Origin of the sequence: Moritella sp. (genome assembly GCF_013215705.1) — a bacterium.
In the GTDB taxonomy this organism is placed as follows: Bacteria; Pseudomonadota; Gammaproteobacteria; order Enterobacterales; family Moritellaceae; genus Moritella.
In genome coordinates, this window is the sequence record NZ_JABSQR010000032.1 from 1 (window position 1) to 57,671 (window position 57,671).

Below are 57,671 nucleotides of genomic sequence, written 5' to 3' on the forward strand. Positions count from 1 at the left end.
GAGTCCCGTCCACTCCGCCAACAAACAACGAAAGCCTGAATCGAAAGATTCAGGCTTTTTTTGTGCCTGAAATTCAGTGAAGAACAAAACGTAGATTGTGCGGAGCGCTTATTCTTATGAGTCGTATTCAGTTGGTTAGACTATTTATTTTAAAACTGCTGCCTGTCACGCCGGGGGCGCGGGTTGTGGTTTGTAGAAAACCGTCCGCTTTCTCTTTGCCAACAACAACGAAAGCCTAAATCGAAAACTTTTTATTAGCAATAGAGGTTTTTTTTGTGCCTAAAATTCAGTGATAAAATACCGAATAGATTGTGCGGATCGCTCGTTCTGATGAATGGACATGCTCTAGGAATTTCTCTGCACTTCCACAATTCCTGTTGTAAAAGATAAGCGGCCTGCCACGCCGTTCCCGTTGTTGTATGGGTATTTCTGTGGGTCAACTTGTCCTTGTGAATATGGTAATCGGGTGTGCTGTGCTTACTTTATCGTAATAATAAATTTGTGGATATCCGTATTGAACATGGTATTTACTCTGCAATTAAACCATGCAGTGAGCTAGATAGTACCGGTTGCGATATTATTGATGGTGAAGGTGGTTTACCGTCATCTAGCTACATGTACATTTAGATACTACGCAAACAGCTGGAGAGCCAAACTGACATATGTCTGGTACTCTATTTGAAGGTATTGAACGTAATGGTATGACGAAAGTAAACTAGGTAACCTACCTGCAGACTCTGGTTATGATGCGATTAGTCGTCAGACTGCACCTCACTATGTTATCCGCACGGGTAAAATATTAGCAGAAACCAAACCAAGTGTGACGAAAATACATTTAGACAAATCAGAGATAATTAACTTTAAGCGTTAAATTTGTTTGTTCTATTCTAATACCGCTCATCAAGGCGGTATTTTTTGCCTTTTATAGATTAAATGATTTGTTTCGTTTTCAGTTGGCTCTGAGTTGCAGTAAACTAACCGCTTAAACTGATATTAAGGACAGCTCGATGACAGATAAATCAAATAACACCACTCATTTTGGCTATAAAACTGTAGAGTCCGACCAAAAGGTCGATATGGTTGCGAGTGTGTTTCATTCAGTAGCGGCTAAATATGATGTCATGAATGACCTTATGTCTATGGGTATTCATCGTCTATGGAAACGTTTTACGATTGATTGCAGTGGTGTAAGACCGGGTCATAAAATTTTAGATCTTGCCGGTGGTACAGGTGATTTAACTGCGAAGTTTTCACGTCTTGTTGGTGATACGGGTGCTGTAACGCTTGCTGATATTAACGATTCGATGCTAAAAGTGGGCCGGGAAAAATTACGTGATGGAGGTATAGTTGGTAACGTGACATATGTTCAAGCTAATGCAGAAGCGCTGCCTTTCCCTGACAATCATTTTGATGTGATCACTATCGCATTTGGCTTACGTAACGTAACAGACAAAGATAAAGCGCTGGCATCGATGTTTCGTGTATTAAAACCAGGTGGGCGTTTATTAGTTCTGGAATTCTCAAAACCAGATTCTGAAATGCTTAATAAAGTGTATGATTTTTATTCATTCAATATTCTACCTAAGATAGGTGAGTTAATTGCGGATGATGGTGATAGTTACCAATATCTGGCCGAATCAATCCGTATGCATCCAAATCAAGAAACATTAAAAGGTATGATGGAAACAGCTGGTTTTGAAAGCGTTGAATATCACAACTTGACCGGTGGTATTGTTGCGCTGCACCGTGGTTACAAATTCTAAGGAATGCTGATGCCAATCGAAATGCTTGTTACTGCTGGGATTGAAACATTTTTGAATCAATTATTAAAAGCAGATACCAATGCCGTGGATAAGATCGCGTCGCTAAAAGGTAAAGTGTTACAAGTAAATATTGCGGAGTTGCCAAAGCCACTTTATTTTATTTTTTCATCTCAGATCGATGTGTTAGTCAAGTATGACGGCAGAGCTGATTGCTGTATGGATATAAAGTTGTCGAGCCTTTCTCGCTTACAAGATAGTTCGCAATTCACTGCATTGATTAAAGAAGGTGAATTAGATATGCGTGGTGATCCTATGATTGCCAGCAAGTTTAGTATTATCTTAAAAGAGCTAGATATCGATTGGGAAGAGCACCTATCCCGTTATACTGGAGATGTTGCGGCACATAAACTACTACAAACTGCAAAATCAAGCCAAGCTTGGTTGCAAAAAAATATGACGATTGTTCGTCATAACGTTGCAGAGTATTTAATTGAAGAAATACGTCTCGCGCCTGGAGCATTAGAAATCGTGAATTTTTGTGATGAAGTGAATGAGTTAGAACAGCAATGTAAGCAATTTGAAATGCGTCTAGCCTTATTGTCGCGTAAGGATGATACATAAATGACATTGGTCGAGTTAAAGCGCTTTTATTATATCCAAAAAGTGGTGTTGGAATACGGTCTTGATGAATTGTTACCTACACAATTGCAGCCGTTATCAGCACGATTATGTCGAAAATCTATTTTTTGGATTAAAAATAAACATACAGACAAATCACCAGCAGAGCGTATCAAACTAGCATTACAGCAACTTGGTCCTGTTTTTATTAAATTCGGACAAATGCTATCAACACGTCGTGATCTGTTACCGCAAGAATTTGCCGAACAGCTCGCAATGCTGCAAGATCAAGTGCCACCGTTTGACAGTCAATTAGCGATGCAGCAAATTGAGCAGGCATTAGGTAAATCAATCGATGATGTGTTTGATGACTTTGATCCCGTGCCGTTAGCATCAGCATCCATTGCCCAAGTTCATACCGCTAAGTTAAAAAGTAATGGCGAAGAAATCGTTATTAAAATTATCCGCCCTGATATCGAACCGATTATTCGTGCTGATACCCAGTTGATGAAACGACTGTCGAAAGTATTACTGAAATTAGTCCCCGAGGCTGCACGTTTGAGACCACTTGAGGTGGTTCTTGATTATGAAAAAACCATTCTTGATGAATTGAATTTAGAACGTGAAGCGGCGAATACAATACAGTTACGTCGTAATTTCCTGGATTCTAAAGAATTATATGTACCCGAGATATATCCAGATTTCACGCATAAAAATATGATTGTGATGGAGCGAATTTATGGTATTCCAGTATCCGATATTACTGCGTTAGAAGCGCAGGGCACCAATATGAAGTTATTGGCTGAACGTGGTGTTGAGACCTTTTTTACCCAAGTGTTCCGTGATAGTTTTTTCCATGCCGATATGCACCCTGGTAATGTGTTTGTTTCTTATGAAACGCCTGAAGATCCGCGTTGGATTGGCATTGATTGTGGCATTGTCGGTACTTTAAATCGTGAAGACAAGCGTTACCTAGCTGAGAATCTGTTAGCCTTCTTCCATCGTGATTACCGTAAAGTAGCTGAATTACACGTCGATTCTGGCTGGGTGCCATCCTATGTTGATGTCAATGATTTTGAATTTGCGATCCGTACTGTGTGCGATCCTATTTTTGAAAAACCATTAGCTGAAATTTCTTTTGGTCATGTGCTGGTGAATTTATTTGCGACGGCACGTAAGTTCGAAATGACAGTGCAACCGCAGTTAGTATTATTGCAAAAGACATTATTGTACATTGAGGGATTAGGTCGTCAGCTCTATCCTCAGCTAGACTTATGGGATACGGCTAAGCCATTTCTTGAGCGTTGGGTTAAGGAACAGATGGGGCCACAAGCCGTGTTTTCTGCGGTAAAACAACGCGCGCCATTTTGGGCTGAAAAGTTACCGGAACTACCTGAATTGGTGTTTGATACGCTCACTAAGGCGACCAAGCAGCAAGCAAAATTAGATAAATTGTTTACCCAGGCGGAGCAATTTACTCAGCAACAAGCGTACGCAAACAAAGGTCGTTATTTACTGAGTTGTGGTGGCGTACTTATGATTTGTGCGGCGATCGTGTACAATCCTGATACCAGTTCGCTAGCGTCGACGTTAGCCAGTATTGGCTCAGGGCTGTTAATTGTCGGCTGGTTTAAGCTTAAATAACGGTGACAATAAGTGAGTTAAGCTAAAAAATTTATCATAGATCAGAGTGTCGTAAATATGTTATCTATATACTGTATACTGGTCGAAGTTAATAATGACGTATTCAATTATATTAAATAAGGTTATATCATGGGCGGAATTAGTGTTACTCAGTTAATTATCATTGCTGTAATTATTCTTTTGTTATTTGGGACTAAAAAATTACGTAATGTTGGTGGCGATCTAGGTGCGGCAGTTAAAGGCTTCAAAAAAGCCATGAGTGACGACGCTAAAGATGCTAAAAAAGAAGAAAGCAAAGTGTTAGAAGAAACTAACGTTGCAAAAACGGAAGTAGAAAAAGAAACAAAAAAAGATAAAGAACAGGCATAAGTTATGTTTGATATCGGATTTTGGGAAATTGTCGTTATTTCAGTTCTTGGCCTATTAGTATTAGGGCCTGAACGTCTGCCTGTTGCGATTAGAACCGTGAGTACTTGGGTAAAAACCATTAAAAGTGCGGCAAATTCAGTGAAAGATGAGTTGTCTCATGAATTAAAAATTCAAGAAATGCATGATAATTTGAAAAAAGCTGAGCAACTAGGAATGAATAATATCAGTCCTGAATTGCAAGACTCTATCGATTCTTTACGTGATGCAGCTGCCTCGGTAACGCGACCTTATGCGGATGTGAATACACCGACTTCAACCTCGAAATCTTTGGTTGAAGATACACCTGAAAAAGTAGAACAGGCAATCGAACAGGATAAAAAATAAATGGCAGCAAATCCAAACACTCAGCCTTTAATTACGCATTTAATTGAACTGAGAGATAGGTTATTACGTGCTAGTGCCGCAATTATCTTAATTTTTATATCATTAGTGTATTTTGCTAATGATATTTATCAGTTGGTTTCCGCTCCTTTGATTGCGCAATTACCGGCTGGCACAAGCATGATTGCAACAGATGTCGCGACCCCGTTCTTTACGCCGATAAAGTTAACACTGGTTGCTTCTTCTTTTATTGCCATTCCTTGGGTTTTGTACCAAGTTTGGGGTTTTATTGCACCTGGTTTGTATAAACATGAGAAAAAATTAATTGCGCCTTTGGTCATTAGCAGTGCTTTTCTTTTTTATCTTGGGGTCGCTTTTTCTTATTTTGTGGTGTTTCCTTTAGCATTTCAGTTCTTTGCATCTGCGGCGCCTGAAGGGGTAACATTTGCGCCTGATATTAGTAGCTATCTTGATTTTGTCTTGAAAATATTTTTTGCGTTTGGTCTCGCATTTGAGATCCCCATTGCCACATTAGTATTATGTTGGACGGGTGCGACTACACCTGATAGTTTACGTAAAAAACGACCTTATATTGTTGTTGCTGCATTTATCATGGGGATGTTATTAACACCGCCAGATATCATTTCACAAACATTATTAGCGATACCTATGTTGCTATTGTTTGAGTTAGGTTTATTATTTTCTCGTTTTTACGTTAAACAAGACGAGACCAAAGATGAAGAAACAGGAACTGATTGATATTGGCGTGAATTTAACAAACGCTGCTTTTCACAAAGATTTACCTGATGTTATTGAACGCGCCTCTGCCCAAGGGGTGCGTCGTTTAATTGTTACTGGCACGGATATCGCCGAAAGCCAGCTTGCTTATCAACTTACCCAAGACTATCCACAACAACTTTATGCCACTGCCGGTATCCACCCGCACGATGCCCGTCATGCGACGGATGATAGCTGGCAGCAAATTAAATTATTAGCCCAACATGATAGCGTAGTCGCTATTGGTGAATGTGGTTTGGATTTTAACCGTGACTTTTCTCCCCGCCCGATGCAAGAAGCCGCTTTTGCCAAGCAGTTAGAGCTTGCTGCCGAATTAAATATGCCGGTATTTATGCATGAGCGTGATGCTAACGAACGTTTTATTGCGATCTTAAAAGACTATCGTTCATCACTACCTGCCGCTGTATTACATTGTTTTACGGGCTCTGCGAATGATCTGGCTGCGTGCCTAGAGTTAGATTTACATATTGGTATTACCGGTTGGATCTGTGATGAACGCCGGGGTATGGATTTGCTGCAGTTAGTACGAGATATTCCTGCTGATCGATTAATGCTAGAAACGGATTCGCCGTATTTATTACCACGAAATTTGCAACCCAAACCTAAATCACGTCGTAATGAACCTTGCTACCTACCGCATGTTGCGGCAACGATTGCCGCAGCTCGTAATGAAGATATAGAATTATTATTGAGCCGCAGTTTACAGGTGACAGAGCAGTTTTTTCAGTTACCTAAGCTGTGATCATTATCACTTTCTATGGTTTGATTTATATTTTTTAAATGACCGACTAGACAAAACCGACTAAGCAGTCTATTTTAATTGACTAACTAGTCGGTTTTTATATTGAGGTGTGAGCATGATGAGCGTAGCGGAAATAAAAATGAATGATAGCGATGGTATTGATGATATTGCAGCAATGGAGCAGATTTTTTCGACGCAAAAAGAAGCCTATTTAAGCCAACCTGAATGGGATATGTCGGAACGTAAAAAACGCTTATTATTGTTTAAAGCGGCTTTCTTAGCAAAAAAAGAAGCGTTACTGACCGCTGTTTCTGAAGATTACGGCCATCGTTCTCGTTACGACACGTTAATCGCTGATATCTTACCAACGACGGCACAGTTTAATTATACTCTAGCGCGCTTAGCGAAGTGGATGAAGCCGACTCGACGTAATCCTGGTCTGTTATTAGCACCAGCAAGTGTCACCATCCATTACCAACCTATTGGCGTGGTGGGTATTGTTGTACCTTGGAATTTCCCGATTAATCTGGCTGTTATGCCACTTATTACCAGTATTGCTGCCGGTAATCGTGCGATGCTCAAAATGTCGGAGTTTACCCCGAAGACCAATCAAGTGTTAAAGCAAATTATTACATCAGTGTTTGATAGTAAAGACGTGTGCATTGTTGAAGGTGAGATGGTTTTGTCTGCGGCATTTACCAAGTTGCCTTTTGATCACTTATTATTTACTGGTTCGACGGTTGTTGGTAAACATGTAATGCGTGCCGCAGCGGATAACCTAACGCCTGTGACGCTGGAATTAGGCGGTAAATCCCCGGTTGTTGTCGCCCCTGATATTGATATCAAATTGGCCGTTAACCGCATCATGTTAGGTAAAAGTCTTAATGCCGGACAGATCTGCATTGCGCCTGATTATATCCTTTGTCCACGTGCAAAAGTCGCGGAGTTTGTGAAAGAGTACCGCAATGAGTTTAATCGCCGTTATCCAGCTGCTATGCAGAATGATGACTACACCAATATTATTGATGATCGTCAGTATAGCCGTCTTAAATCATGGTTAGAAGATGCGCAGCAAAAGGGAGTGCAAGTAGAAACAATGCAAGATGGTAATAGCCTTGATGATCAAAGACACCGTATGTTACCGCATCTATTGCTAAATGTGAGTGATGATATGCAGCTCATGCAAGATGAGATCTTTGGTCCATTGTTACCCATTCTACCTTATGACTCGATTGATGATGCGATCCGTTATATTAAAAAACGTCCACATCCATTAGCGTTATATATCATGAGTTCTGATAGAAATATTCAACAACAGATCATACGTGAGACGATTTCCGGTGGTGTTGCTATCAATGATACAATTATGCACTTTGCTGCTGACGATGCCCCGTTTGGTGGTGTTGGTCCATCTGGTATGGGACAGTATCATGGCATCGAAGGCTTCCGTACTTTTTCAAAATCAAAGACCATATTGAAACAAGGCAAATTACATTCTACGCGCTTTATTCATGCCCCTTATGGGAGTTTGATACAAAAAATAATTTTGAAATTTTTCTTGAGATAATATGACTAAATCAAAAAGAACACTGATCTTGGATGCCGCATTAGCGTTATTCACGATCAATGGTTTTCACGGCACCACGACGGCAGCGATTGCACGTGAAGCTCAAGTTGCAACGGGGACCTTGTTTCATCACTTTGCGACCAAAGAAGCGTTAATTGAAGCCTTGTACCTTGAGGTGAAAAAAGAATTTGCGCAGGCGCTGTTACAGAAAAACGATCCAGATTCGGTGTTCCCATTAACGGAGATTTGGGTTAACGGCGTCACTTGGTTAGTCTGTCAGCCACAAAAACTGGCATTTATTCTATTGTGTAGTCACTCTCTGTATTTTGATAAAAAGATCCAGCTGGCGATATGGCAAGAGGTATTAGGCTTTTTTACGCAATTGCTTAATGCCGGTATTAAAAATGGCACGATTAAGGACTTACCTATCCAGTACTTACTCACCACATGTGAGTGCATCTTATTATCCACGGCGAGTTATGTGTATGCATTACCGGCGGAAGATCAAAAGGCTGCGATTAATTCGTCAATTAGTGTAATTGTTGATGCTATTTCAGTACCAGGTGCAGATATTCACTTACTCTCGCGGTAAGATGAGCATATAACCAAGTTCAAATCCTTGAACTTGGTTGCCCAATTCGCATTCCTATCCTCGCAAGGAGATATCGTGAGTAAAACTATTCTAGGCGGCTTTCCGAACCGTCGCCCTCGTCGTAATCGTAAAAATTATTTTTCTCGCCGCTTAGTTGCAGAGCATCAATTAACGGTGAATGATCTCATCTACCCGATGTTTGTATTGGAAGGCACCGGCCGTCGTGAAGCGATTGAGTCAATGCCGGGTGTTGAGCGTTTATCGATTGATTTACTGTTAGAAGAGGCCGCTGAATTGGTCGTGTTAGGCATTCCAATGATTGCTATCTTCCCGGTAACGCCGTTAGAACAAAAAAGTTTACTGGCTGAAGAAGCCTATAATGCCAATGGCTTGGTACAAAAAGCGGTTCGAGCGTTAAAAGCGTCATTCCCTGAGTTAGGTGTGATGACGGATGTGGCGCTGGATCCGTTCACGACGCATGGTCAAGACGGTATTATTGATGACAGCGGTTATATCCTTAACGATATTACCACTGATATATTGGTGAAACAGGCGCTTTCTCATGCTGAAGCAGGCGCTGATATTGTTGCTCCGTCAGATATGATGGATGGTCGCATTGGCGCTATTCGTGCCGCGCTTGAAGAAGCCGGACATGTAAATACCCAAATCATGGCTTATTCTGCAAAATATGCATCTAATTACTATGGTCCTTTCCGTGATGCCGTGGGTTCCGCGAGTAATTTGAAAGGTGCCAGCAAAGTTACTTACCAAATGGATCCGGCTAACTCGGATGAAGCCCTGCAGGAAGTCGCGATGGATATCGAAGAGGGCGCTGATATGGTAATGGTTAAACCGGGCATGCCTTATCTGGATATTGTTCGTCGGGTTAAAGATGAATTCGGTGTACCAACGTTTGCTTATCAAGTGAGTGGAGAATATGCGATGCACATGGCAGCAATTCAAAATGGTTGGCTAAAAGAGAAAGAATGTGTTTTAGAATCATTACTTTGCTTTAAGCGTGCGGGTGCTGACGGCATTCTGACATATTTTGCTAAACGTGTAGCAGTATGGTTGAAAGAAAATAACGTTTAATGATTTAAAGAGCATGATCTTAGAGATAACTACTTTATAGGTAATCATGTCGCGTTAATAAAAAACCGAGCATCAAGCTCGGTTTTTTGGTTTTTATCATGACGATAATATATTGAGGCTAGCGCTCTTGAATACGAAATGGCAGATGCTGCTTCGCTTGTAACTCTAATTCAGATGCTAATGCCGCTGCACGTAATGGATGCTGGGCTAACCATTGCGTTGGCAAGGTGATGATTAAGGTATTTTCTGCGGCGAGAGTAAGTGAGAAATCAGGGATCGTACCATCAGTACGTCGTAAGGCTAATGTGCATGAGATTCTTAAAATACGACAAAGCAGTAACGCACTGGCGTAGCTGATTGCTGATTGTTGCGCTAACAGAGGTAAATTTAATTCATCACGCTGATTAATCAATAACGCCGACAGCAGTTGTTTCTGCGCTTTGGTAAAACCAAGCATCACGGTGTTATCGATAATATAAGCGGCATGTTGTGGCGCTTTTTTATAATCAATGGATAAACCGATTTCGTGTAAGCCGCTGACGTAAGCAAGTAAGGGACCGGCTTGAGCATCGTCTGCTGCAATGGTCGATTTTAACTGATCGAAAGCTTTTAGCGCAGTGTGTTTAACACGCTCAGCTTGTTCTAGATCTAACTGATGTTTGATCATCAATCCATTGACGGTTTGTTGGCGAACATTGTGACTGGCACGGAGTCCGGTCATTTCGTAAATCACGCCTTCTCTTAACGCGCCCCCGGCTAAAAACATATTGTTAATTTCGAGGCTTTCAAATAACGCGGTAAGAATAGCTAAACCACTGGTGAATACTGGTTTTCTATCGGTTGTTAAGCCTTTAATATTAAGGTTATCAACATGACCACAAGCAATAGCTTGCTGTTGAATATGATGTAGTTTAGCCAGTGTTATGTATTCGTTTTCACCTTGTGCAACCATTATTTCTTGCAGGGCTTGGATTGTACCGGAAGCGCCGATACAAGTATCCCAGCCTAAGGTTAAATACTTTTCTTGCAGAGGGTTCAACACCGCTTTTGCCGCATCAATAGCTTGCGTAAAGTTATGTTGATTGAGCTTTCCATCGGTAAAATAGTGTTTTAACCAAGTGACACAACCCATTTTAAAGCTATAAAGTAATTTAGCTTGGGCTTGTTCACCAATAATGAGTTCAGTGCTCGCACCGCCAATATCCACCACTAAACGGTTACCTTGACCACTGCTGGTATAGGCAACGCCTTTGTAGATAAGTGCGGCTTCTTGTTCTCCGGAAATAATATTTACCGGATGAGCCAATATTTTTTCTGCTGTCGTCAGAAATTCCGCGACATTATTCGCTAAGCGTAATGTCGCCGTGCCAACAATACGAATATTCGCAGTCGGAATATCCTGTAATTGTTCTGCAAACAAACTTAAGCAATCCCAACCACGTCGTAACGCGGCTTGGTCAAGATTATTGTTTGCATCAAGGCCGCCAGCAAGTCTCACTTTGCGTTTAACTTTAGCTACAGTTTGTAGACTATTGTTAATTTCACGAACAACCAGCATATGAAAGCTGTTTGAACCAAGGTCAATGACAGCATATAAATTTGACGAACGTTTTTTACTCACACTAATCACTTTATCTATAAACAAACTATTTAATTAATGGGTTTTGTTATGCGTATTATGCTGACGTTGGCCAGTACGACGTGTTCTGTTATTGCGATCATTCATTGTTCTTGAATTACCTGGACGCGCACGTTTAATATGCACAGGTCGTGGTAAATCAGTTAGAAGCGCTGATTTATCGTAATGACAAACAGGGATCGTACTTTCAATGAATTCTTCAATCGCGGGTAAATTATAAATGTATTTTTCACAAGCGAAACTAATTGAATGACCTTCTGCACCAGCACGACCAGTACGACCGATTCGGTGTACATAGTCACCACAGTTATCAGGTAAATCGTAGTTAAATACATGACTAACGGCTGGAATATGTAGACCACGAGCGGCAACATCGGTAGCAACTAAGATATCTAATTTACCTTGGGTAAATTGTTCTAGAATACTATTACGTTTTTTCTGTGGAATATCACCAGTTAATAGACCAACACGGTGATTATCTGCTGCTAAGTGAGCCCAAATGTCTTCACATTTGTGTTTAGTGTTAGCAAATACAATCGCGCGTTCTGGCCATTCTTCTTCGATTAGCGTTTGTAACAGAGCCATTTTGTCATCATTTGACGGGTGGAATAGCTCTTGAGTGATGCTGCTGCCTGTCACTTTTTCTGCAGCTACGGTCACTTCTTCTGGTTCATTCATGTGCTGATAAGCCAGTTCACGAATATCCCAAGTAAAGGTAGCTGAAAACAGTAAGTTTAGGCGCTGTTTTGGCTCCGGCATTTTACGCATTAAATAGCGTATATCTTTAATGAAACCTTGGTCCAGCATACGATCGGCTTCATCAAGTACTAATGCTTCAACACCAGACAAATCCATTGCTTTTTGTTTTTCAAAATCAATGATTCGGCCAACAGTACCAATAATAATATCAACACCTTTTGCAAGGTTATCACGTTGAAGATCGTAGCTTTCGCCACCATAAACCAGCCCCATTTTAAGGCCTGTCGCTTTAGCGATTGGTAATGCATCTTTATGAATTTGAATTGCAAGTTCGCGAGTTGGCGCTAAGATAATGGCGCGAGGCTTATTTTTTGGACGATCTTCAGCGACTGGTTTTTTCAATAAATGATGGAAAATAGCGGCTAAAAATGCAATCGTTTTGCCTGTCCCTGTCTGTGCTTGACCGGCGACATCTTTACCTTTGATGGCAAATGGCAAGCTAAGCGCTTGAATTGGTGTACAATATTCGAAGCCTGATGCTTCTAACCCAGACAGTACGTCGGCATTAAGGCCAAACTGGGAGAACTTATGTTCTGTAAGATGTTTTTTGCTCATTTAATTAGCATATCAGGTTAAGCTTGCATTAAGAACTTAAATATATTGAAATAGGGCAATGAGTGCCACATATATATAGTAACAAAATTATTTTATTGGAGTTAAAAATGAGCGACAAAATTATTCAGCTAACCGATGCTGCTTTTGATACAGATGTTATAAATTCAGAATTACCTGTACTAGTTGATTTCTGGGCTGAATGGTGTGGACCTTGCAAAATGATCGCACCAATTTTAAGTGACGTTGCGGAAGAGTACGCAGGTAAAGTAATTATCGGTAAACTAAATATCGATGAAAATTCAGGCACGCCACCTAAATTTGGTATTCGCGGTATCCCGACTTTATTGTTATTTAAAAATGGTGCTGTAGCAGCAACTAAAGTTGGCGCATTATCAAAAGCGCAATTACAAAGTTTTCTAGACGAAAACCTGTAACATGTAAAATACTGACGAGATTTTGTTTTTTAATTTCGTCAGTATGCTACTATTCAGTGGACGAATAAAATTATTAATGCTAATTTCACTGTTCGTTTATTGTTCTATGTGTCGAATCAGGCATCATAATCAATGATCCAATCATTGATTCAATAACTCAAAAATATCGATTCATTACTTAGTTAATGTTTCACACACTCGATCATTGATTCAATTACTTTATCCTTGGTTGACTCCCGTTACGCAAAGGTTGCATAAGCTCGAACTCATCATTATGAATTTAACCGAATTAAAAAACACACCAGTTTCTGAACTTGTAAAACTGGGCGAATCTATGGGTCTAGAAAATCTGGCTCGCTTAAGAAAACAAGATATCATCTTCTCGATCCTAAAAGCTCACGCGAAAAGCGGCGAGGACATTTTTGGTGATGGTGTTTTAGAGATCTTGCAGGATGGCTTTGGGTTCTTGCGTTCAGCAGACAGCTCATATCTCGCCGGACCTGATGATATTTATGTATCACCAAGTCAGATACGTCGCTTTAACTTGCGAACGGGTGATACCGTTGGCGGTAAAATTAGACCGCCAAAAGATGGCGAACGCTATTTTGCGCTGTTAAAGATTGACCAAGTTAACTATGACCGTCCAGAAAACTCTCGTAATAAAATCCTCTTTGAAAACCTAACGCCAATCCACCCTATTGAACGTCTTCGTTTAGAACGTGGTAATGGCAGTACCGAAGATATTACCGCACGTATTCTTGATTTAAGTGCGCCGATCGGTAAAGGTCAACGTGGTTTAATTGTGGCACCGCCGAAAGCCGGTAAAACCATGTTATTACAAAACATTGCCTCTTCAATTGCGTTAAATCATCCCGATGCGATATTGATGGTTCTACTTATCGATGAACGTCCGGAAGAAGTAACAGAGATGCGCCGTCTGGTACGTGGTGAAGTTATTGCTTCTACTTTTGATGAGCCTGCGAGCCGTCATGTACAAGTAGCAGAAATGATGATTGAAAAAGCCAAGCGTCTTGTAGAACACAAAAAAGACGTGATCATCTTGCTGGATTCTATCACCCGTCTGGCACGTGCTTACAATACGATCACACCATCATCCGGTAAGATTTTATCTGGTGGTGTTGATGCCAATGCATTACACCGTCCAAAACGTTTCTTTGGTGCTGCACGTAAAGTTGAAGAAGGTGGTTCTTTAACTATTATCGCAACAGCATTGATTGATACTGGTTCGAAAATGGACGAGGTCATTTACGAAGAATTTAAAGGTACAGGTAACCAAGAGTTACACCTTAATCGTAAAATTGCAGAACGTCGTATTTATCCTGCTATTGATTTCACGCGTTCAGGTACCCGTCGTGAAGAACTATTAGCAGATAAAAATGAGCTACAAAAAATGTGGATCCTACGTAAGATCATTCATCCAATGGGTGAGATTGATGCGATGGAATTCCTGATTGATAAGCTGGCCATGACGAAAACGAATGATCAATTCTTCGAAGCAATGAAGAAGCAAAAATAATAATCGTTTAAGTTAACTGTCTGTGATTAATATTTAAAATAAACGCCATACATTTTGTTTTTATAACAAGTGTGTGGCGTTTTTTTTTCAAAAAATAGCGTGGAATTGTTTATGAAATATAAAGATCTGAGAGACTTTATTGCCTTACTTGAAAGTAAAGGCGAATTAAAACGTATTCATCAAGAAATTGACCCGTATTTAGAAATGACGGAAATTTGCGATCGCACATTAAAAGCAGGCGGTCCGGCATTATTATTTGAAAATCCGAAAGGTCATACTATGCCGGTATTGGGTAATCTGTTTGGTACACCCGATCGCGTGGCGATGGGCATGGGTCGTGAAAGCGTCAGTGAACTGCGTGAAGTGGGTGAGTGGTTAGCTTATTTAAAAGAACCTGAGCCGCCGAAAGGTTTTAAAGAGTTAATGGAAAAAGTACCGATATTTAAACAGGTGCTGAATATGCCCACCAAAAGACTGCGTAAAGCACCTTGTCAGGAAATCGTGTTAACAGGCGATGACGTTGATTTAAGTCAGATCCCTATTCAGCATTGCTGGCCAGGAGACGTGGCCCCATTAATTACCTGGGGTTTAACGATCACCCAAGGTCCTTATAAAAAACGTCAGAATTTAGGTATTTATCGTCAGCAAGTGCTGAGTAAAAACAAATTAATTATGCGTTGGTTATCACATCGTGGTGGTGCGCTGGATTTTAAAGAATTCCAAGAACTACACCCAGGTGAAAACTACCCTGTGTCTGTGGCGCTAGGTGCTGATCCCGCAACAATTTTAGGGGCGGTAACGCCGGTACCTGACTCGTTATCTGAATATGCTTTTGCAGGTTTATTACGGGGTAGTCGTACTGAAGTAGTTAAGTCTATTTCCAATGATTTAGACGTGCCTGCGGGTGCTGAAATTATTTTGGAAGGCTACATCGCACCGGGCGAAATGGCAGAAGAGGGCCCTTATGGTGATCATACTGGTTATTATAACGAGACTGACTCTTTTCCTGTCTTTACGGTGACGCACATCACTATGCGTAAAGATGCCATTTATCATTCGACGTATACAGGCCGTCCTGCCGATGAACCTGCGGTACTGGGTGTGGCGTTGAACGAAGTCTTTGTGCCGATTTTAAAAAAGCAATATCCTGAAATTGTTGATTTTTATTTACCGCCAGAAGGTTGCTCTTATCGCATGGCGATAGTCACAATTAAGAAACAATATCCAGGCCATGCGAAACGCGTGATGCTGGGGGTATGGTCATTCTTACGCCAGTTTATGTATACCAAATTTGTGATCGTCTGTGATGATGATATTAATGCGCGCGATTGGAATGATGTGATCTGGGCAATTACCACTCGCATGGATCCTGCGCGTGATACCACGCTGATTGAGAATACGCCAATTGATTACCTTGATTTTGCATCACCGGTATCGGGGCTTGGCTCAAAAATGGGCATGGATGCAACTAATAAATGGCCGGGTGAGACAGATCGCGAATGGGGTGTACCGATTGTGATGGATGAGAAGGTTAAGCAGCGGGTCGATGATTTATGGGACGAATTAGGGATTTTGTGATATAAATGAGCTAGATCATAGAAATTCGTGCTTGTCAGAGATTGAGATTGAAAGGGAATGTATGTTAAGAATTAAGTGTGAAGTGACATTATTAGAGTCGTATACAGAGACTGTATTTAACGTGAAGTTAAAGCCAGAACAAAAAGTTGAGTTCCAGGCTGGACAATATCTAATGGTGGTCATGGCTGAAGACGACAAGCGCCCATTTTCTATTGCTTCAAATCCAAGTAATGATGATATTTTAGAATTGCATATTGGCGCATCAGAACAAAATTCGTATGCAATGCAAGTAGTGGAAAGACTAAAATCAGGCACTATTGAAGTTGAACTGCCAGGGGGGAATGCTGGCCTAAGAGAAGAGTCTGAGCGTCCTTTAGTATTAATTGCAGGCGGCACTGGTTTTTCTTACACAAAATCTATTTTAGAACGAGCTGTAGAAGTTAGCTCTCGTCCAATCTCATTATATTGGGGTGCACGTGAAGCATCGCATTTATATGCATTCTCGTTGGCAGAAGAATTAGCTGCCGCGCACCCACAGGTGACGTTTATTCCTGTCGTCGAAACGGCGCCAGAACAATGGTCTGGTAAAATTGGCCAAGTGCATAAAGTGGTGATGGATGATGTTGCAGATTTAGCTGCGTGTGATATCTATATCGCGGGTCGCTTTGAAATGGTGGGTGCGGCGCGTACTGACTTTGCGCCATTAGGTGTGAAAGAGCATTTATATGGTGATGCATTTGAATTCATTTAATTGATAGTTAATTTGCTCGTAATAAAAAAGCCGTAACATTTGTTACGGCTTTTTTATTATCTTCAATTTAGCAATGTTAACTAAGCTTGCTGATGATAGTTTAAACTTTGTTTATAGGTTGTGTTGGCATCATTAACTAGACCTAATTTCTCGTAGGCGTGTGCGAGCGCGGAATAAGCAGAGGTAGACGGTGATTGGTTTATGCCTTGGCTTAATTCGTCAACAGCTTCATTCCAGCGACCTTCTTTCACCATTAACTGACCAATACATACTGCTAATAGGCCAGAACCTTCACGTGTTTTTTGTAGGCGCTTAAGGCGTTCGATCAAGGCGTGGTAGTCAGTCAGGTTTAATTTTGGCGTTAAACGGATCAGCTCTGGATATAACTCATTACTTAACGCATCCATCATCAGCAGGTAAGCAGATCGGTGATCATTACGACCCATCAATAGGCTTGCTGTTTCAGCTAAATAGCGGCCGTCATGTTTCAGTGTCTTAGGCAATGCGCTCCAAGTATCAAGCAAACCTGTACTACCTTGCTGTTTAGCTACTTCACCTAAATGTTGGAAATGACTATGTTTACTTAGCTCATCTGCTTCATTTGAGGTTAATAATTTTTGTTTTTGCAAGGGGGGAATAAGCGCGAGTAATTGGCCCCATTCTTTTCTTTCAATACACACGTCTTTGAATAACGCGAGTACCACTTTATGCTTTGGATATTTGCCATGTAAAGTGCACAGAGATACAAATGCTTGTTCAAATTGTTGCTGCTGAATTTGCAATTTGGCTTGGGTGAGCTCGACTGCAAGGGTATTTTTATCGGCGTTCTCGAGCGCTAATAACAAATACTCATCACGTTTTCTTTCATTACCCAATTCTTGTGCGGATTGCGCCGCAGTAAGGTAGTTTAATACTGGTACTCGTGCTTTTTTGGCTGCTTTTAAAGTTAACGTTTCTGCTTTTTTAAAATCGCCACTGACTAATGCTAAGATGCCTTTTTCTGTTTGTATTTTAGCACGAGCTTGATGATAACGATTAAACCAACCTAGACTGTGAGTCAGTTTATTGATTAATGCTTCGATCGCTAATAACGCAAAATAGAAGCCAACGACCATGATCACGGCACTGCTCACCGTTGCATCAATGATATAGTCTCCGGCCGCAATCATCACATAACCTTTATTGCCGATTAAGTAAGGGGCAACTATTGCACCTGCAAGCAGCAGTGCGATTAATACTATAAATCTAACCATGTTCTCTGCCTCCGCTTATTCTGCGCCAGTGTTATTTGTTAATGCGTTGATTTTACGATCTCTAATTGTCGTTTGAATCAATGCGGCACTGTTTAATTTAGTTGGGTATGTTGTCGTTATGATCACGTTACTGAGACTATCCAGACTCGTTAGCATACTTTTTGTTGCTGGCTGGTTGACGTCGTAATAACGTTTTATCCACGCTTTGGCTGTTTTTAGCGCTTGTTTAAATTTAGCTTGGTCTTGACGATGTACGGCTAACTCAGCTTGTAATAATTGGGTTTTTAAATTTTCAGTTAAATACCAAGCTGTTTGTGGTGATAGCAGCGCATCGACAGAGTTATCTTGACGGCGAATGGTAATAAAATTATCGCTGAACGATTTCCATGATTTAGTTAAGTTGGCTTTCCAGTCAGCGCTATCACTCGACAATTGCGTCTCAGAGGCCACGACTTCTGGACGGGTAAACCCAGCTAATGCCAAGTTATCAACTTCTTCTGCTTGGATCGCGAGTTTTAACGCTAAACCATCATGATCAATGCGGGGTAATTTACTCAGCGTGGTAATGTCTTGCTCAATTACCTTACGCAGCGGTAATAGGCTCGGATCATTTAATTGCGTTAGACGACGACTTGCTGATGATAATAATGCGAGGCTGGTATCAATATCTTGCTCTAAAGCTATCTTACGACCGGCGATACGAATTAAATATTCGGCTTCTGCGAGCATCCATTCATTAGGGTTACGCATTTTCAGGTTAGCTATCGCCAACTGTACGGTTTCCAATTGGGCAGCCGTTAACTCTTCGCTGCTTTGGATCTTAGTCAGTTGTTGCGTAGTTTTGGTTAATTGGCTAGCCACGATTTGCTTGTCTGCGCTGAGCTGTAGGCGTAACGATTGTTGGATATCTTTTTGATCTTGTAGCTGTGCTTGCAGCTTTGACAATACTTGCTGTTGCAACTGATGTTGTTGATGACTATGATAATAAAGACCCGCACCAAGCCCTAGCGTTAATAATATAGCTACAGCACCTGTGACTACACCTGCTTTACTTGCGGGTTTACCTTCCGTTGCTGTCGAGCCATTATTTGTTGTTTTAGTATTGGCACTTTGACTGCTATTCTTCTTGTCTGTCATTTAGCTTATTCCTATCTGCATATCCAATTGCTTAATAGCATTAAATAATGAATCATTTGATGCACCAGTCGCAATGGTGACGTGTTCTATTCCTAACGTATGAGCAAGTGCTGCTATTCGTTGACTAGGAACAATAAAGTGTAAGTTCAGTATCCAAGGTAACGCTGTGTAGGGTATCGTTTTTATCAGATTACCTAGAATTTCACCGCTAGTGATAATAACACTATTGATAGCGAATTGTTGCCACTTATTAATCAGCATATCTGGATCATAATCTGGAGCAGTTCGTTGATACACTTCACAATACGTCACGTTTGCGGTGCGTTGAGTGAGATCTTCGGCCAGCGTTTCTCGGCCACCATTACCGCGTAGAATGACAATTTTTTTGTGTTCTACTGATGTGTTGGAGAGTAATTTTAGCACCCCTTCACTATCATGTGTATCGGGTATTTGGGCGTGATTGATACCGTACTTCTGCCAGCTCAGTGCTGTCGTTGGACCCACTGCAATATAGTTAATTTTCTGTGGCCAAGCTCTATTTGCGTTTATTAGGCTGGTGTTAGCATAATTTACAGCATTATCGCTTATGGCAATAATATAGTCATCAGGCTGTAATTCGGCCAGTAATGAGCTGACTTTAGTAAACTGTTGTCCTGCCGAAATTTCGATAAATGGACAGCATAAGGCTGCGCCATCGGCAGCCGTAATTTGGCGAGCTAATTGTTCGCCTTTAACACGTGGGCGAGTGATTAACGCCCTGATCTTCATGCGTCAGATGAGTCGTAAACAGCGGCTAAAATTTCTTTAGCACCTTGTGCTAACAGTTTTTCAGCAAGTTCTAAACCCAGTTGATGGGCATTATTGCGGTCACCGCGGATCTCGGCGCGGATAACTTCGGTGCCGTCAGGCTTACCAACCAGTCCACGTAACCACAACTCATCACCGTCGATTAGTGCATAGCTACCGATAGGTACCTGGCAACCTCCTTCAAGTGCTAAGTTCATCGCCCGTTCTGCCAATACGCGATCACTGGTTAATGCGTGGTTTAATGGTGCGAGTAATACTTTTACACGTTTATCATCAATGCGGCATTCAATGCCTACAGCGCCTTGGCCTACAGCTGGCAGACTTTGCTCTGGCTCAATATAGCTAGCAATACGGTATTCCATATCCAGACGTTTTAGACCCGCAGCCGCTAAAATGATGGCATCATAATCTTTGTTATCAAGCTTGTTCAAACGTGTATTCACGTTACCACGTAAGTCCATAATTTTTAGATCTGGACGGGCTTCGCTTAACTGGCATTGACGGCGTAAGCTACACGTACCAACGATTGCCCCCGGTGGTAGTTCTTCAATCTGACGGTAGGTATTTGAAACAAATGCATCACGAGGGTCTTCACGTTCACAAATGACTTCTAAGCCTAAACCTTCTGGAAATTCAACTGGCACATCTTTCATTGAATGCACGGCGATATCAGCACGGTTTTCAAGTATTGCCACTTCAAGCTCTTTCACAAAAAGACCTTTACCACCCACTTTTGCTAACGGCGTATCTAAAATGATGTCACCCTTGGTTACCATTGGAATTAATTCAACGGTAAGATTTTGATGGATCGCTTCTAGACGTGCTTTTACATATTCAGCTTGCCACATTGCAAGTGGGCTCTTACGGGTTGCAATTCTTAGTGTTTCAGTTGCCATGTTATTTCCAAATTTAACTAGATTGGCTAAATATTAACAGATTTAATCTGTTAATAGTTGATCTAAAATGGGGTTATTTGTAAAAAATACCGCTTATTTAACGACTCCATAACATAGGTAATTGGGCCAAAAGTAGTAAATTATTTAGTGAGAACAGGCGAGATAGATAAATCGTGGCAAGGTTGAGATAATGCTTTAAGCGTTGGTTATGAAGCTGCAGCGCGTTGTGCTGCAGCTTTATAAATTAATGACGATTAACTAGTCGCAATTAAGGCGGAAGGCTTTATGACTTTTCTTGATGTGCTGCTTAATGTTGCCAAGGGCCGTTTTAACTTCACCTTTTGTTGTTGCGTCTTGCAACTGGTTAAAAAGGTGTGTTAATTTGCCCATACCTTGCTGGTAAGCCATATGTTGCATATGGGTACTATGATCCATGCCGTCCATATTCGCCATACTGCTGTGGTCCATGTCTTTCATGTTTTGCATATTCGCCATATTGCTGTGGTCCATGCCTTTCATGTTTTTCATATTCGCCATATTGCTGTGGTCCATACCTTTCATGTCTTGCTGCAGTTTTAACGGTACTTCATCTTTAGCCTTCGTGCTATTCGTCAATAATTTTGTCATCTGAATTTGCATTGCGGCTTGGTCTCCACGCTTAAATGCACCGACATAGGCTTTTAAATCATCACTCATCTCTTTCATTATACTGCCGAGTTGGGTATCTTTACAGTGACCGTCACCATCGCTGTGGGCAAATGCCGGTGAACTTATTGCGGCGCTAAGTGCGATTGCTAGGGTTATCTGTTTAAACATAATATTGCTTCCTTGTTATATAAAAACTTAATTTATTTATTGTTACTAGACTGTGTTAATCAATCATTTGAGATCTTAAACTGACTGATTTCCACAAGTAGAAAGACGCTGGTAATACTAATAATGTCAGAATAACGGCTGAACCCATGCCGCCAATCATAGGTGCTGCAATACGTTGCATTACTTGTGAACCGGTACCGTCACCATACATAATGGGTACTAAACCTATGATCACCGTCGCGACGGTCATCATCACGGGACGCACCCGAAGTCCGGCACCATCCATCACCGCTTGCTGTAATTTTGCTTTGGTTAACTGACCGGTTGCCAGTGCACTGTCTAATGATTGATTTAAATACACTAACATGATCACACCAATTTCGACTGACACCCCGGCCAAGGCGATAAAGCCAACCCCAACGGCAATGGAGAAATTATAGTTGAGTAAATATAACAACCAGATACCGCCAATCATAGCCAGGGGCAGGGTGGCTAAAATAAGTAACACTTCGCCAACGCGGCGGAAAGCCAAATACAGTAATAGTACAATGATTACTAATGTGGCGGGGATCACGACCGATAGCGTGGCTTTAGCACGTTGCATATATTCGTATTGCCCCGACCAGGTAATTGAATAACCCGCCGGTAAGACGAGCTGTTCGGCTACTGCTTGCTGGGCATCGATCACATAAGAGCCAAGGTCGCGGCCATCAATATCCACATAAATCCAACCGTTCGGGCGGGCATTTTCGGTCTTGATCATCGGTGCGCCGTCTTCTACGTAGATATTGGCGACATCACCTAAGGCGATCCGCGCGCCTTGCGGTGTGACCAGCGGTAATAACTTCATCTGTTTGATGCTGTCGCGATAAGTTTGAGGATAACGGATATTCACCGGATAGCGCTCTAAACCTTCAATTGTCTGTGTCACGTTCATACCACCGACTGCGGTGGCGATCACGGCTTGAACATCGACAATGTTAAGGCCATAACGCGCGGCTTTTTCACGTTGAATATCAACCTTAACATAACGGCCACCGGCGACGCGTTCGGCATAAGCGGACGCAGTACCGGGTACGTTAAGCAAGATTTTCTCTATCTGTTTACCTATTTTTTCGATTTCAACTAACTTTTCACCGGCGATCTTGATGCCAATCGGGGTTTTAATCCCTGTCGCGAGCATATCGGTACGGGTTTTGATTGGCATCACCCAGGCGTTGGTTACCCCTGGGAATTGCACTAATTGATCCAGTTCTTGACGTAAACCTTCTGAGGTCATGCCTTCTCGCCACTGCGCCTTGGGTTTTAACGTAATAAAGGTTTCTATCATCGTTAATGGCGCTGCATCGGTGGCGGTTTCGGCACGTCCTGCTTTACCCCAAACCCGTTCTACTTCGGGCACTGTTTTGATCAATTTGTTGGTTTGTTGCAATAATTCTCTGGCTTTACCTATGCTGATACCGGGGTAGGTTGTGGGCATATACATGAGATCGCCTTCATCCAATGGCGGGATAAATTCACTGCCGATTTTATTCACCGGATAAAAACCGACGACTAATAACCCGGCCACGAGGCAAAGTAACAATACCGGGGCTTTTAAGCTTAATGCCAGCACCGGACGGTATAGCGCAACTAACCCGCGGTTAATCGGGTTTTTATGCTCAGGTAATACTTTACCGCGGATGAAGTAACCCATTAAGACGGGCACTAAGGTGACTGCCAGTCCAGCTGCTGCGGCCATTGAGTAGGTTTTGGTGAAGGCCAGAGGTGCAAACATTTTGCCTTCTTGTCCTTCCAGTACAAACACGGGCACAAAGCTAAAGGTAATGATCAGTAACGAGAAAAACAGTGCCGGGCCCACTTCAGACGCCGCTTTCGCGATCACCTGCCAACGATTGGTATTAGTTAGCGGGGTTTTCTCCATGTGTTTATGGACATTTTCTACCATCACAATTGCGCCATCAACCATGGCACCAATCGCGATCGCAATACCACCGAGAGACATGATGTTGGCATTAATGCCTTGCCATGACATGATGATAAAGGCCACCATGATGCCAACCGGTAAACTGACTAACACCACTAACGAACTACGAATATGGAATAAAAACAAGGCACAAACTACGATAACGACAAGAAATTCTTCCAGTAATTTCAGGTAGAGATTCTCGACTGCATTATCGATTAATGTCGAGCGATCATAAGTGGGCACAATCTCAACACCAGTTGGTAATGAGGCTTGTAAGGTTTTTAGTTTGGCTTTTACTGCGGCGATCACTTCACGTGCATTCTCGTTATAGCGCATGACGATAATACCACCCACCACTTCACCTTCACCGTTTAGTTCGGAAACGCCACGGCGCATTTGTGGACCCAGTACAATATCGGCGACATCACCAAGCAGTAATGGCGTGCCCGTACTGCTGAGCTTTAAGGGGATGTTTTTCAAGTCATCAATTGAGCTAATGTAGCCATTGGCACGTACCATGTATTCGGCTTCGCCCATTTCGATGACGCTGGCACCCGCTTCTTGATTCCCATCTTTAATCGCTTTAGTGATCAATGATAATGGGATCTGATAACTGCGCAGTTTATCGGGGTCGACAATGATCTGGTATTGCTTAACCATACCACCAACCGTGGCGACTTCAGATACACCGGGCACGGTTTGCAGTTCATACTTTAAAAACCAATCTTGAATGCTGCGCAGTTGGCTTAAATCGTGATTACCGCTGGTATCGGTAAGGGCATAAGAATATACCCAACCCACACCCGTCGCATCAGGGCCTAACGCCGGTTTAGCAGTGCTGGGTAAATTTGGCGTTACTTGCGATAAGTATTCTAACACCCGTGAACGCGCCCAGTACATGTCGGTGCCATCAGCAAAGATGACGTAAACATAGGAATCACCGAAGAACGAATAGCCACGTACCGTTTTAGCTCCGGGTACAGATAACATCGCCGTTGTCAGTGGATAGGTGACTTGGTCTTCGACTACCTGAGGTGCTTGTCCGGGGTAACTGGTTTTAATAATAACCTGGACATCGGACAGATCGGGGATCGCATCAATGGGGGTATTTTTGATCACATAACTGCCGTAGATCAGTACCACTAAGGTGGCGAGTAACACCATGATGCGATTGTTAATCGACCATTCAATTATTTTCTTGATCATTACAGCTCTCCCTCATCATCAAAGTCTAACCAAGACAGGTCTTCATCTGCAGTGGGGGTCGCTGGTTTTTCGGTTTGCTGCATTTGGCTATGGTCCATGCCTTCCATTTCCCTATTATCTCTAGCCCCAATACGAGCAAAATCGGCGGTGAGACTCGATTCTGAGTCAATCAAAAATTGCGCGCTGGTGACCACGTTATCGCCATCGTTTAAACCCGCTAACACTTCCACATAACCTGCGGACTCTCTGCCTAAGGTGATCTTGACTGACTGATATTGGCCATTGCCTTTGGCAAGTACGATACGATCAAAATTACCGGCGCGAATAATCGCTTCACGTGGTACTTGTACTGAATCGGTTTGTATTTGGCTAATTAATTTTAATCTTGCGAACATATTCGGTTTTAATTGCTTATCTGTGTTCACAATCTTGACCCGTACTTTTAAGGTTCGGGTGACCGCATTTAAGACCGGATAAATATAATCGACTTCACCAAGCCAAGTTTTACCTGGAAAACTGTCTAATTGCATTTCTGCTTTATCACCCACTTGCACTAATCCGGCCTGTGATTCAAATACCTCGGCTTGCAGCCATATTTCGGTTAACTGACCGGCTTCGACGATTTGTGCTGACGGGGAAATGTAAGCACCTTCACGGATGCTTAATTTAGTGATGTAACCGGATTCAGGCGCATAAATAGTGATGTTCTGCAGTACTTTTTTCCTGCGGTTAACTTGGTTGATTTGGTTTTGGCTGATGCCCAATGCCGATAATCGATGTTTGGCTGACGCGATCAGGGTTTTATTGCCGATGCGTAAGGTATTAAGCAGCTCTTCCTGTGCTTTGATGAGCTCGGGTGAATACAGAGAAAGTAGTTTTTGGCCTTTATTTACATATTCACCTTCGCTATTAATATAAAGCTTATCGACCCAGCCCGATACGCGGCTGTTAATTTGCCACAAGGTATCTTGATTAAACTCTAACATTCCGACGGTATTGATCTCGGCAATGAAAGGGCGCAATACGGCTGTTTGAGCGCGTACCCCTAAGTTATTTTCTACTCGCGCTGAGATAGTGACTAAACCGGCATCGTTTGCGGTTGTCGCATCGGCATAAACCGGGATCAAGTCCATGCCCATTGGCGATAGACCCGGTTTATCGCGACGATAGTTAGCATCCATGGGCGCGACCCAATAGAGTAGCGCTGGTTCTGCTGCTTTCGTGTCGGCATAAACAGGGACTAGATCCATGCCCATTGGTGATTTACCGGGTTGATCACGACGGTAGTTGGCATCCATTGGTGCGACCCAATAGAGGATACTTGGTGTGGCGGTAGTGTCGGTATTATTTGTTGGTGGATTGGTAAACCAGGCACCTACTGCAATACCGAGTGCCAATGTGATTGAACTGGCTAATAATGTTTTCATGTCGACCTCTATAATGCTTGAAAGTAGCGAATGCGGGCTAAAGTTTTTAAACTTTGGAAATGCAATTGATGATATTCGAGCTCGAAAGCCTGTTCATCCATTAATGCTTTGATTACTTGTTCAAAATCATTGGTATTAGCTTGGTAGCCTTGCATGACTGCCGCACTATTTAATTTGGCTTGTACCAGTAACGTGTCTTGATAACGTTGCATCCGGGCTTCGGTATTACTGAAGTTAGCGATAGCACCATTTAATATGCCATTGAATTTTATTAGTAATAGGTCTTTTTCCGCTTGCTTCATGCCTTTACCTTGGGTCGCGGCGATCACCACTTGATCCTGTCGGTTACTGGTAAAAAGCGGCACGTTCATCGTGATAAAACCACTGATTAAATCACTACGACTAGAGCCGGTATTCATGTCCATGGATTCGCGGTGACCATAGCCAATATCCACCTTGAATGCGGGTTTATACGATTCATTGGCTGTGGCAATGGTATTTTTAGCAATATCAATGGCTTGTTGCGCGGCTAATACTTGTGGGTGATTGGCGAGTAATGCGTAATGTTGCACCTGTGCTATCTGCGCATACTCACGACTTTGTGACCATTGTGGTAATTGCGGATCTAGGTCGGTAAACGCTTGCGGGCCAACCCAAGATACCAGTTGTCCGCGTAAGGCTTGCTCTTGCTGGGCAAAGGCGGAAATTTTGTCATCAAATTTCGCTAGTTCAAGTTCTGCCTTTATTAGATCTTGATTTTGTTTGTAACCAAGTTCGAATTGGCGATAGAGATTGGTTACGTTCTGACGGAACAGATCCTGATTTTTAACCAGTATCTGCTGTGCCATACGGGTAAAACGAATATCGAACCAAAGTTCTCTGATCTGCAGTTTTAATTCCAATTGACGATTTTCTGCTAGATGAATACTTTGTTGCGTTTGTAGGGTAAATCCTTTGGCATTGAGTTCGAGCGTATCACCCCGTGAAAACTGTTGTGATAGGCCAAGACTAAATTGGGTCATGGGATCGTCTGACAATGAAAAGCTGTCGATCGGTACATTCGCTAAACCGAGTTTTATCATTGGATCGGCAAGTTGCGATTGGCTGATGGCTTGTGCTTTAAAGCTAGCTTGTTGCGCACGGTATAAGGTTGTAGAGGGATCGCGTTGTAGCGCAATATCTTCTGCAACAGATAGCGTTAATTGTTGGGCATTAACATTTAATGTCAGTAATGCTAATAACCCCAAATAAAATTTGGATGGCATGGTATTCCCTTAATTAATTGGTGTTTAAAAACGATTAAAAATCAATTAATGAGAGGAGGTCGATAGAGGCTATCTTGGTGTTGTTTTAGAGGTGGGGTTAATTCGTAACGTAGCGAGTTACTTTGTTTATAGCTGTTTAAGAGCAGCTTATTATTGTAATTAATAAATGATGATACGCAGGTGGTATTACAGTCATTACAATTATCCATATTGCTGCAATCATCGTTATCATATGGGGTTGTGGCATGCTGAACTTGCGGATTATCATGCTGCATTTTACTTATACTATCTTGAGCGTAGCACGGCATGTCTTGCATATCACAAGACATAGTCGCGGACATAGTTCGCATGCTCATTGCCTGAAGCGGTAATGAGAATGTGTTTATTAATACTAATAAAATTAATAGCACTATGCGCATAAAGTAAAATACATTAAAAGTGAATGATGAATATAACGGGATGATAATCTTTACCTCAAGGGGAAGGTCAAGTGTTGAGGTGGGGATATTACGCGGTAAATTTTAGGTATAAAAAAACCTCGATAAACGAGGTTTCTTTATTTATTCTGGTAAGAAAGTGGTGGGCTGTGAAGGATTTGAACCTTCGACCAATTGATTAAAAGTCAACTGCTCTACCAACTGAGCTAACAGCCCCCGTATTCTTTCTTTATAAAGTCTCGTCAAAATAACTAACCAAACTTAATAACTTGTGGTGGGTCCTACTGGGCTTGAACCAGTGACCCTCGCCTTGTAAGGGCGATGCTCTCCCAACTGAGCTAAGGACCCACAATATTTTTTAGCGATAGTTGTGGCTATCGTTTAAACTGGTTGCGGGAGCAGGATTTGAACCTACGACCTTCGGGTTATGAGCCCGACGAGCTACCAGACTGCTCCATCCCGCGACAATTTTGTTTTCACTGCTTATCTAATAGTAAGAGATAACAGTAAGAAAGTGGTGGGCTGTGAAGGATTTGAACCTTCGACCAATTGATTAAAAGTCAACTGCTCTACCAACTGAGCTAACAGCCCCCGTATTCTTTCTTTATAAAGTCTCGTCAAAATAACTAACCAAACTTAATAACTTGTGGTGGGTCCTACTGGGCTTGAACCAGTGACCCTCGCCTTGTAAGGGCGATGCTCTCCCAACTGAGCTAAGGACCCACAATATTTTTTAGCGATAGTTGTGGCTATCGTTTAAACTGGTTGCGGGAGCAGGATTTGAACCTACGACCTTCGGGTTATGAGCCCGACGAGCTACCAGACTGCTCCATCCCGCGACAATGCTGTGTGTTCTGTATCAGAACTAAAGAAAGTGGTGGGCTGTGAAGGATTTGAACCTTCGACCAATTGATTAAAAGTCAACTGCTCTACCAACTGAGCTAACAGCCCCCGTATTCTTTCTTTATAAAGTCTCGTCAAAATAACTAACCAAACTTAATAACTTGTGGTGGGTCCTACTGGGCTTGAACCAGTGACCCTCGCCTTGTAAGGGCGATGCTCTCCCAACTGAGCTAAGGACCCCATACGTTCGATTAATGTTGGAAACGTTGTTTTGAAGCAGCGCCCCTAATCGAGGAGGCAGATATTATCCAGATCTAAATGTTTATGCAACCCCTAAATCAATTATTTTATTTAAATTGATTGCTTGCGATCTTTTTTACTGCTTTTTGTCTATAAAGTGCGCGTAATTGATTGGTTTACATCAGCGTGTCTAAATAGTAGGAAACAAATTAACGAACGGCCATAATAATATGAATACCAAGTTGCTCTAATCCAACATTAATAATGTGACTATTTTGGTGCTATAAGTTTACCATTATCTAGAAAACTGTTAGCATCATCACACTTCTATGCCTGCCTTTATAGGCTAAATTTTGTTGTAAAAAATCAACAGAATTTAAGCATGATTTCTCTCATTTAAGGTTTTATTTTGCAGAATAAAATTGTTGAACTGAAACGTAAAGCTAAGTTATTCAATCAACTTAGACTTGATCGCGCCTTATCCCTAATGGATGATAACGGGCGTAAAGTGACAGCTATTTTACCTCTTTTACTGCATTGTAATCACCCCAACCTACCTGTTTATCTTGATGGTGCAGTGCCAACCGGCATCTGTTTATTTATCCCGGATGCACAACAACAAGATTATTTAACCTCATTAAATGTAGCACTAGATGATGAAAAATGTGTCACTTGTTCACCAATATATAGCTTATATGCGATGGGGAGTACCGGTTCTATCGGTCAAAATTGGCGTAGTGATTTAGATATTTGGGTATGTCACGATCCTGCCATGAGTGATGAGGATGCGCAGTTATTAGAGGAAAAATGCACACTGATAACCGCGTGGGCTGAGACCTTTAATGTTGAAGTTAACTTTTTCTTGATTGCTGAAGATAAATTTAGAAAAGTGAATAATGCAGTGATGACGAAGGAAAGTTGTGGCAGTGCTCAGCATTTCTTGTTACTCGACGAATTTTATCGTAGTGCACAGCGGATCGCCGGTAAACCAAGCCTTTGGCATATTTTACCGGTTGAATTTGACAATCATTATGATGATTATGTTGATCAATTGGTGGCTGATGGTGTCATTGATCGCGAAGAGTGGGTCGATTTAGGTGGTTTCCCGTGTATTCCTGCTGAAGAATATTTTGGTTCTGCGTTGTGGCAGCTCTATAAAGGTATCGATTCTCCTTATAAAGCGGTATTGAAAACCTTATTAATGGAAGCTTATTCGGCGGAATACCCAAATAACCGCTTGTTATCGCAAATAATGAAAGAAAATTTTCAATTGGCGTCTTCACAACAATTAACTTCTTCACCGCAATTGGCATTATCACACGATACCTATTACCAGATTTTAATCAAAGTAACGGCCTATCTCGAAAAAATCGGTGATAATGCTCGCGTTGATTTATTACGTCGCTGTTTTTACTTGAAAATGTTCAGTGGTAATTGCGCGGCAGAAAAACTAGCGCGCCCAGAATGGCACCGTACCTCTGTGGCTGAAGTCATTAGTGAATGGAATTGGCACCCTGATCGTATTGCCCATCTGGATAATCGTGACAATTGGAAGATCGAACAAGTACAAGAAGCACATCCCGAATTACTTGATGCCATGATGAAGGGTTATCGTAATCTGATTGGTTTTGCCCGTCGTAATAATATTAGTGAATCGATTAATCCAGCAGATATCGGTATTTTATCGCGTAAGTTATACGCCGCGTTTGAGTCTCTGCCGGGCAAAGTGACTTACATTAACCCCCAGATCTCGCCAGACTTATCCGAACAACAACTCAGTTTTGTGCAAGTTCCCCATGGCCGTTTTAATAATGCCGGTTGGTACTTATATAATTCATCGTTAGACCCAATGCAGATTGTTGGTCGTAAACCTTTAGAGCATAACGGTTATCTGAGTAAGTTGGTGGCATGGAGTTACTTCAATGGCTTGATGGCGGATAACACTCAAGTGGATATTTTCAACCAAGATTCAGATATGAATAGCGATGTATTGAATTCATTCTGCAAAGATCTTAAAAATAAATTTCCTATTCAAGCCAAACCTGCGTCGAATCAAGCATTAAGCCGGCCTTGTGAAATACGCGACTTATCCATATTTTTGAATTTAGAATACGATCCGACCAACCATTGGGGCGGTCGTATTATTGAGTTTGATACCAATACCAGTGATGTATTCTCATTTGGTGATTGTAAAGCTTGCTTAGTCGGTAGTATCGACCTGATTTATCGTAATTCTTGGAATGAAGTACGTACGCTGCATTTTTCTGGTGAAGAACGTATTGTCGATGCATTAACCACGATCATGGGCAAGATGCATCAAGATGCAACAGAACCAGATTCAATTAAAGTCTTTTGCTATAGTTTACATTTCCGTGGTTTGATCCGGCATAGTTTCGAACGCTTGGTGCGTGATTGTATTAGTACCCGATTGCAGCGTGATAAAGATCAGATTGTGAAAATGATCACGATTAGTGACGACCGCTTTGGCATTTATTTTGAACGCCGCGGTGTCTCTATTCGTAAACTTGAAACCTCTTTGGATCTGTATAACCATATTTCAGAGCGTAAATTACAGCAAATGCCGCTACGAATTGATAAAACTACGACGGCTGAAGGTACGCCATTAGCGGTGGAATCACATTCATCAGAAGGATTAGTGCAGTTCTTTTTTGAGAATTATAAAAACGGCTTTAATGTTTATATTGTTGATGAGGCTAACCGCGTAGAAACTTACCAGCATTTAAGTGGCAATAAAGATGAACTGATCAAAGGTGTGCACCGTTTTTATACCAACTCTCAGGAAGAATCTCGTCACGAAGGTGCCTTTGCTAATTTCAACTTACCGCAATTTTACGATATCGTTTATTCCGAAAATAAAGAATTAGAAGTCATTCCTTACGTATCCACTAAATAACCCCATTTTATATAAACAATTCTTATCGCTTAGTTGGTTTTATTGAAAAAGGCGAACATTATTTTCTAGTTTATTGTTTTACTGTAAGACATTGTCCATTTAAGTTGTAAGAATATGCCATTTATCTATTGTGGTCGTATTCGTTTTAGCTCATGTGATACACCCTGTCCTGAAATTTAAAACATTGATATAAATCAACTTATTTATTTTTGTGACTTGGATCTTGTATTTATTTTGAAAAATAATTAATTTCCGTATTGCGACAATATTGGATTTCTCTATAGTAGGTACCCGTAAGGACGCACAACATAGTTGGTAAGGATTACTGACTAGATATGGATTATCGAATAGGATTTACCACAGGATGTGGTTGCAAGGAAAAGTCTTCAGGATGAAGATGCGATGGACACTCAACGGATATGAGTATAAAGGACACCTCCAGGATGGAGATGAAATAAATCGGATTGATTTATTGTACCAGGATGGTAATAACAAAAACCCGATGGATTGGGAGTTAAACCTAAAGGAAATTAGGTAAGTCAATTTGCAGGGAGCAAAATAAGTTCAAGGATTGGGCTACATGACTACTTAAGGACGGCATTTATGCCGTCCTTTTCTTTTATCTGCTGTTTATGTCTACGTCTCTTTCAAGTATCACCAAACGCTCACCCTGCTGGTTTATCGTACGATCCCTTGCCGTGATTGCTCATTTATTACCACAGCTGTTGATGGCGCTTAACAACGCTTATATGAATAGTTGTTGTACATTCGATTGCCATCCAGTTATATTCATTTTATCTCCTCTATAGCTCAATTACCCCGCTCAAAATGGCAATATTGTTAACCTACTTTTATTTAAAATAAGTCGTGTAATAGTACTAGGCCAGATGCCTATGTTGATAGTAATCTGATGTAAATTCGAGCAAGAGAACGAGATGATGAAGACGACCGATAACACCTTTATTGACGCCGATTTTACCGATCAAGATTTAGAATCGATGATCTTTACTCGCTGTGCATTTTACCGTTGTAATTTTAATCATGCGCAGCTCAGTGATGCGCAGTTTGTTGATTGCCAATTTTTTGAATCGGGTAACATTTCTGGCTGCCGATTCGATTATGCCGATTTAAAAGGCGCGAGTTTTAAAAACTGCGATTTAAATATGAGTCAGTTTGTTGGGGCTGAGTGTTTTGGCATTGAATTTCGAGGCTGCAATTTGAAAGGCGTAGATTTTAATCGCGCTAGTTTTGCTAATTACATTACGCAAAAGTCCTTCTTTTGTTCTGCGTACATTACCCAATGTAATTTGAGTTATGCCAATTTGGCTGATCAGCGGCTCGAAAAATGTGAATTATATGAAAACCGTTGGACGGGTTGTAATTTAGTGGGGGCCTCATTACAGGGCTCAGATCTGAGCCGTGGTGAATTTTCGCAAGAGAGTTGGCAGCAGTTTAATCTTCAACATTGTAATTTAAGTCACGTGGATCTCACCGGTCTCGACCCAAGACGGGTTAATTTACACGGTGTGACCATTTGCAGTTGGCAGCAGGAACAACTATTAGCGCCTTTGGGATTAATTATTCATGGTGATTAATAAGGTTGAGTGATCACGATCACAGATTAACTGCTGTTCCTTCATACGATACCGGCGTTGAAATTATTGGCTGTTACCGGCGTGTAAGAGATCGACTATTTATGTTGATAGACAAAGTCGCTATTTTTAAGTGTGATCCTAGGGTGTGAATAGATTTATTGCTATTACTGTAATGCTTAAAGCCTATTCTCGCGGTATTTGTAGCGATTCGCACTGAGGAATTAGTGTTCATGCACTAATATAATTTGTTTTTTATCGCTATTTATTGTTTTCAGGTTTGCTATATTTGTTTCCAGAGACGCAGGAAGCTCATCAGGATGATGACTTGGCACTCTACATGAAACCGCAAGGATGTGGTGGATTACAAGGATAGCACTCACGGATTTAGAGTGAATAAAGGACACCTCCAGGATGGAGATGAGAAGCAGGTTAGGATGACTTGTTAGGCTAGGATTGCCAAAGGAACAACTCAAAGGATTGGGGAAAAGTAAATCACCTAATGGATTAGGTAAATGTCTAAGTGCAGGGAGCACAATCAGTTCAAGGATATGAGCTATTACGACAACGTAAAAGGGCTGCACTAGTTACTAGTGCAGCCCTTTTCTTTGTCTAAAATTTAGGTTTTATATAAATAAGACCTATCACTTCACATTAGAAATTAACATTTTCACCGCCTTGATTCTTAACGGCTTCGGTTAATACCAGTGATAATTCTTGTTGGGTGCGGTTATCAATCCATGCATCATTGATAAATGCAAAATGATGGCCATTCGCTTTTGTTGCTACCCATAACTGGTGTAATGGCGCTTGTTTATTCAAGATAATTTGCGAGCCATCACGACAATATAGAGTCAAAATACTGTTGCTGTTTTCATAATCGAGTTCAACATCACTGTCATCAATGATTTCTTCAAAGCTTATTAATAGTTCATCAACCTGTTGGTGGAATTCTGAATCAGTCATTTTTTATTAATCCTATTGCTTTTAATTTTGTCAGTGCGATTATAAGGGATAGAATTAATTTATCATTGAGTCGGTTATGAGCCAAGCAAGAAAAACAATATTTATTACATTAGCTTTTATGTTTAGCGCTGGTTTACTCAGTGGTTGTGGTATTTCAGGTCCTTTATATGCACCTGGCACGGGACCCGATGCCGACAAAACCAAACAAATCCAGGTAGCAACACCAGCTTCCGAAAGTGTAGAGCGTGATGACGCAGCTGGCAAGACGCCAAGTAGCGACACAGAATAAACATAACATTGGCACATGATGTGCTGTGAATGAGTTAGTTTACGAATTAAAAGACAAGGAATAGAGCATTGGATTACTTTAATTATCAGGATGATGGCCAGTTATTTGCGGAACAATGTGCAGTTGCAGACGTAGCAGACAAATTTGGTACGCCAACGTATGTATACAGCAGAGCGACAATTGAACGTCATTGGCATGCATTTAATGATGCCGCTGGTGCGCATCCGCATTTGGTTTGTTACGCCGTAAAAGCTAATTCAAATATTGCCGTGTTAAATGTACTGGCACGTTTGGGCTCGGGTTTTGATATTGTCTCTGGCGGAGAGCTATTACGGGTGATTGCGGCCGGTGGTGATCCAAGTAAAATTGTATTTTCTGGTGTCGGTAAAACCGTCGCCGAAATTAATTTAGCGCTCGATCATCATATTCATTGTTTTAATGTTGAATCGACGCCGGAACTGGAACGTATTAATGACATTGCGCTGAGTCGCGGTGTCCAGGCACCGATATCGATTCGCGTGAATCCTAATATTGACGCGGGTACCCATCCTTATATTTCGACGGGTCTGAAAGAAAATAAATTTGGTATCGATATTGATTTAGCGGAAGGCGTGTATCAAGTCGCAAGTAAAATGCCGGGGATTAAATTAAAAGGCGTTGATTGCCATATCGGTTCACAATTAACCGAGTTATCACCCTTCTTAGAAGCTGTTGATAAGCTTCTGCTATTAATTGATAAATTATCAGCGCAAGGTATTGTACTTGAGCATCTCGATGTTGGAGGTGGCTTGGGCGTACCTTATAATGGTGAAACACCCCCACAACCGGCCGAATATGCGCAGGCATTAAAAGATAAATTAGCCGGACGTAAACTGGCGCTTATTTTTGAACCGGGTCGTGCAATCATGGCGAATGCTGGTATTTTGGTCAGTAAAGTTGAGTATATTAAACTTACGGAATATAAAAACTTTGCTATCGTTGATGCTGCCATGAACGATCTTATTCGTCCAGCGCTATACAGTGCGTGGCAAGCTATTGCGCCAGTGAACAAATCATTAGAGCGTGAATGTTTAAACTATGATGTGGTTGGTCCTATTTGTGAGACCGGCGATTTCTTAGGTAAGAGCCGTGATTTAACGATCGCGATGGATGATTATATTGTCGTCCGTTCTGCCGGTGCTTATGGTTCAACCATGAGTTCAAATTATAATTCTCGTAGTCGCCCTGCCGAAGTGATGGTAGATGGTGATGTGGCCCATTTGGTCCGTCGTCGAGAAGAACTGGCTGAGATCTGGAAAGACGAAGCGATTTTACCTGCGGAATAGTAGTTTACCTGCGTAATAATAGTTTACCTACTGAATGATATAAGGGTACAGGGTCATATGTTTATACAGTTTTCAAAGATGCACGGTCTGGGTAATGATTTCATGGTCGTAGACTGTGTTACTCAAAATGTATTTTTTAATAATGATAATATCCGTCGTCTGGCAGATAGAAATACCGGTATTGGCTTTGATCAACTGCTTGTGGTTGAAGCGCCTTATGATCCTGAACTCGACTTTCATTATCGTATCTATAATGCTGACGGTAGCGAAGTAGAGCAATGTGGTAATGGTGCACGCTGTTTCGCTAGTTTTGTTCGCCATAAAGGCTTAACCAATAAGACCAAGATTGCGGTAAGTACCAGTGGCGGTAAGATCTCCTTGCAGGTGGAATACGATGGTCAGGTTACGGTGAACATGGGGGTGCCAGAATTAGCCCCAGATAAAATTCCGTTCCGTGCCACCAAGCAGGAAAAAACCTATATTTTACGTGCGTTAGACAGCACGGTATTTTGTGGTGCCGTGTCGATAGGTAATCCGCATTGTGTGACAATCGTCGATGATATTGACACTGCACCATTGGCCGATCTTGGTCATGCGATCGCCCATCATGAACGTTTTCCTAACCGTGTTAATGCTGGTTTCATGCAAGTATTGTCGCCGGACCATGCCAAATTACGGGTTTATGAACGTGGTGTTGGTGAAACACAAGCTTGTGGTACTGGCGCATGTGCCGCCGCGGTTGTGGGCCAATTACAAGGGAAGCTCGGCCAAGATGTGTGTATTGAGCTGCCTGGTGGTAAATTGCAAATTTCATGGCGAGGTCCAGGTACACCGGTATTTATGACCGGTCCGGCAACACATGTATACGATGGACAAATTAATATATGAGCGACACTGACGCTGCGATGTTAATCGTGGAAAAGCCTGCTATTTCAGAGCAAAATGTGATTGCTTTTTTGCAGGCCAACCCTGATTTTTTTGTGCGTAATAATGACTTAGTTGATACGCTAGCTATATCTCATGGTGGGCAAGGCTGTGTGTCTTTAGTGACGTTGCGGTTAGAAAGACAACGCCAACGCATTGCAGATTTAGAGTTGCAGTTACAGCAGTTAGTCGCTATTGCGGCAGACAACGATAAATTATTCCGTATTTATGCTGATATTTATACGGCGCTATTTAATTGTACTTCTGTGATGCAAATGCAGCGTATTCTGGTGACGCAGATCCAATCTCAATTGCCGTTAGCGGCCGTAAATTTACATCTGAATGAAGCTCATTTTCACCTTAAATCGCAATATCTGCCGCTCGCTATTTCAGCTGGACAGTTAGTGCGTATTCGTCAAAAGCAGTTTGCCGGTGGTGATCATTACTTCGGCCCTGTTACAGGTGCCGATAAAGCATTACTGTTTGGTCAAGATGCCTTGGTTAACTCTATGGCATTGATGGCATTGGGCGAGCGTGGAGAGTATGGCTTACTCGCTATCGGTAGTGCTAACGCCGATCATTATCAAGCGGGCATGGATAACTTGCTGTTAGGTCAGCTTTGCCGCATTATCTCTACCCTGTTACCGCAACTGATGCCTTCACGTGACAACGCCATTAAAAAATAATACCAGTGCAGGTAGTGAACTGCCTGCACGATCTGATCTACCGACACAGTGCGATTTACCTGTGCAATTAGCTAAACCGATAGAACGGTTTTTACGTTATATCACCAGTGAACGACAACTGAGTCTACATACTGTGCGTAATTATCGCCGCCACCTGATCTTATTCGCCGAGCAAATGCTGACGTTACCGATCACCGAATGGCGTGCGCTTGATGCATCTCAGGTTCGCAAGTTAGCGACCTTAAATCATAAACTGGGTTTATCACCTCGCAGTCTGGCAACCAAATTATCAGCCCTGCGCAGTTTCTGTGATTACTTGGTATTACAAGGTGATTTGAATGCCAATCCTGCTAAAGGCGTATCAGCACCACGCCAACATAAACCGTTACCGAAGAACCTCGATGTTGATGAAATTAATCAATTATTATCCGTGTCTAATGCGGTAGATACCGACGACCCGTTTTTAGTGTTACGTGATAAAGCCATGATGGAGTTAATGTACTCGGCGGGTTTGCGGTTAGACGAACTGGTCAATTTGGATTTAACCGATGTTAAGTTACGTGAAAAAACCATGCGGGTGATTGGTAAAGGTAATAAACAGCGTCAGTTACCGATTGGTAGTATCGCGATCACTGCATTAAAAGCCTGGTTGGCAGTACGTGGTGAATATGCTGACAACGCGCAACCAGCATTATTTGTTAGTCAGCTTAGGCGTCGAATATCGCACCGTAGTGTACAAAGTCGGATGGCGAAGTGGGGCCAACAACAAACGCTGACTAGCCATGTTAATCCCCATAAGTTACGTCATTCATTTGCGACGCATATGCTCGAGTCGAGTGGTGACTTACGTGCGGTACAGGAATTATTAGGGCATGCCAATATTAGCACCACCCAAATCTACACCAGTTTGGATTTTCAACATCTAGCCAAAGTGTATGATGCCGCTCATCCTCGTGCGAAAAAGAAAAGAGAAGACTGATGAAATTCTATCGACGATTACAGCCGATCAAAGCCATGAGCTTCGATCTTGACGATACCTTATATGATAACTACCCGATCGTGCGCCGTGCCGAGGCTTGGATGCACATGCATTTACGCAGTCAATATCCGCACATTACTCATTTAGATAGTAATGCTTGGCTACAATTAAAGCGCCATGTGCTTCATCAACAACCGCACTTGGTACATGATGTCAGTGGCATCCGTATTGCTTGTTTAACCGCGTTATTTTTACGCCACGGTTATAGTGAGCAAGACGCTGAGTCTGTCGCTAATACTATTTTTACCCAAGTACTGGCAGTACGCAGTGACTTTGTCGTACCGGAAAAGACCTTTGCGGTATTAGCTGAATTAGCGAATCAGATCCCGTTAATTGCGGTGACTAATGGCAATGTCGATACGGATAAAATTGGCTTAACGCCATTTTTTACCGCGGTGATAAAACCCGGTAATGGCTTGAGAATGAAACCGTACCCTGATTTATTTTTATTAGCAGCAGAAACATTAGCGTTACCGCCACAACATATCTTACATGTCGGCGATCATCTTAACTCCGATGTGGCTGGGGCGATCACCAATGGTTTTATGTCTGCGTGGTTTAATGACCAGCAACAATCGCTCATGACGAGTAACAAAGCCAGTCATTTACCGGATATTGAAATAACCCACTTGGATGAATTAACAAGCCTGTTATAATCCCCCCATTCTACTGATTAAATATACAGTCTAAGGTGACTAAATTATGGATGTATCTCTCTTACTGGACGGCCTCAACGACAAACAACGCGATGCTGTTGCGGCACCACAATCGAGTATGCTGATTTTAGCGGGTGCTGGTAGTGGTAAAACCAGAGTATTGGTACATCGCTTAGCGTGGTTAATGCAGGTGGAGCAGTGTTCACCTTATTCTTTATTAGCGGTGACCTTTACCAATAAAGCCGCTGCAGAAATGCGTGGCCGTGTTGATAAGCTATTAGAAGGCCGTCAGCAAGGCATGTGGATCGGCACTTTTCATGGCATCGCCCATCGGTTATTACGCGCCCACCATTTAGATGCAGGTTTACCGGCTGAATTCCAGATTATTGACAGTGATGATCAACTGCGATTATTAAAACGTTTGATCAAAGCCATGAACCTTGATGAGAAGCAGTGGCCGGCTAAACAAGCGATGTGGTATATCGGCGGTAAAAAAGATGAAGGTCTGCGCCCTGAACATTTACAAGCTTATGATCCGATTGAGCGTAACTGGATCAAAATTTATCAAGCCTATCAAGAATCTTGTGATCGTGCCGGTTTAGTCGATTTCGGTGAGTTGTTATTACGATCGCACGAACTTTGGTTGCATAAACCCCACATTTTAGCCCATTACCAAGATCGTTTTTCTAACATTTTAGTGGACGAATTCCAAGATACCAATAACATTCAATATGCGTGGTTACGTATGTTGACTGGTGATCGCGGTAACTTGATGATCGTCGGTGATGATGATCAATCTATTTACGGCTGGCGTGGCGCACAAGTGGCTAACATCCAACGTTTCCTCACTGATTTTGAAGGTTCAAAAACCATTAAGCTGGAACAGAATTACCGTTCGAGCAGTAATATTCTCAATGCTGCCAATGCACTTATTGTTAATAACAGCGAGCGTATGGGCAAAGAATTATGGACAGAAGATAAAGAAGGTGAACCGATCTCCTTGTATGCGGCATTCAATGAAGTTGATGAAGCGCGTTTTGTCGTCAGCCGAATTAAAGAGTGGCAAGATCAAGGTGGGACACTCAGTGACTGCGCGATCTTATACCGCAGTAATGCGCAGTCTCGTGTGCTCGAGGATGCGTTATTGCAGGAGCAGCTCGCTTATCGTATTTATGGTGGTCATCGCTTCTTTGATCGTTTGGAAATCAAAGATGCAATGGCGTACATGCGTCTTAAAAATAATCGTGACGATGACGCGGCATTTGAGCGTATTGTGAATAAACCGACGCGTGGTATTGGTGATCGGGCCTTGTCATTATTACGTGATGCTAGCCGTGAGCAAGGTTCAACCTTGTGGCAAGCGGCGATCTATCTACTCGATAACAATTTGATCGCAGGCCGGGCGGCGAGTTCGATCCGTAAGTTTGTCGAACTGATCACCGAGCTGGATAACGATGTTGCTGACTTAGCCTTGCATGAACAAATCGATCATGTGGTTTTATACTCAGGTCTGAAATCTATGTATCAATTGGAGAAAGGCGAGAAAGCCCAATCACGTATCGAAAACTTAGAGGAACTGGTTTCTGCTGCACGCAGTTTTCAGATCCCCGATGACAGTGAAGAAATGTCCGAGTTATCGGCCTTTTTAGCTTTTGCGGTATTAGAGTCTGCAGAAGGACAAGCCGATGAGTTTGAAGATGCAGTGCAATTGATGACATTACATTCGGCAAAAGGTCTAGAATTCCCTGTGGTATTCATGGTTGGTGTCGAAGAGGGCATGTTCCCAAGTCAGCAATCGACGGAAGAAGCGGGACGTATGGAAGAAGAGCGCCGTCTTTGTTATGTGGGTATTACCCGTGCCATGAAAAAACTCTATATTAGTTATGCAGAGTCGCGTCGTTTATACGGTAAAGAGATGAATCATCGACCATCACGCTTTATTCGTGAAATACCCGAACAGTACATTGAAGAGATCCGGTTAAAAACCCAAATTCGCCAACCAACCCAGTTTGGGCGTTTTAGTGCGGGTGCAGAAAAAATGTCATTTGAGTCGACGGGTTATCAGTTAGGTCAGCGTGTGCTGCATGCTAAATTTGGTGAAGGTATTGTGATGAATTATGAAGGTAGTGGCCCGCAATGTCGTATTCAAATTGAGTTTGATCAACTGGGCAGCAAATGGTTGGTAGTATCTTACGCTAGATTGCAGGCGCTATAGTCAGCTTCAACTTTTTATAGTATAGTTGCGCGATTTTTTAGGATAGTATCACTGCATACTAAACGCTAACTGGATGTTAGCGCTGCCCATGCGGTTACAGGGAGTTATTTTGATATTACGATCTATCGTCGCGCTAATGTGCTTATTCAGTTCATTTTCTTATGCTGCTGTATTTAAATCAGAAAATACCGAGTTATTAAAGCAATGGTTAGTTGGCGTACATAGATCGACTAACGATGTTATTCAAGGACGCGAAGTTAACATCGGCCTCCAAGTGCTACCTATTTGGCAAGATCGTATTGATGGTGAGTGGCTATATGTCGAAGGCCGTATTATAGGCTCACTAAGAAAACCATTCCGTCAGCGTATTCTACAATTAGTCGCCACGCCGAATGGTTTAATTCGCTTATACAGTTATTCTATTCCGCGCGCATCAGATTTTGCTGGTGCTTATTATACTCCGCAAGTATTGACAAGTTTAACTCAATCTCAGTTAAGTATTAGTAATAACTGTGAATTACTCATTGAGCTAAAAGTGACGAATACATTTGTCGGTGAAACCGATACTTCATCTTGTATGATGAAGACTGGCATCCCAGTTATGACGAACTTTTTTGCGGTATCGGCAGTGAATATTTCATTCTTAGATGGTGGTTATAATAAGTTTGGTCAATTAGTATCGGGTCGATTTGATGTTCCCGTTACTTTTTTGAAAATTGAAAATTATGATTTGTATGCTGATAGCGAATAACATAAGCACCCGGTTGTCATTGACCTCGGGTGCTATGATTAAACCTCTACTTGTCTACTGACGCGAGCCGTCATTATTATGATTTTAATTTTGCTCGTAGGTGACGGTTGTTTTTAAAACCATCGATGCTAAACACTACTAATCCTGCCCAAATAAACCCAAACGTCAGCAGTGTTTCGGTATTGACAACTTCATCATAAAGCGTCACACCAAGAATAAAGATCAGTGTTGGACCTATGTATTGGAAGAACCCTAACGTGGATAACGGTAAGCGTATAGCGGCATGATTAAAGCACAGTAGCGGTATTGTGGTGACAAAGGCAGCACTGAGTAACAGTAAGTTAAGGTGCATACTGTTGGCACTTAGATCCGATGTTGCTGAGTCCGCGAAGATAAATAAATAAGTCGCGGCAACGGGCAACATGATAATCGTTTCAATCAACAAACCAACCAGTGCATTAAGACGTAATTTTTTACGCAGTAATCCATAGAAACCAAAAGTACAACTTAATACCAAGGCTACCCAAGGCAGATACCCTAAGGTAATGACTTGAATTAAGATCCCGATCACCGCAAGTAAAATAGCGGCCCACTGTAACTTACGCAGCCTTTCAGATAAAAACACCATGCCAAGCAACACATTAATAATCGGGTTAATAAAATAACCTAAGCTGGCATCGAGTAAATGATCGTTATTTACCGCCCAAATGTAGGTTAACCAGTTAACACTGATTAGTAGTGATGTACAGATCAGTAAGAACACATTCTTCGGCACGGATAATACCGACTTTACCATCGGCCATAATCTAAATAGGCTCAGCAATACCGCAATTAAGATGCAAGACCAGAGTGCGCGGTGGGCTAAGATTTCATAAGCTGGTACTTGGTGTAATTGTTTAAAGTAAAGCGGAGCCATGCCCCACATTACATAAGCAAGAATGGCGAATATCACCCCTTGCTTGGTATCATTGTTGGTTGTCATTGGTTATACCAGCGGCTTTTATAGGAATAAATAGGTCGGATAGCATAACAATGATGGATAATCAGCGATAGTGATATTAATAATCTTTAATATTGCTTAACCGACTAAATAAGTGCCAGTACCAAAAGCAATATGAACCCCTTCTTGATTGTGCAGTTCCATACGTGTTACCGCTACCTTATTACCGGAGCGAATAATCTGTGCGGTGGCGGTAAATTCATCACCCCAACCAGGGCGTAAATAATCGACCCGTAAGTCTATCGTACCAAGCGATCGTAGGTTTTTATGGAAGTTCGCGGCGGTTTTTATTGTCATTTGTGGGATGGCGGCCGCGGCGACTAACATGCCGCCTGCAACATCAAGCAGGCTTGCTGTCACGCCACCGTGCAGTATTTTTCGGATCGGATTGCCAATCAACTTATCATCCATGTTGATACGTAATTCAATACTGTCTGTGGTGTAGTTGGTGATCCGCATGCCGAGCAGATCGTTAAATGGCATTTGGTTCATAAACATATCATTGATGAAATCTAACATTTGCTGTTCAGTGAGTTCTTGGTCAATTACATCTTGCTCGGTCATTGTTTGCATGCGTCCTGCCTAGGCTATATGTGTTATCGAAAATCAATGTTCACCCCTTGTGAGTTACGTTAAGGTAGCTCACTTGCATTGAAAAAACACCTGAAATATTGCTTAGCTTGCATTTATTTATAGTGATTGCGGTTCTGGCACGAGAATGATCCCTTGATAACCGGTTAACGTGATTGTGGTGATCACGTCACTTAAGCTGCCATTGGCATTGAGTCGGCGATAGCGCCCGGGTAGTTCGAGGGTGACGCTAGCTCGTTTACTGAATTGTTTGTTTTTACCCTTTCGGTCGGTGTAATAGAGTATTAAGCCCTGTTGATACTGTCGTGCAATCACGGCTTCTTGCGGTACTGTGGTTTGCCATGGCAGCGTCAGAGAGGATTTACGGTAAAGGTAAAACCAATGGCTTGGGGTAATGGGCAAGGTTTGCTTATTCAGCGTTATTTGGGTATCGGTACTTGATGCTATGGTGTTATTGGCGCTATCAACATATTCGATTGCGGGGTAATTTGCGGGGGCTGGAATAGGGTTACCAATATCCTGTTGCAACATGGCGGTGGGCTGATAAGCGACGTTATTGGGTATGCCGGGTTGGAAGTAATTATCGATTCGGGTATTTTTACTGGAATAATAAAAACTCTGATTCCATTGCTGATAGAAATCTAACGACGGATTATTCAATAGGTAGAAGATAGCGAGGTTAGTGGTTTGATCGTGCTGCCAGTTTGTCTGGCTATGGCCTTGCCAGCGCACTTTTCCGCCTTTGCGCATATGTGCCATTAGTACGCTACGTTTACCCTGTGCGCTTAATAAGAAGTGCTCCCAACGCTGTAATAACCCGCGTTGTTGGGATAGACCGAGACTGGGGTGAATATAATCTTCTCGTACAAAAAAATTAAATCCTGCGACCAGGGGGTGTAAATCGGGTTGGCTAAATAGGTTTAAATCCGAGATATTAGCGCCAATCCAAGCTTGTGAGTCGATGTGTTGTAAATGTTGATTAAAGGCACTCAGGCTCTGCCAATAGAAGCTACCAGCTTGTCGGACGGGCAGTTGTAATTCGAGGATCTTGCCGCCTTGGGTGGTTGGAAATTGGGTGCGATTGGGGACGCGATACAGGGAGTCGTTATACGCGCCTTGATAGCCCTGTTGATGCCACTGCTGCTGAAGGTAATTACTTAACAACGTGCGGTTATCCGCGGAGAATAAGTTGACATAACACAATGCTGAACTTTCATTCCACATTCGACCTAATGGGATCAAGCGCGCTTGATAAGGTAAGCGCGCACTCGCATTGCGGTTTAAGCGTTGTTGGTATTCACGATCATCAATATAGCCATCGCTATTGTTATCGTTAATGGGATCCCAGCCCGGGATCGTGACAAAGTACTTATTTGATTTTTCACTCCATTGATACCAGCTTGGTAACCGTATTTTTGTCAGTGTTGCATCCGTGGCCAGATTATTAAAGGTGATCTTCAAGACAAAAAAACGGGCATGTTTAATGGTGAGTTGGCCTCCTAATTGCGCGCTGAGTGGCGCTGCAATAGCTACGCGAGGCCAGCTAGTTGGCAGTGACCAGCGGCTGGTTAGTATTGTTGATAACGGCTGTTTTAATAGTGGTTGCCAGCCATATTCAAGCGTGTTGGCGCTGATATCTTGGGTGGCATGAGAGATGCTCATGTTGGCATGTTCTAATTGCTGGCCAGTCAATTCAATATCCAGCCCGGTTAATTTTTCGGATGAGAATAGATATAAGCTTTGATTGTTTGTTAACGCTAACCCTTGGTGCATCGGCATGCGAATACGTTTCATCTGGCCTTGCTGAGAGAGTGTTGAAGCTTGTTGGACCGCAACAAATTCGGGCATGCCGTAGAGTGGGGTATGCGCGCCGTGCTGGTTATTGGGTATTTCAAATTGGGTGTCATCCTGAAAGTGGAGAAACAATGATTCATAGTCTTGCTGTTTTTCTGTCATCCAGTGCCGTAACTGTTGTTCTTTCTTGCCCATCTGCCAATCGAGTTTTTGACTATACATATAACCTAACTGGGTGATTTTGTTTGCGTTATATTGACGATAATGTCCGCCGATACTGATATCGGCATGGCTGTCTTCCCATTGTGATACGGCTGTGGCAGAATTAAATTGTTGTTGTAAATGAGGTGCCGTCGCTGCTTGTTGGTTACCGGTGATCACCCACGCCGTACCGGCAGAAGGGTATATCTGGCTGACAGCGTTGGATGTTGACACGATCACCATCATTAGGACTGCACAGCTGCCGAGAATAGCGTTATACATAGATTAGATGTCTTACACCGTTGACGTACTTTGAGTGTCGTGATGGATTGAGTGGGCAGCGGCTGACTAACTCACTGAGCAGGCGTTCGTATTGGTCTTGGCACTTTAATTCCAGCAACACATAGTCGCCCATTCTTCGTGAGCGAGTGGTATTCGGCTTACTCCAATAACGTTGATCGTATACTGCCATATTACTGTCCAGTGTGGCGCGTATTCGCCCACAAAAACTGATCAAGTACTGACGCTTATAGCGACCGAGTAATATTGGATAAGTTTGGCTGTCCCATTCTGACAGTGCTTGCAGTGATAATTGTGCTTGGCAGTGTTTGATATGCTCTGACCAGGTGATATTGGGATCATCAAAATTGAGCTGTAAAGGATAAATAACCTTATAACCTTTACCGCTACGACGTTGTTTAAATTCAAGCTGGGCTTTGCCAGCGTTAGTAATGCCGTGATACCAACGAATACGCATCTTATTACGGTTGCTGATACCAGTGAGGTTTTCGGCAAAGCAAGCCATTTGGTAACTATCAAAATACACGCTATTCACATATTGGTCTGGGTGATGCTGGCGAAATCCCATCGATGATAATCTTAACCAGGACAGCATGTGTTCTAGACGATTAAGCGGGATCGGTATTTTAACTTCAAAGCGATAGTCTTGGGTCATTTTGGTTTGTCCGAGCGCATGGAGCTAGTATAAAGTTTCTTCACGTTTAACTTTTTAGCTATTTGTGGTTGGCCATCTAAAGACAGCGCATTATTTTTCTGGAGCATGCTAATGTCACTGCAGTTAGTACAGCTAAAATTAGATGCTTGTAGGCTAGCACCGCCAAAGAAGGGTTTTTTCATATAAGCCATAAACAAGTAATGTTTAATATCGACAGCGGTGATATCGTCGACGATAACCTGTGAGCCATCCTTGGCGACAATGCCAAATGCCGCGCTATTTACGTGGATGTTCGCGGCATCGACATAACTGTGTTCACCTGCTGAAATGGCTTTATCACGGATCTGACTAAACTGGCTATTACGTACTGTGATGTGAGAACCACTGATATCGATGGCATCACCACCGGATCTTACGCCGACCGTATTGAATTGACTGTCAGTGATCTTACCCTTACAAAAGTCACAATCAAAACCATCAGAATAAGCATTTTCGATGATTAATTTAGTCAAATAAAATCGACTGTTAATCATGTTCAAGGCATCTTCAGAGCGATTGTCACGTAGTGTTATACCACTGCCATTAAGGTCGACATCGTACATGTACAGCGCCCCTCTTGGTTGCCAGTTACCTTGTTTGGGACTGGCGCTTGCAATCATCTCTAAGTGTTGGATGGTGGATTTACTGCCCGAGCCGAATACCGCAATACCTTGCCAGTTTTTTTTACTACTTGCGGTGAGTGTGACTGGATATTGAGTACTGCCTTCAATATCCAGCTGGCCAAAAATAAGCATGCCAGCGGACTTGCTAAAACGTAAGTGGGTATTTTCCGGCAGGTAGACACGGGTATCAGCAGGGGTGATCAGATAATCATTTATTTGCCAATGACCGGGTTTAAAATACCAACCATCTTGTTGCACTTGAATAAAGTGGTATTTAGCCAGTACGTCCGACTCTAGGTGCATCGGCAATGGCCGTGGTAAGAAGCTGGTAGCGGACTCGCCTAACTGAAAACGGTAGGTTTGGAGCTTGCCATTACCCTGACGGCTGAGTAACTTAATGTTGTAAGCATCACGATGAGCAATAATCAAACTGCCGTCGGTTTGATTACTCTGTAGGGTAAAGGGTAACTCAGGGGCATCGGTTAAACTAATTTCACTGCCCCATTTGTCACTGACAATCAAATCGATGATAGATATAGGTGCTTGATTGTTATTGCGCAGTTGCAGCTGTTTTTGGTTGTTGTGATAGCGGAATTGGCTCGCGATATCCCAAGGTAATTCAGCACTAAAAGTATCAACATGGCGGTGCCACGCTGTCGGCATGGTTGGCAGTGCTGGACAGCCTTCAGCTAAACATTGGGCATGCGCAATTAAGCTATCAAAATTATAACCTTGCAGTAATGGTGAACCATGCTGCATTTTTTTGATTACTTGCTGCTGTAAAATGTCTAATTGTTCAGGTAATTTGTTGTTGTTAACAAGGGTAATAAGGTGATTGAGTGCTTTATCGTATTGGTCTTTCACTTTGTCATCGTCAAGCATGGCTTGGATCAACGGGAATTGGGCACTGACGGGTTGCAGTAAAATTTTATCCGGTACTGGTGATAATGCTTCATCACTTTGGATCGGTTCAAGTTTGGCGGTATGAGGGTTGTAGTAGAAACGTAAATTATTCCAACTAAACGCATGCCAGGCAGACCAGAGATCAACGGTCGCTAGGTATTGCCCCAGTTTATGGCTATCAAACACATCGGATGCACTGCGACGTCGATTGAGAAAATCACTGAGTAAAGTTAACGCGATCTTACGCTGCTGATTTAAGCTCGGATCACTGATCGCCGCATTTTGTTGGAATACTTTGGGACGAAATACTTTGTGTAATTGACCATTATCCTCATTCAGTGTGGCTTGCTCTAATTTTAGGATGAGTCCCTCGGTACGGTTATTATTGGCCAGCAACTCTTTGGCAAATACTTCTTCTAATAACATTAACCCCCAAGGCGTACCATTAACGGTCAAGTTCACTGGGATGTGTAACGGAGAGATAATATCAAACCCGGCGATGTCCAAGGTGTTACTAAACAATAATGGCGCGTGATTACCCCGCACATTGGGGCTAAGCAGGGCAAATCGTTTTACTTTTAATATGCTGTTTTTACCTTTTAACTCGACCCGTAATGACCAACGTTGTGGTCCCGCGACATGGTCTAATAAATCGCCTTGTAGACGTACCTTGGCGCTATATTTGTTTTTTAAGTAACTGATACTGGCTTTGACCTCAGCGCGTTGGTCGGGGATCTGACCTTGTTGTAATGCTTGTTTTCGATCGGCAACCAAGCGCATCCAATCTTGATATTTAATATCTAACTGTAAGTTAGGGATATTATTATCGGCATTGAGGTATTTTAGTGGCGCATCAAGCAGGGCATTTAATAGTTGTTTATTCTTGGTGTTGCTATCGGTACTGTGCGCCACAAAACCATGTTGGATTAAGGCGTTTTTGACGGTTTGTGGTGATGGGGTGATAAAGAGTAATATTAATAATATCCCGCCAATGGTATACCAGCGCTCGCGTTTAGCAAACCGTGACCGGTTTTCGGATAGGATCATCGTTACACTCCAGCAATGTTATGTTGCTCGAGTAATGATAACGATACGCCAGGATAGCGCCGTTTTAACGCTTCAAATAAGTCATCTAAATGCTCACTGTTCGCAAACGAAATGAAGAAGGTGGCTTCCACCAGTTGTTGCTCATGATCGTACCGCCGCAGATCACTGCGAGTCGTATGCTGGGTAAATATCTGTTGCAGTTCACTGATACTGACTTCACTTTCACCGTCATGTTGGTGGCGCAGTGATAAGAAAATACCTTTTTCACCATGATGCTCTGTTTTAGAGTGTTTGATAAAACTCACTAATATTAAAGTGGTAATACAAGCTGAGATGGCCGCCGTGGTTTGTCCTGCGCCAAGGGCAACCGCGATACCAATATTTAGAAATAAATACAGCAGTTCTTCCGGCTCTTTAATTGGCGTACGAAAACGCACGATTGATAACGCCCCGACTAGCCCGAGTGCCAGTGCCAGAGATGCTTTCACAATGGAGATAATCAAAATAACGGTCAGCATCAGCAGCGGAAACAGGCGGGAGAAATCCTGGCGGTTACAAAACGAAGATGCAAAATAGCGGAAGTGCGCGCCAATTACGCAAGACAGCATGAAACCTATGACTAAGTTAAGTAATAATGGGGCGATCATGACACTAGCAAAAGGGAAAAACATGTCCTGAACTTCATTCGGTAAAAATGCCGCTATAGCGGGATTAATTGGCTCCACAAGAGACTCTCCTTGTATGTGGGGGGACGCATAAATGTAATTAATTTTTATACTGTTACGATCCAGTGTAGGCAATATTTACTAGATTGATGGCAGGGTGAATATTATTTGCGTAAATTTTGTTGCGGTTGAGTTTGTTTACTGCCTCGATATTCTGTTAAAATTGCCGATTGCGTTATATACAGCATTACCGCTATTTAGAGCATAGTCTTAAACGACTACTCAAACTGAGATCGAATCATCATGACTGCATCCGTTTCTACCCTACCATCTGCTCAAGAAGTGCTTGAGCGTGTCTTTGGTTATCAACAATTCCGCATGGGTCAGGAAGAGGTGATCGCGCATGCAGTTGCCGGTCTCGATAGTCTGGTTATTATGCCTACTGGTGGCGGTAAGTCATTGTGTTATCAAGTGCCAGCATTGGTGCGTGGTGGTTTAACGATTGTACTTAGTCCATTAATCTCGTTAATGAAAGATCAGGTTGATGCCTTACGTGCCAGTGGCGTTGCCGCCGCGTATATGAATTCCAGTTTGGCGCGCCAAGAGTCAGCGCAAATTTATACTGATTTACAGAATAATCGCTTACAAGTTTTATATTTGTCGCCTGAACGTTTGATGGTAGGCGATTTTTTACAATATCTGCAGCAGTTTCCGATCAGTTTATTTGCCATTGATGAAGCCCACTGTATTTCTTCTTGGGGTCATGATTTTAGACCCGAATACAATGAGCTTGGTAAGTTAAAACAGTTATTCCCGAACGTACCTATGATGGCTCTGACGGCGACAGCAGATGATGCCACCCGAGCTGATATTCTTAATCAATTACAAATGCATGAGCCGAAAGTGAGTATGTCGAGTTTCGATAGACCGAATATTCGTTATTCACTGGTGGAAAAATTTAAAGCGTTAGATCAGCTAAAACGTTACGTGAAACTGCAAGATGGTGTCAGCGGTATCGTTTACTGCACCAGCCGTAAACGCGTCGAAGAAGTCGCCGAAGGCCTCGCTCGCGCTGGTTTTGATGCCAAACCTTATCATGCTGGTTTATCACAACAAGAGCGCCAAGATACTCAAGAAACCTTTATCCGTGATGAACTTGATATCGTGGTGGCAACCGTCGCATTTGGTATGGGCATTAATAAACCGAATGTGCGTTTTGTGGTGCACTATGATCTGCCGAAAAATATTGAATCCTACTATCAAGAAACCGGCCGAGCTGGGCGTGATGGTTTGCCTGCAGAAGCGTTATTAATGTTTGATCCGGCCGATATTATGCGCGTGCGTTATATGGTCGAACAAACTGAAAACGAACAGCAGCAGCGTGTGGAAATGCATAAGCTCAATACCATGGTGGCATTTGCTGAAGCACAAACGTGTCGTCGTCAGGTATTACTCAACTATTTCGGTGAGTTTAATGATCGGTCATGTGGTAACTGCGATATTTGTTTAGATCCGCCGAAACGTTATGACGGTGCTAAAGATGCACAGATGGCATTGTCGTGCGTGTATCGTGTTGGTCAGGCATTTGGTATGGCGTATGTTGTTGATGTATTAAGAGGTTCGCAAAATCAACGGGTGAAAGAACGGGGGCACGACAAGTTATCGACGTTTGGTATTGGTAAACATAAATCGCAAGAGCATTGGCTAAGTGTGTTACGCCAACTCGTGCATAGCGGGTTATTATTACAAAATATTACCCGTAGTTCGGTATTACAATTAACAGAAGCGGCACGCCCGGTATTACGTGGTGAGCAAGCGCTAGAATTAGCTGAACCGCGATTACAGCCGATCACCAATGTCGATAAAGCGCCAAAACGAAGTAGTCGAATTGCTAACTTTAATTATGATCGCAAACTCTTTGCTGCGCTGCGTAAGTTACGTAAAGACATTGCTGACAGCGAAAACATTCCGCCGTATGTGGTGTTTAATGATGCGTCATTAGCGGAAATGGCGGAAATAAAACCACAGAATGATGCGGAAATGCTGGATATAAACGGTGTCGGTCATGTGAAGTTAGAACGCTTCGGCCGTCAATTTCTGACTAAAATAGCCGCTTACGATTAATAATAGTGAAGGATAACAACATGAACTGGACACTGGCAACGCAGCAAGCGACTGACAATATTTTGATGTTAGAACATGACGCATTGAATTTTGAGAATTTTACCACGTTGGCACCGACATTGGTGGCCCTATTAGCAGCGCGTGTTTGTGAAAAAAATTGGGGTGCTGATCGTCACGCTTGGGTATTAGAATACCAAGATATTAATTTATTATTTGAATTTGAAGACTACACCTGCAGTGCATGGTTGGCGGTTGCCCGTGAAGAAGATCAGGGTATTCTCGTTGAAATAGCAGCAAAACTGGCACGCAGTTAGTTTTTCCTCTGCCATTAAAAATATTCTTCTTCGTTAAACCATAATTCCGCTTTTAACATTGTCGAGAAACTCTCGATGGTGATCGGGTTGATTGCGGCAATGCCCGCTGTAATGGCATGTAACCATTTAGGTTCTGCAATTAACGCTATTTTATGCCAGTATTGCCAATACTTTATCCCTATCATCGCATCATCGATCAAGGCATGCAGTTCGAACCCGGCAAAGTCATCGGCGAATATCACGCAAATATTCACTTGGGGATGCTGTTTTCGTATATCGCTAAGCACGGGTTCTAATACTGTTTCATAATCACTGTGGGTAATGGTCTGTGATAGGTTAATAAACAGGTTGGCTTCAGATAGATTGACGATAGTGATCATGGACATCTCCGGGTGGCTGAATGTCCTTAATTGTTGCACTCATATTACATTAAGGCATTAATTAGGGGGTGCAAAGCGGCTAACATTCATGACTATGCACTAATTATAGTCGCTTTTGCTGATTATTATTAATGTGTAGCGATTAGCCCAAGGTCGTTATCTACTCTTCACAATAAACATACTGATGATCACGGTGGCAATCACACAGGTGAGGGCAATGACACTGATTGAGGCAATGCCGACAGTATCAGAAAAAAGATCGCCTAAAAGTTTAGTCCAAATTTCCATCGTGTTAATCCTCTATCAGTCATTAATCAGTATTATGTGAGTAAGTATATTAGTTACTTATTTATGGGTAATCATAGCAAGTTAAACAATCAACAAACTGATCCAGATCAGTGAATGGTTTTGTTACGGTTATGTTATTTTTAAACTGTGATAGCGATGAGTTTTTGCATTCTTATCTGGCTTGGGTATACCTCCTTTCACTTGAAAACGGCGGCTACAATTTGCATGGGTTCCCTCAAACCACACTCAATTGAGTGTGTTAGCGTATTGTTTATAATTTCTATCTTACTTTTGATGTGTTCCATGCCGCCAATTCCCTACAAAAACAGAGTCAAAAATCAAACTTAACGCAATGAGTTTTCGTTCTATTGTTGCCGCTTAATTGATGGGGTAATGAGACCTTGATACAGAGATTTGATTGATATCAAAAGAGGTGGTGTTTGGATATGAATGCTATCAAAACACACTAAAAGGTTGTCCTATGACACTAAAATGCAATCAATCGCGTTGAATATTCAAGGGTAAGTCTCTATACTCCACACAAACGTATAGTTTTTTAGTGATATTTAAATTTAAGGAAAATAAATGATTAACCATGATGTTTTTGCTAAAGCGTTATTACAGCGAGCGAACGACTCTGGGTTAGCCGTATGTAACTTAAAACTACAAAAATTAGCGTATTATTGCCAAGGCTATCACCTAGCTGTACATAAGGCTGCATTGTTTAACGCCCCTGTTAAAGCATGGCAGCACGGTCCCGTTGTTACTGGGATATACCATGAATACAGCCATTTTGGTAACTGTCATATTACAATCCCTACTGGTCAAGATTTCACTGCGGGATTGACAGAGCAAGCGTTACAAATAATGGATTTTGTTATTACTAAATTTGGTCAAATTGGTGCGTGGACTTTACGCAATCAAACGCATCAGGAACAACCTTGGTTATCTCACTATGATGCAGATAAGCGGGAAGCGGATAAACAAGAGATCACCCAAATAGAATTAACGGATTTTTTTAATATGGAGGTTGCTAATATGCAGGATGCTACTTTTGCTAAAATTCTAGACTCAATTGATGATGATTATATCTCAATGCCTGATACTGTAAGCAATGCTGATGAATTTTGTGCATGGATTAAGAGCTTGTAAATGGAACATCAAGTTAAATATGGAACTGGGTTTGTCAAAGCGCTTCAAACTTTAGATAACAAAGTATTGAAAAAATTGTATGCTAACTTTGTTGTTCCGATTCAAAATGGTTTAACGCCACCAGAAGAGTTAGAAGGTAAATATAAGCCCAGTTGGGAAGTGAAATATTCTCAATCGATAATACAAGACGCTTTTATGAAAGAAGCTGTGAAGTATAATCTACATCATTACCATTTTGGCTACCATTTTTATAAAGATGGTAATGACCCTGATTATGACGGACATGTGTCAGATGGAATTATCCACACTCGAATTGAGGTGGAAGATAAAGTTACCAGACATATTATTACTGAATTATGTTTAGATCACTCACCATTCAAAATTCCTTTTGATACAGCGTTTGATAAAGCTGTATAGATAAAAAGGCCGCTACAAGCGGCTTTTTTTATGCCTCGATTTCTGCCAACGGATTCAATCTTACCGCATCTTCTAAATGGTCAGGCGCAAAGTGCGAATATTTCATGGTATCCACAATTGAAGCGTGTCCAAGTATACGTTGCAGCACCAAAATATTACCCCCGTTCATCATAAAGTGACTCGCAAAAGTATGACGTAATACATGTGTCATTTGACCTGCTGGTAATTTTATCTTGGTATTTTTTATTGCAGTTCTGAATGTGGAATCATTACAGCTTTTCGGGAATAGTTTTCCCGTTCGCTTGGGTATCTGTTTTGATAACGCGGTTAATATCGGCACTGAGCGCGGTTTGTTACCTTTGGTACTGACGAATGTAACAATGTTATTTGCGATATGTTCACGGCGAAGATTTACAGCTTCACCTCATCGGCAACCTGTACTTAAACATATTTGTGTAATGACTTGTACATTTTTGTTGTGTGCCTTGCTGAGTGTTTCGAGTAGGTTTATTACTTGCTCAGGTTGCAAAAAAAACATTTCAGATTGCTTATGTTTTAGCATTCTAACCCCTTCAATTGGATTGCCCATGATCTTTGATAATTATTGCCGCGTGGTTTGGGCGGCGGGTAATGGCAGACATAAAAAAGCACTGAAAACGATTAACGAAGAAGTGGCGGAATATGGCAGCACGGGGGCGGGTAAAGCAACGGGTTACTTCGGTAAATTACTCAGGCTATCGCGCGCTTACGGTATCCATACCATCAATGTTTTTCAACGTGGTCAGGAAGTCAGTAAAACCATTATAGATAACTGCGAGTTCGCTTGTATCATGATGCAAAAAACGCCCAAATCAGCCAAGTACCTTGATGAACTAACAGGAGTTCCGGTTAAAGAAATAATCGAACTACGAAAGTTTGATTACATCCTGCAACAAGGCCGCGATTACACGAAAGGTAAAATTAGATGGTAAAAAGTTCCGCTTCAATGCGAGAATTTTATCTTTAAATAGACCCATAGTGCGATCACTCACAATCTGATCAAAGCGTGTCAGTCATTTGGGGTTGTTTCGCAAAAATCGGATTAACTGGCGTATGGCAAAACCTTGATTAGCAAAACGCAAGATTTGACCTAATTCTATTCTTGACCGCAGGGCTACGGAAACAGGAAAGGACAAGTGGTGAGCTATGCAGGGCGTGAGTTAAAATGCTACTTGCTTTGGCTGCTCTATTTGGCGTAAAAAAAGTAGCTTTGTGATATAGTTTAAACATGTAAATTAAATAATAAAGTAGCTGTAGTGCAATGGGACTAGAGATTGATATTAAATCGATAGTATTAAACTATTTGATTGAAAAACAAATGATTAGCTCTAATGATTTAGTTATCAACGAGTTTACGTATGGTAATTTTTCAAGGCGTGTTGATTTAGCTTTCATTAAGAATAATGAGATTTATGGTATTGAAATTAAAAGCGAATTTGACACTTTGAATCGTCTTGATGGTCAAGTAAAAGAGTACCTAAAAGTGTTCGATAAAGTCATTGTGGCTGTCGCTACAAAACATTTAGAACACGCCTTGAAGCTTTTACCTGAATCTGTTGCTCTGTGGGAGTTCAATGGGGAAAGATTGAAGGTCGTACGTCGAGGTAGAAAGGTAAAAATAAGAGATAAATCGACCTTTATCGACGTTATGAGAGTTGCTGATTTAATTAAAGTCTCTAATGGTTTTGGTTTGAGCTATGAGACAAAGAACAGGCACGAATTATCAAAAATTGTGTCTAATCTGCCTGTAACTAAGTTGAGAGAAGCTGCATTTAAAGCGCTTTTCAGTCGTTACTCTGATGGTGTAAGACTGTTCTTCAGTAATGTGAAACACAGAAGGGTAGAGAATGGTGATTTAACAACCTTATCTCTTAATAGAAAAGAGCCAACTAGCCGAGATTTATCTGACATTCTTGAAGACTTAAACAAGAATCTATTCGAATTGTCTCTAAGCTAGTCCTATCTCGGTCAGTAAATACAACTAATCTTCCCAATCTTCCTCAGTATCAAGTACGTCAAAGTCACACAAGTAATGCAGTTGTTGGTACAGGTGGATATTGATCCTAACAGCGGTAGCTCTATTTGCAGACGTTATACAGTACTTATCGCGAAGCTCTGCCGTTTTTTCGATCATTTGTACCCCCCATAAACGTAGATTCGGGTTCCAATAATCACTTTTTACAATTTCTTTAGCTGCCTCTTTATACATAGTGTGCCTTTCTAATTCCGGCACATTACTAGAGTCTTGAAACTCTTTCCGCACGTATCGCCAATCATTTTTTAAAGGATAATCTATTCTTGCCGGTGGGAGGCCTCCACCACCACTAGTTTTGTTTGCTCTAGCACTTCCTCGGTCAGAGTAAATAACTCGAACTTTTTCACACAGTTTACAAACGGTAGTGTGTAATTGCCTTTCGTAGATAGGTAACTCACCTCTATATGTTCCACTAAAACTCGAGGGAAATGAGGATGCTGAGATTGAAAATATCGCGTTAGGAAGGAAGTTGCTAAGTCTTGAAACCAACATGCCATATTGCTCACTCTGAAGTACATCATTACGTTTGATATCTTCAAAATCTAGCAATATTAGTAAGTCCTTAATTTTATTCTCGCTCAGAGTTCTGATAATGGTGTTAATTTTATCGGCACCATCTTTTTTGATTTTGA

The 57,671-nt window shown here is 41.9% G+C and carries 51 protein-coding genes, 8 tRNA genes and 1 pseudogene (1 of these 60 running past the window's edge); 31 read left to right on the top strand and 29 right to left on the bottom strand.

All coding sequences use genetic code 11. From position 1 onward, the window contains the following. The first annotated feature begins 468 nt into the window (after window positions 1-468). The 11 genes from HRT96_RS18210 (at window position 469) to hemB (ending at window position 9,566) form a co-directional block, all read left to right on the top strand. Window positions 469-627 (top strand): hypothetical protein, encoded by a 159-nt coding sequence (locus tag HRT96_RS18210; RefSeq protein ID WP_293159553.1) that lies wholly within the window; start codon window positions 469-471, stop codon window positions 625-627. Between the two features lie 380 nt (window positions 628-1,007). Further along, window positions 1,008-1,763: a bifunctional demethylmenaquinone methyltransferase/2-methoxy-6-polyprenyl-1,4-benzoquinol methylase UbiE gene (ubiE, locus tag HRT96_RS18215; RefSeq protein ID WP_293159555.1), complete on the top strand. Its 756-nt coding sequence runs from the start codon at window positions 1,008-1,010 to the stop codon at window positions 1,761-1,763. A gap of 9 nt (window positions 1,764-1,772) precedes the next feature. After that, window positions 1,773-2,384: an SCP2 sterol-binding domain-containing protein gene (locus HRT96_RS18220; RefSeq protein WP_293159557.1), complete on the top strand. Its 612-nt coding sequence runs from the start codon at window positions 1,773-1,775 to the stop codon at window positions 2,382-2,384. After that, window positions 2,385-4,025, top strand: a complete 1,641-nt coding sequence (gene ubiB / locus HRT96_RS18225) for a ubiquinone biosynthesis regulatory protein kinase UbiB (RefSeq protein ID WP_293159559.1) — start codon at window positions 2,385-2,387, stop codon at window positions 4,023-4,025. 129 nt (window positions 4,026-4,154) lie between these two features. Then, window positions 4,155-4,394, top strand: coding sequence for a twin-arginine translocase TatA/TatE family subunit (tatA, locus tag HRT96_RS18230; RefSeq protein WP_293131926.1), 240 nt, complete (start codon window positions 4,155-4,157; stop codon window positions 4,392-4,394). 3 nt (window positions 4,395-4,397) lie between these two features. After that, window positions 4,398-4,778: a Sec-independent protein translocase protein TatB gene (gene tatB / locus HRT96_RS18235; protein WP_293159561.1), complete on the top strand. Its 381-nt coding sequence runs from the start codon at window positions 4,398-4,400 to the stop codon at window positions 4,776-4,778. Beyond that, the gene (tatC, locus tag HRT96_RS18240) at window positions 4,779-5,534 is read left to right on the top strand and encodes a twin-arginine translocase subunit TatC (protein ID WP_293159563.1); all 756 of its coding nucleotides are present in this window, start codon (window positions 4,779-4,781) and stop codon (window positions 5,532-5,534) included. Continuing rightward, window positions 5,512-6,315: a TatD family hydrolase gene (locus HRT96_RS18245; RefSeq protein ID WP_293159565.1), complete on the top strand. Its 804-nt coding sequence runs from the start codon at window positions 5,512-5,514 to the stop codon at window positions 6,313-6,315. Before tatC ends, HRT96_RS18245 begins: the two co-directional genes overlap by 23 nt. Before the next feature lie 118 nt (window positions 6,316-6,433). Beyond that, window positions 6,434-7,882, top strand: a complete 1,449-nt coding sequence (locus tag HRT96_RS18250) for a coniferyl aldehyde dehydrogenase (RefSeq protein ID WP_366052311.1) — start codon at window positions 6,434-6,436, stop codon at window positions 7,880-7,882. A 1-nt stretch (window position 7,883) separates the two neighbouring features. After that, a complete protein-coding gene (locus HRT96_RS18255; RefSeq protein ID WP_293159567.1) occupies window positions 7,884-8,474 on the top strand; it encodes a TetR/AcrR family transcriptional regulator in 591 nt (196 codons plus the stop codon). Window positions 8,475-8,549: 75 nt separating this feature from the next. Continuing rightward, complete coding sequence (gene hemB / locus HRT96_RS18260; protein WP_293159568.1) at window positions 8,550-9,566, top strand: porphobilinogen synthase; 1,017 nt, start codon at window positions 8,550-8,552, stop codon at window positions 9,564-9,566. Between the two features lie 118 nt (window positions 9,567-9,684). On the opposite strand, the gene gppA is transcribed toward hemB, so the two are convergent. Both gppA and rhlB read right to left on the bottom strand, forming a co-directional pair. Next, window positions 9,685-11,187 (bottom strand): guanosine-5'-triphosphate,3'-diphosphate diphosphatase, encoded by a 1,503-nt coding sequence (gppA, locus tag HRT96_RS18265; RefSeq protein WP_293159569.1) that lies wholly within the window; start codon window positions 11,185-11,187, stop codon window positions 9,685-9,687. Window positions 11,188-11,220: 33 nt separating this feature from the next. Then, window positions 11,221-12,519 carry an ATP-dependent RNA helicase RhlB gene (gene rhlB / locus HRT96_RS18270; RefSeq protein ID WP_293159570.1) on the bottom strand — a complete coding sequence of 433 codons (1,299 nt, stop codon included), beginning with the start codon at window positions 12,517-12,519 and terminating at the stop codon, window positions 11,221-11,223. Between the two features lie 107 nt (window positions 12,520-12,626). On the opposite strand from rhlB, the gene trxA reads away from it, so the two are divergent. The 4 genes from trxA (at window position 12,627) to fre (ending at window position 16,819) form a co-directional block, all read left to right on the top strand. After that, window positions 12,627-12,953, top strand: a complete 327-nt coding sequence (gene trxA / locus HRT96_RS18275; RefSeq protein ID WP_293159571.1) for a thioredoxin TrxA — start codon at window positions 12,627-12,629, stop codon at window positions 12,951-12,953. 274 nt (window positions 12,954-13,227) lie between these two features. Next, the gene (gene rho / locus HRT96_RS18280) at window positions 13,228-14,490 is read left to right on the top strand and encodes a transcription termination factor Rho (RefSeq protein WP_006030845.1); all 1,263 of its coding nucleotides are present in this window, start codon (window positions 13,228-13,230) and stop codon (window positions 14,488-14,490) included. Window positions 14,491-14,601: 111 nt separating this feature from the next. Next, window positions 14,602-16,068 (top strand): 4-hydroxy-3-polyprenylbenzoate decarboxylase, encoded by a 1,467-nt coding sequence (gene ubiD, locus HRT96_RS18285; RefSeq protein WP_293159572.1) that lies wholly within the window; start codon window positions 14,602-14,604, stop codon window positions 16,066-16,068. Between the two features lie 61 nt (window positions 16,069-16,129). Then, window positions 16,130-16,819 (top strand): NAD(P)H-flavin reductase, encoded by a 690-nt coding sequence (fre, locus tag HRT96_RS18290; protein ID WP_293159573.1) that lies wholly within the window; start codon window positions 16,130-16,132, stop codon window positions 16,817-16,819. An 80-nt stretch (window positions 16,820-16,899) separates the two neighbouring features. On the opposite strand, the gene HRT96_RS18295 is transcribed toward fre, so the two are convergent. The 16 genes from HRT96_RS18295 to HRT96_RS18370 form a co-directional block, all read right to left on the bottom strand. Then, window positions 16,900-18,072 carry a heme biosynthesis HemY N-terminal domain-containing protein gene (locus HRT96_RS18295; RefSeq protein ID WP_293159574.1) on the bottom strand — a complete coding sequence of 391 codons (1,173 nt, stop codon included), beginning with the start codon at window positions 18,070-18,072 and terminating at the stop codon, window positions 16,900-16,902. A 15-nt stretch (window positions 18,073-18,087) separates the two neighbouring features. Beyond that, window positions 18,088-19,209 carry a uroporphyrinogen-III C-methyltransferase gene (locus tag HRT96_RS18300; RefSeq protein ID WP_293159575.1) on the bottom strand — a complete coding sequence of 374 codons (1,122 nt, stop codon included), beginning with the start codon at window positions 19,207-19,209 and terminating at the stop codon, window positions 18,088-18,090. Beyond that, on the bottom strand, window positions 19,210-19,977 hold the full coding sequence (locus tag HRT96_RS18305) for a uroporphyrinogen-III synthase (RefSeq protein ID WP_293159576.1): 768 nt from the start codon (window positions 19,975-19,977) through the stop codon (window positions 19,210-19,212). Next, window positions 19,974-20,912: a hydroxymethylbilane synthase gene (hemC, locus tag HRT96_RS18310; RefSeq protein WP_293159577.1), complete on the bottom strand. Its 939-nt coding sequence runs from the start codon at window positions 20,910-20,912 to the stop codon at window positions 19,974-19,976. Before hemC ends, HRT96_RS18305 begins: the two co-directional genes overlap by 4 nt. A gap of 258 nt (window positions 20,913-21,170) precedes the next feature. Next, a complete protein-coding gene (locus tag HRT96_RS18315; protein WP_293159578.1) occupies window positions 21,171-21,728 on the bottom strand; it encodes a copper resistance protein CopA in 558 nt (185 codons plus the stop codon). Window positions 21,729-21,783: 55 nt separating this feature from the next. After that, window positions 21,784-24,903 carry an efflux RND transporter permease subunit gene (locus tag HRT96_RS18320; RefSeq protein ID WP_293159579.1) on the bottom strand — a complete coding sequence of 1,040 codons (3,120 nt, stop codon included), beginning with the start codon at window positions 24,901-24,903 and terminating at the stop codon, window positions 21,784-21,786. Continuing rightward, window positions 24,903-26,330: an efflux RND transporter periplasmic adaptor subunit gene (locus tag HRT96_RS18325; protein ID WP_293159580.1), complete on the bottom strand. Its 1,428-nt coding sequence runs from the start codon at window positions 26,328-26,330 to the stop codon at window positions 24,903-24,905. The genes HRT96_RS18320 and HRT96_RS18325 overlap by 1 nt, the downstream gene beginning before the upstream one ends. Window positions 26,331-26,338: 8 nt before the next feature. After that, entirely contained in the window at window positions 26,339-27,595 is a 1,257-nt protein-coding gene (locus tag HRT96_RS18330) for a TolC family protein (protein WP_293159581.1), read from the bottom strand. 577 nt (window positions 27,596-28,172) lie between these two features. Continuing rightward, window positions 28,173-28,248: transfer RNA gene (locus HRT96_RS18335), tRNA-Lys, on the bottom strand. A 56-nt stretch (window positions 28,249-28,304) separates the two neighbouring features. After that, window positions 28,305-28,380 (bottom strand) — tRNA-Val (locus HRT96_RS18340). 39 nt (window positions 28,381-28,419) lie between these two features. After that, a tRNA-Met gene (locus HRT96_RS18345) sits at window positions 28,420-28,496 on the bottom strand. Between the two features lie 51 nt (window positions 28,497-28,547). Next, window positions 28,548-28,623: transfer RNA gene (locus tag HRT96_RS18350), tRNA-Lys, on the bottom strand. A 56-nt stretch (window positions 28,624-28,679) separates the two neighbouring features. Beyond that, window positions 28,680-28,755: transfer RNA gene (locus HRT96_RS18355), tRNA-Val, on the bottom strand. A 39-nt stretch (window positions 28,756-28,794) separates the two neighbouring features. Next, window positions 28,795-28,871 (bottom strand) — tRNA-Met (locus tag HRT96_RS18360). Between the two features lie 36 nt (window positions 28,872-28,907). Beyond that, window positions 28,908-28,983, bottom strand: a tRNA-Lys gene (locus HRT96_RS18365). A 56-nt stretch (window positions 28,984-29,039) separates the two neighbouring features. Next, window positions 29,040-29,115: transfer RNA gene (locus HRT96_RS18370), tRNA-Val, on the bottom strand. Window positions 29,116-29,524: 409 nt separating this feature from the next. On the opposite strand from HRT96_RS18370, the gene HRT96_RS18375 reads away from it, so the two are divergent. Both HRT96_RS18375 and HRT96_RS18380 read left to right on the top strand, forming a co-directional pair. Next, the gene (locus tag HRT96_RS18375; protein WP_293159582.1) at window positions 29,525-32,029 is read left to right on the top strand and encodes a class I adenylate cyclase; all 2,505 of its coding nucleotides are present in this window, start codon (window positions 29,525-29,527) and stop codon (window positions 32,027-32,029) included. A gap of 938 nt (window positions 32,030-32,967) precedes the next feature. Beyond that, window positions 32,968-33,624: a Qnr family pentapeptide repeat protein gene (locus HRT96_RS18380; protein WP_293159640.1), complete on the top strand. Its 657-nt coding sequence runs from the start codon at window positions 32,968-32,970 to the stop codon at window positions 33,622-33,624. 651 nt (window positions 33,625-34,275) lie between these two features. Here the strand turns inward: HRT96_RS18380 and cyaY are convergent. Further along, window positions 34,276-34,587 (bottom strand): iron donor protein CyaY, encoded by a 312-nt coding sequence (cyaY, locus tag HRT96_RS18385; protein WP_211673485.1) that lies wholly within the window; start codon window positions 34,585-34,587, stop codon window positions 34,276-34,278. A gap of 76 nt (window positions 34,588-34,663) precedes the next feature. On the opposite strand from cyaY, the gene HRT96_RS18390 reads away from it, so the two are divergent. The 8 genes from HRT96_RS18390 (at window position 34,664) to HRT96_RS18425 (ending at window position 42,472) form a co-directional block, all read left to right on the top strand. After that, on the top strand, window positions 34,664-34,876 hold the full coding sequence (locus HRT96_RS18390) for a lipoprotein (protein WP_293159583.1): 213 nt from the start codon (window positions 34,664-34,666) through the stop codon (window positions 34,874-34,876). Between the two features lie 68 nt (window positions 34,877-34,944). After that, window positions 34,945-36,201: a diaminopimelate decarboxylase gene (lysA, locus tag HRT96_RS18395; RefSeq protein WP_293159584.1), complete on the top strand. Its 1,257-nt coding sequence runs from the start codon at window positions 34,945-34,947 to the stop codon at window positions 36,199-36,201. 57 nt (window positions 36,202-36,258) lie between these two features. Continuing rightward, a complete protein-coding gene (gene dapF / locus HRT96_RS18400; protein WP_293159585.1) occupies window positions 36,259-37,089 on the top strand; it encodes a diaminopimelate epimerase in 831 nt (276 codons plus the stop codon). Beyond that, complete coding sequence (locus tag HRT96_RS18405) at window positions 37,086-37,811, top strand: DUF484 family protein (RefSeq protein WP_293159587.1); 726 nt, start codon at window positions 37,086-37,088, stop codon at window positions 37,809-37,811. The genes dapF and HRT96_RS18405 overlap by 4 nt, the downstream gene beginning before the upstream one ends. Further along, entirely contained in the window at window positions 37,789-38,790 is a 1,002-nt protein-coding gene (xerC, locus tag HRT96_RS18410) for a tyrosine recombinase XerC (RefSeq protein WP_366051781.1), read from the top strand. Before HRT96_RS18405 ends, xerC begins: the two co-directional genes overlap by 23 nt. Continuing rightward, on the top strand, window positions 38,790-39,506 hold the full coding sequence (locus HRT96_RS18415) for an HAD-IA family hydrolase (RefSeq protein ID WP_293159589.1): 717 nt from the start codon (window positions 38,790-38,792) through the stop codon (window positions 39,504-39,506). Before xerC ends, HRT96_RS18415 begins: the two co-directional genes overlap by 1 nt. A gap of 46 nt (window positions 39,507-39,552) precedes the next feature. Next, window positions 39,553-41,721, top strand: a complete 2,169-nt coding sequence (uvrD, locus tag HRT96_RS18420) for a DNA helicase II (protein WP_293159591.1) — start codon at window positions 39,553-39,555, stop codon at window positions 41,719-41,721. 109 nt (window positions 41,722-41,830) lie between these two features. Further along, window positions 41,831-42,472 carry a chromophore lyase CpcT/CpeT gene (locus tag HRT96_RS18425; protein ID WP_293159593.1) on the top strand — a complete coding sequence of 214 codons (642 nt, stop codon included), beginning with the start codon at window positions 41,831-41,833 and terminating at the stop codon, window positions 42,470-42,472. A gap of 76 nt (window positions 42,473-42,548) precedes the next feature. On the opposite strand, the gene rarD is transcribed toward HRT96_RS18425, so the two are convergent. The 6 genes from rarD to HRT96_RS18455 form a co-directional block, all read right to left on the bottom strand. Further along, window positions 42,549-43,454, bottom strand: a complete 906-nt coding sequence (rarD, locus tag HRT96_RS18430) for an EamA family transporter RarD (RefSeq protein WP_293159595.1) — start codon at window positions 43,452-43,454, stop codon at window positions 42,549-42,551. Between the two features lie 96 nt (window positions 43,455-43,550). Continuing rightward, window positions 43,551-44,045, bottom strand: coding sequence for a thioesterase family protein (locus HRT96_RS18435; RefSeq protein WP_293159597.1), 495 nt, complete (start codon window positions 44,043-44,045; stop codon window positions 43,551-43,553). Window positions 44,046-44,162: 117 nt separating this feature from the next. After that, a complete protein-coding gene (locus HRT96_RS18440) occupies window positions 44,163-46,301 on the bottom strand; it encodes a hypothetical protein (RefSeq protein WP_293159644.1) in 2,139 nt (712 codons plus the stop codon). A 31-nt stretch (window positions 46,302-46,332) separates the two neighbouring features. After that, entirely contained in the window at window positions 46,333-47,013 is a 681-nt protein-coding gene (locus HRT96_RS18445) for a polyphosphate polymerase domain-containing protein (RefSeq protein WP_293130326.1), read from the bottom strand. After that, window positions 47,010-49,625, bottom strand: coding sequence for a CotH kinase family protein (locus HRT96_RS18450; RefSeq protein WP_293159599.1), 2,616 nt, complete (start codon window positions 49,623-49,625; stop codon window positions 47,010-47,012). The genes HRT96_RS18445 and HRT96_RS18450 overlap by 4 nt, the downstream gene beginning before the upstream one ends. Window positions 49,626-49,627: 2 nt before the next feature. Beyond that, window positions 49,628-50,350: a DUF4956 domain-containing protein gene (locus HRT96_RS18455; RefSeq protein ID WP_293159601.1), complete on the bottom strand. Its 723-nt coding sequence runs from the start codon at window positions 50,348-50,350 to the stop codon at window positions 49,628-49,630. Between the two features lie 243 nt (window positions 50,351-50,593). Here HRT96_RS18455 and recQ point away from each other — a divergent pair, with 243 nt between their 5' ends. Together recQ and HRT96_RS18465 are read left to right on the top strand one after the other, a co-directional pair. Further along, window positions 50,594-52,414 (top strand): DNA helicase RecQ, encoded by a 1,821-nt coding sequence (recQ, locus tag HRT96_RS18460; protein ID WP_293159603.1) that lies wholly within the window; start codon window positions 50,594-50,596, stop codon window positions 52,412-52,414. A gap of 20 nt (window positions 52,415-52,434) precedes the next feature. Further along, window positions 52,435-52,728, top strand: a complete 294-nt coding sequence (locus tag HRT96_RS18465) for a DUF3630 family protein (protein ID WP_293159605.1) — start codon at window positions 52,435-52,437, stop codon at window positions 52,726-52,728. Between the two features lie 14 nt (window positions 52,729-52,742). Here HRT96_RS18465 and HRT96_RS18470 read toward each other — a convergent pair whose 3' ends face one another. Further along, on the bottom strand, window positions 52,743-53,108 hold the full coding sequence (locus tag HRT96_RS18470; protein WP_293159607.1) for an STAS/SEC14 domain-containing protein: 366 nt from the start codon (window positions 53,106-53,108) through the stop codon (window positions 52,743-52,745). A 156-nt stretch (window positions 53,109-53,264) separates the two neighbouring features. Next, window positions 53,265-53,396: a DUF3149 domain-containing protein gene (locus tag HRT96_RS18475; RefSeq protein WP_293159609.1), complete on the bottom strand. Its 132-nt coding sequence runs from the start codon at window positions 53,394-53,396 to the stop codon at window positions 53,265-53,267. Between the two features lie 585 nt (window positions 53,397-53,981). On the opposite strand from HRT96_RS18475, the gene HRT96_RS18480 reads away from it, so the two are divergent. Both HRT96_RS18480 and HRT96_RS18485 read left to right on the top strand, forming a co-directional pair. Beyond that, on the top strand, window positions 53,982-54,548 hold the full coding sequence (locus HRT96_RS18480) for a type II toxin-antitoxin system antitoxin SocA domain-containing protein (protein WP_293159611.1): 567 nt from the start codon (window positions 53,982-53,984) through the stop codon (window positions 54,546-54,548). Next, window positions 54,549-54,965: a hypothetical protein gene (locus tag HRT96_RS18485; protein ID WP_293159613.1), complete on the top strand. Its 417-nt coding sequence runs from the start codon at window positions 54,549-54,551 to the stop codon at window positions 54,963-54,965. A 28-nt stretch (window positions 54,966-54,993) separates the two neighbouring features. On the opposite strand, the pseudogene HRT96_RS18490 reads toward HRT96_RS18485, so the two are convergent. Beyond that, window positions 54,994-55,377 (bottom strand): annotated as a pseudogene (locus HRT96_RS18490) (tyrosine-type recombinase/integrase); the annotation flags it as partial. A gap of 175 nt (window positions 55,378-55,552) precedes the next feature. Between HRT96_RS18490 and HRT96_RS18495 the strand changes: the two are divergent. Next, complete coding sequence (locus HRT96_RS18495; protein WP_293159615.1) at window positions 55,553-55,936, top strand: hypothetical protein; 384 nt, start codon at window positions 55,553-55,555, stop codon at window positions 55,934-55,936. 329 nt (window positions 55,937-56,265) lie between these two features. Next, window positions 56,266-56,961: a sce7726 family protein gene (locus tag HRT96_RS18500; RefSeq protein ID WP_293159617.1), complete on the top strand. Its 696-nt coding sequence runs from the start codon at window positions 56,266-56,268 to the stop codon at window positions 56,959-56,961. A gap of 24 nt (window positions 56,962-56,985) precedes the next feature. On the opposite strand, the gene HRT96_RS18505 is transcribed toward HRT96_RS18500, so the two are convergent. Next, window positions 56,986-57,671, bottom strand: partial view of a protein beta gene (locus tag HRT96_RS18505; RefSeq protein ID WP_293159619.1) — the 3' portion only. 439 nt of this gene lie beyond the right edge of the window; only the last 686 of its 1,125 coding nucleotides appear in the window; the start codon falls outside the window, past its right edge; the stop codon is at window positions 56,986-56,988.

Bases quoted from the DNA above. Each gene is read 5' to 3' on its own strand.
- HRT96_RS18330 (WP_293159581.1), bottom strand. From the start codon at position 27,595: ATGCCATCCAAATTTTATTTGGGGTTATTAGCATTACTGACATTAAAT.
- HRT96_RS18220 (WP_293159557.1), top strand. From the start codon at position 1,773: ATGCCAATCGAAATGCTTGTTACTGCTGGGATTGAAACATTTTTGAAT.
- ubiE (WP_293159555.1), top strand. From the start codon at position 1,008: ATGACAGATAAATCAAATAACACCACTCATTTTGGCTATAAAACTGTA.
- uvrD (WP_293159591.1), top strand. From the start codon at position 39,553: ATGGATGTATCTCTCTTACTGGACGGCCTCAACGACAAACAACGCGAT.
- HRT96_RS18435 (WP_293159597.1), bottom strand. From the start codon at position 44,045: ATGCAAACAATGACCGAGCAAGATGTAATTGACCAAGAACTCACTGAA.
- HRT96_RS18500 (WP_293159617.1), top strand. From the start codon at position 56,266: ATGGGACTAGAGATTGATATTAAATCGATAGTATTAAACTATTTGATT.
- trxA (WP_293159571.1), top strand. From the start codon at position 12,627: ATGAGCGACAAAATTATTCAGCTAACCGATGCTGCTTTTGATACAGAT.
- tatC (WP_293159563.1), top strand. From the start codon at position 4,779: ATGGCAGCAAATCCAAACACTCAGCCTTTAATTACGCATTTAATTGAA.
- HRT96_RS18315 (WP_293159578.1), bottom strand. From the start codon at position 21,728: ATGTTTAAACAGATAACCCTAGCAATCGCACTTAGCGCCGCAATAAGT.
- HRT96_RS18445 (WP_293130326.1), bottom strand. From the start codon at position 47,013: ATGACCCAAGACTATCGCTTTGAAGTTAAAATACCGATCCCGCTTAAT.
- HRT96_RS18390 (WP_293159583.1), top strand. From the start codon at position 34,664: ATGAGCCAAGCAAGAAAAACAATATTTATTACATTAGCTTTTATGTTT.
- HRT96_RS18305 (WP_293159576.1), bottom strand. From the start codon at position 19,977: ATGAAGATCAGGGCGTTAATCACTCGCCCACGTGTTAAAGGCGAACAA.
- cyaY (WP_211673485.1), bottom strand. From the start codon at position 34,587: ATGACTGATTCAGAATTCCACCAACAGGTTGATGAACTATTAATAAGC.
- tatA (WP_293131926.1), top strand. From the start codon at position 4,155: ATGGGCGGAATTAGTGTTACTCAGTTAATTATCATTGCTGTAATTATT.
- recQ (WP_293159603.1), top strand. From the start codon at position 50,594: ATGACTGCATCCGTTTCTACCCTACCATCTGCTCAAGAAGTGCTTGAG.
- fre (WP_293159573.1), top strand. From the start codon at position 16,130: ATGTTAAGAATTAAGTGTGAAGTGACATTATTAGAGTCGTATACAGAG.
- rho (WP_006030845.1), top strand. From the start codon at position 13,228: ATGAATTTAACCGAATTAAAAAACACACCAGTTTCTGAACTTGTAAAA.
- HRT96_RS18485 (WP_293159613.1), top strand. From the start codon at position 54,549: ATGGAACATCAAGTTAAATATGGAACTGGGTTTGTCAAAGCGCTTCAA.
- HRT96_RS18255 (WP_293159567.1), top strand. From the start codon at position 7,884: ATGACTAAATCAAAAAGAACACTGATCTTGGATGCCGCATTAGCGTTA.
- ubiD (WP_293159572.1), top strand. From the start codon at position 14,602: ATGAAATATAAAGATCTGAGAGACTTTATTGCCTTACTTGAAAGTAAA.
- HRT96_RS18320 (WP_293159579.1), bottom strand. From the start codon at position 24,903: ATGATCAAGAAAATAATTGAATGGTCGATTAACAATCGCATCATGGTG.
- HRT96_RS18475 (WP_293159609.1), bottom strand. From the start codon at position 53,396: ATGGAAATTTGGACTAAACTTTTAGGCGATCTTTTTTCTGATACTGTC.
- HRT96_RS18325 (WP_293159580.1), bottom strand. From the start codon at position 26,330: ATGAAAACATTATTAGCCAGTTCAATCACATTGGCACTCGGTATTGCA.
- HRT96_RS18495 (WP_293159615.1), top strand. From the start codon at position 55,553: ATGATCTTTGATAATTATTGCCGCGTGGTTTGGGCGGCGGGTAATGGC.
- HRT96_RS18465 (WP_293159605.1), top strand. From the start codon at position 52,435: ATGAACTGGACACTGGCAACGCAGCAAGCGACTGACAATATTTTGATG.
- HRT96_RS18440 (WP_293159644.1), bottom strand. From the start codon at position 46,301: ATGGTGATCGTGTCAACATCCAACGCTGTCAGCCAGATATACCCTTCT.
- HRT96_RS18245 (WP_293159565.1), top strand. From the start codon at position 5,512: ATGAAGAAACAGGAACTGATTGATATTGGCGTGAATTTAACAAACGCT.
- HRT96_RS18470 (WP_293159607.1), bottom strand. From the start codon at position 53,108: ATGATCACTATCGTCAATCTATCTGAAGCCAACCTGTTTATTAACCTA.
- hemC (WP_293159577.1), bottom strand. From the start codon at position 20,912: ATGGCAACTGAAACACTAAGAATTGCAACCCGTAAGAGCCCACTTGCA.
- HRT96_RS18405 (WP_293159587.1), top strand. From the start codon at position 37,086: ATGAGCGACACTGACGCTGCGATGTTAATCGTGGAAAAGCCTGCTATT.
- HRT96_RS18380 (WP_293159640.1), top strand. From the start codon at position 32,968: ATGAAGACGACCGATAACACCTTTATTGACGCCGATTTTACCGATCAA.
- rarD (WP_293159595.1), bottom strand. From the start codon at position 43,454: ATGACAACCAACAATGATACCAAGCAAGGGGTGATATTCGCCATTCTT.
- rhlB (WP_293159570.1), bottom strand. From the start codon at position 12,519: ATGAGCAAAAAACATCTTACAGAACATAAGTTCTCCCAGTTTGGCCTT.
- HRT96_RS18450 (WP_293159599.1), bottom strand. From the start codon at position 49,625: ATGATCCTATCCGAAAACCGGTCACGGTTTGCTAAACGCGAGCGCTGG.
- HRT96_RS18415 (WP_293159589.1), top strand. From the start codon at position 38,790: ATGAAATTCTATCGACGATTACAGCCGATCAAAGCCATGAGCTTCGAT.
- tatB (WP_293159561.1), top strand. From the start codon at position 4,398: ATGTTTGATATCGGATTTTGGGAAATTGTCGTTATTTCAGTTCTTGGC.
- HRT96_RS18480 (WP_293159611.1), top strand. From the start codon at position 53,982: ATGATTAACCATGATGTTTTTGCTAAAGCGTTATTACAGCGAGCGAAC.
- dapF (WP_293159585.1), top strand. From the start codon at position 36,259: ATGTTTATACAGTTTTCAAAGATGCACGGTCTGGGTAATGATTTCATG.
- HRT96_RS18250 (WP_366052311.1), top strand. From the start codon at position 6,434: ATGAGCGTAGCGGAAATAAAAATGAATGATAGCGATGGTATTGATGAT.
- HRT96_RS18295 (WP_293159574.1), bottom strand. From the start codon at position 18,072: ATGGTTAGATTTATAGTATTAATCGCACTGCTGCTTGCAGGTGCAATA.
- HRT96_RS18300 (WP_293159575.1), bottom strand. From the start codon at position 19,209: ATGACAGACAAGAAGAATAGCAGTCAAAGTGCCAATACTAAAACAACA.
- ubiB (WP_293159559.1), top strand. From the start codon at position 2,385: ATGACATTGGTCGAGTTAAAGCGCTTTTATTATATCCAAAAAGTGGTG.